Raw genomic sequence first — 56,250 nt, 5'->3', positions numbered from 1 at the left:
TGCGGGCCGCAGTGGCGGAAGATGTCCGCCACCTCAAGCGCCGGTCGCATCGCCGCCGTCAGAAATAGGCGGGCGGTGTGGGCTCAGGCGGGATGGGTGCGGGATGCGGCAGCAGATCGAAGGGACTGGTGGTGGCGCATACGGTGCTCGTCGCCAGCTTGAGGTACCGTGCTGTGGTCGCCATGCTGCGATGCCCCATCAGCAGCTGGATCCGGCGGACATCGGCACCGGTTTCCAGCAGGTGCGTGGCGAATGCGTGCCGCAGCGAATGGAGTGTGACGGGTTTGGTGATGCCGCTGCGCTCACGTGCAAGCTGGCATGCGTTGCCCACGGCATGACGGGTGATGGGCCGCCCCGGAATGCTGCCCGGAAAGAGCCATTCCCTCGGGTGGGCGTCCTGCCAGTACAGTCGCAGGATCTCGAGCAGGCGCGGCGAGAGCATTACATAGCGGTCCTTACGGCCCTTGCCCTGGCGCACGCGGATCATCATCCGCTGGCTGTCGATATCGGTGACCTTCAGATCGACGACTTCCGAGACACGCAGGCCGGCCGCATCGGCCGTCATCAGGATGGCGCGCTGCTTCAGGCCGGCGATCGATTCGAAGAAACGCGTGACTTCCTCGAAGCTCAGGATGACCGGGAGCTTCACGGGCCGCCTGGGCAGGGGAAAGTCCTCGTCGCTCCAGTCGCGCCTGAGGGTGACGCGGTAAAGGAAGCGCAGCGCGCCGACGGCCAGTTGCACACTCGCTGGCGCGAGCTTGCGTTCGTTGGTCAGGTGGATGATCCAGGCGCGGATCTCTTCGGGGCCGAGTGACTCGGGTGAACGCCGGAAGTACCGGGCAAAACTGGAAACCTGCTGGAGATAGGTCTTCTGCGTGTTGACACTAAGGTTGCGGATCTGCATGTCGTGCAACATGCGTTGGCGCAGTGGCGTCATGGCGAGCCTCCTGGAAGCAGTAGGTGGAGTGCCCGATCGGGCGTCCACATACTGCTCCGGGTGGCGCTCACCACCTCGCTGGGTTCGGCTGCAGGGAACCGTCCTCATGAAACGTCAGCCGCAGACTTGCGTTTACCTCCAATACCGCGTCAGCGGTTTAGTGCAACGACCCCTATGCGCAGATCGAAACTATGCGTAGACCGTCATAACCCGCACGAAACCCTGTCTATTTTAGACACGTGGGTGAACGGCGCTTTGCATAGTAATGACGTGAACGCGGCGCGTTCGTAGCGGACTCAGGCGCACGGAGGCGATAGTGCCATTGGCTCGTACACGGGGATTTCCCGACACGTTCGCTTGCCGGGCAAGCGGGCTGGTGTGTTGCACGTACCGGCACGATTCGCGTGACGGCGCTGGAGATGGTCCTGACGAACTCCGTTGCGTTGAGCGAGGAGCGTCGTTCCGCGTGACAGCCGAAAACTATGTCAAGTAAAGTCGAAGGTGGGCCGTCGTCTGGTAAGCCCACTCGGCGTTCGGCGACTTCGGTACGATCACCTATGCCTAGTTGTGATCTATGCATAGTGGCCGAGTTGAGGCAGTGCCTACGGCAATTGGCTCGCCGCAAACCGGCCATTGAGCGAGGGGAACGAGAGCTTGGCTGATCAAACTGGATGTCGACCTCGACCGGCGGCTCCTGGCCGATTGACGCCCCATGCATGATCGCGCGATCGCGCCGGACGCGGAAATGCCTGCGAATGGCATAGCACAACCCGAAGCAGCCACTCACGAACGTCTCAAGCGGTCGTTCAATGCAGCGAACAAACCAGTGGCATGCCTCGCGATTCTTGTTGAAACGTTGAACTGCACGACCGCCTCGCGGTCAAGCAAGAACGTAACTGACACGATAGTCAAAGCAGAAAGCACCAACCCAGCGAGTACGTCTCCGAGATAATGTCCTCCCTGCGTCGGCGTAGAAGCAATCATGAGCACATCAAGAATGACCGCCGGCCAGAACAAGAACAGGATTCGGCGGAGCGAGTAAGCGAAAATAACAGCCAACGCCGTGTGAAACGACGGCAGCGACACAAGCCCCTGTGTTCGTTGCAAGTCAAATGTTCTCATCGATCCATCTCGCAGCACCGAGAAGTCCGATACGCTCGACAAGGCATCAGTATCTGAAACTTTGAAGTGCTCAAAAGCACTCGTGGCCGGGAACGGCGTGGAAACTACAAGAAGGTAGATGCTCGAAAGGGCTAGTAAGAAGAAAAACATTGACAAGTCTTCGCGGCGTCCCAATAGACCCAAAACGGCCGGAATCCCAATCAATTGCCAAAATCCGCTGGCGTATGCAAACCCGAGGATCTGGCGGACGGCGGGGTGCGATTGAACCCAACCATATACCGCTGGCCAATCGAAACCAATCACCTGATCGAAACGAAGTAGACTGTTTTCTACGAGTGGCATATCCATAGTAATGCACAGATAGGACAAAACGCTCGTCGCTCGGATAAAAACAATCAAAAGGACGAACCATGCCACCGTGTTTGCGACTTCGTAATAGCGCAGCTTGAGGCAGACTTGCCTGTAGCGCGGGATATGCTGAATTCCGTACAACACCGCGCAACCACAAATTACTGGCAGAAGGACTTTGCCTTTTTCTTTCACCTCGTCTGGAAACACTACCGAGTAGCCTCCCAGTTGAAGCCAGAAGACATCGACGAGCAGGACGATGCCAACAATTGCCCATCCATACAAGTATCGTTTGCGGTTGGACAATTGTGGTTTTCCAGTGCTCAGAGTTGGCTTTCCATACATTACGAAGCCCCGACGACCCGGTTTTATTGAAGGATGAATCCCATAAGCGCGACGTCGATCCGGGATGTGGACGAACTTGCCGTGTCGGTATTTATAACGGCAAAAAGACGTCGAACTGTAGGGCGATTGGGCAACGGGGAGAATGGAGGAATTGTCAACGATGTCGTCTGCCGTATTGATTGGCCGCTTCTGGCCCGACCGCTGCCCGGCGCGGTCGGCTGTATCCGACCCACGGCGGCCACTCGACTGGCGGGCGGTCGGACGTTTCTTGGTCGAGGGCTATCGTCCCTCGCAGCCCACGCTCGCGCGTCGCGAGCTCATAACTAACGACGGATTCCTCGGCACGCAAATTCCGGTAGCCGCGAGAACCAATCAGATGTACATGGAACGAGTGGCCGCTCCGTGGGAGGAACGACCGGCCGGAGGTGGCCGACAGCGGGACCCGATTTGCGTCGGCGAAACCGGCTCCCTGAAAAGTTGCTTCTGCGGCCAGCGCGTCGCCGGCGAACTGAGATTACGCGAAGTCCACGGTCAGCACAGCAACGAGAGAAACGCTGGCCGACTTACGTCCTTCTCCTCGCCTTGTATCGCACGCAACGTTTGCTTGTTGTCTGTCAGCAAACCGAATGCAATGTGTTAGCTTTCGCACCCTTACCAAGTCTTGCGCTGCTTATGATCGCCCCGGCGTACCGACGCATTCGCCAGAAACTTAAAAAAACTCCGGGGATCGTAATGAAGACCTATTTGGCTTTGCTTGCCGCTGTTGCGCTTGCTGCGTGCGGCGGTGGTGGATCGAACGACGGCGGTGCGAAGACCGCTGCACAAGCGGCACCTGCATCCGAAACACCTGCGGCGTCCACGCCGGCGGCTACCACGCCTGCCGCATCCACGCCGGCGGCGACGACGGCACCGACCGACACGTCGAATTCGGCGCCTACCACTCAGCCTGATACCCCCGCTACGACCAAACCGGATACTCCAACGACAGGAAACACGAGTTCGGCGGACACCAGCACGCCCGCAAGCTCGACGGACAGCGCAAGTGCGCCGGGTGGTGCGAGCACGCCCCTAATTACGACCTGCGAGGCAGGTTACACGACCGACCCGGCACAGGTTTGCAACGGAAATGGCGTGTCGAAGTACTACGCATACGTGGTCCCGAAGACCATCATCCCGTCGAACACAATCATCGGCAAGAACACCACCTGGACCGCGGTGGATTCTCCGTATCTTGTGGGAACGAACGTCAAGGTTGCAGCGAACGCCACGCTCACGATTGAGGGAGGTGCGATCGTGGGAAGTCAGCGCTACGCGCCGTGCACGGGATGCTCGAGTGTCGGTGGATTCGGGAGTTTGTCCGTTGATGGCTACGTCGATATCCGGGGCACTGCCGACAAGCGCGCCAAGCTTTTGGGCATTTCGCTCTCGAATGGCCAGACCGGAAGCATTTCGTTGCAGTTTGCCGATCTGTTTGAAAGTGCTTTGCCGTATGGCGGTTCGAGCAAGCTGGTGCTCCTCGACTCTCGCATCGAACGCGCCAATGTCAACAGCATCGTCTCCGCTGATGGTGTAGTTACGTACAGTTCAAATAACTTCTCGTCGGTTCCGCCCAACTCGGACATTGAGCGCAACACGTTCATCAACTCGGCAGGCGTTCAGTTTGACAACTCGGTGACGATCAAGAACAACCTCTTCATCGACATGGCCAGCCCCCTGGTACTGAGCAACGTTGGCACGACGGGCACGTTCGATCAGACCACGAATACTTGGTCGTACAGCTGGAGCAAGACGCTGGTGACCCTGAATTCTTTCCTGTTCAAGGTCGGCACCAACAACCCCAATCAGCTTGCGCTGTCGATGTTGCCCAACGCGGGTAACTGTCCGTCCAGCAGCACCTGCACGCAGTTTGAGTTCGACGTGTCGAACAACTACTGGGGTACGGACAGCGGCACCGTGATTTACTCGCACTACGCGGATAGCACAAACAATCCGAGTCTCCATGGCAAGATCACTTACACACCTGTGCTGGACAAGCCGGACGCTTTGACGCCGGTCGACACCACGAAGCTGGCGAACCAGTAAGCAGTTTGCTGTGCCGATCGCACATAAAGCCCAGGCGCCGCGAGGCGCTTGGGCTTTTCGCCTTACACTGCGGATAATTGATGAACAAAAACATCGTTATGAAAAATCCCAACTCTTCCTTCCGGAGCGTCTTTCCGATTCGCGTCCAGATGGTGGGCCGCTTCGAAGTTTAGCGAACCAAAATCGCGATAGTTCAGAGTTAAGTGAACCAGCGTTTCAAACTTGAATGAGAGGTTGAAGCGAGGCGCGTAGCCAGTTGCTGCTCAGCCCACCGATTACGACAGTTAACAAAAGCCGATCATTAGTAGCGTGAGGGGGGGCGACGCAGAAACGGCTCGACCGATTGGAGCCAACGCTTGCTTGCATTGCCAGCGCCGGCGCTATGTCTCCCCGATAGACGACGGCACAATTGCGGCGTCACCTAACTCGCTTCTTGATGGACATATAAGCCACCATTACTGTTTAGAGGGCCAACGCGCCAGTACGCACGAGTGCTCAATGCGTCACATGATAGGCGATTGTGAAGTTCAGAGTTAAGTGAACCGTTCCGTCGGCAATAAAGATTAGCTGAACCGCGGGTTCAGAGTTACGCGAGCTGCCTTGTCGCAAAGACGTAAGGCGACGCGCCCCGCTGGTTCAGAGTTAGATGAACGTAGACAGTAGGTGTTGAGGTTCTCTGAACTCCACGCGGTCCCCGCATGGGCATCCGTGGCCAAGCCCGCCCCAGAGTGTACGCGAAGCAGATTGATTTTTTGGCCTGCCAATACGAAGCCCTCGTCAGGAGGTCGCTTAGCAGCAGGGAAAATTCAGTCCGTGAACAACTCCCATCACGAAGCCGACGAGCATCGCGGGCAGAGGCATCGCCATAAGATAAAACGGAACCTTCAGCAGCGGATTGAAATAGTTCTGCATTCCTGCAGGAGCCAGGTCGATCGACAGCTTCCCGTGGAGAAATGCAAACGCGTTGTAGAGATGGTAGTTGCGCACACCCAGTTCGAATCAGCCCCCTGACCGAGCGAATAGATTCCAAAGGTGAGTGGGACGATCCAACAGGCGTGCATCAGCGCACGAGGGTTGTCATATTGACGCCCCGAAGCCGGTGCATTGGGTTTGTGCAGTCGTAGTGTTCATTCAGGGGACGTTGGTGGTACAGCCTACTTTCGGAAGGCCCAAAACTTTGCTGCGAAGAAATTGACGAACATTCCTGCGACCGATCCGCAGGCGACGCCGAGCAGAGGAACCAATGAACCACGAGGACCGGTTACAACAATGAGTGAATACGCCGCGTAATTGACGCTTGCGCCACCCAACATGGACAGCAGGTAGCGCCACCATTCCGCCCAGGCGGAGCGCTGACCGCGGTCGCGGAAGGTGTATTGTCGATTGATCTGCCAGGTAACCCACACGGCGGTGAGAAACGATACTGCCCGACCGACGAATGGACCGAACCCGTACGCAAGCGCGAGGTACAGGACGCCAGCATCCGCCGCGAATCCGATTGCGCCTGCAACAGCGAATCGGATGACTTGGGACTTCATCATACCCGACGGGGGGCAGGGATCGTCAGATAGGCGAGGCGCTTCGATTCCGCTCGCCCGTGGGTAACGGTGTCGAGAACAATCCCGCATACCAGCAGGATCGCGCCAAACAGCATCAGAGCAACACACAGGAGTGCTGTCGGCAAGCGCGGTACTAGACCCGTGCGGATAAAAGTGTCGAACAGCGGTACCGCGAGCAAGATCGAGATAAAGGCGCATAAACCGGAGCCGAGCGAGAAGAACGCCAATGGCTTCTCTGTCTTGAAGAGCTTGACAATCGTCACGAGGATCCGAAAACCGTCGCGGTAAGTGTTGAGCTTGCTGGCTGAGCCTTCGGGGCGGGATCTATATACCGTAGGTGTCTCGGCTACGGGCATGCGCAGTTCGAGCGCATGTACGGTCAATTCCGTTTCGGTCTCGAATCCCGATGCGTGTGCAGGAAACGACTTCACATAGCGACGCGAGAACACCCGGAATCCCGAGAGCATGTCAGTGAAGGTTCGGCCGAAGAGACACGATACGCATCGTGTCAGGAGGACGTTGCCGAAACGGTGCCCAAATCGATAGGCAGCTTGCTCCTCGGAAATTCGAGTGCCGACGACCATATCGAGCCCATCCGCAAGGAGCATTTCGATCATCGTCGGCGTTTCCTTCGCATCGTAGGTGTCGTCGCCATCCACGAGCACATAAATATCTGCCTCGACATCGGCGAACATTCGACGGATGACGTTTCCTTTGCCGCGCAGCGGCACCGTTCTGACATGAGCGCCAGCACTCTTCGCTACCTCGATCGTTGCGTCATTCGAATTGTTGTCGAATACGTGTACTTCACATCCAGGCAGAGCGGCTTTGAAATCGCACACTACGGCGGCGATGGTTGAGGCTTCATTCAGGCAAGGAACGAGAACGGCAATGCGAAGGGCGGTCTGTGCAGACATTCGGTGATCGGAAAGTGCTCGGGTTACGGTGCGCGATCACGCGTTCGACAGAGAAATAAACGGCCACGAACGGTGCGGATGGCGCTTGACAAGCAAAGTATTTTAATCGAGTTTCGTTGAGGGCCACCAAAGCGCACACGGTCGAATACTGGGCCGCCAATAGGCTGGAACCATGGTGTCCAGCGTTCGCAAGCGTTGACCAAGTTCCGGCAGGGAAACGAAGGTCCGGTCGACGACCATATGGACCCACCTGATCGGCAGCTTCGGTCGGGAGTGTGAGTTCGCTGATGCAGGAAGCTGCCCCGGCTGCTCGATGCCGCCCCCGTCGGCAATCCTTCAAATTGCTGATGTCTCCCCTGCCCACCCGGGATCAGCGCAGGCGCCGATAGCGCTGCCACAGAGCCGGCATGCGGCCTCCTACCTACGCCGCAACTGTGAGATTCGCGCACGTTAAATTCCTCGGCACTCGATATGAGGAGTCGAAGAGTGCCGCCGACAAGTAGCTGAAGCCAACGAAAGCTTGAACTTAAGCGAACCACCAAGTTGGCTGAGCAGGCGTAGCTAGACGAACCCGAACAACCAAAGACGGCGCGCTCTTATAATAGGGCCAATTGACTTGGTTCTGATTGAAGCGGAATGCCGATCCGCGAATGCTGATTTAACCCGATCAGGGTTTTTATTTCCAAAGCGACGCCCGCCTAAACTGCCTCTCAACGACGCAGCAAGGCGCGAGGCATCCCACCGCCGGCAACGTGCGTCGAATCAGCATTCGGAGGCTCATCAAGTTCAGGTCCATTATTCCCGGATGTGGCAGCATCGTCCTTCGGCGGCGTGAGTGAAAGGCGCTTCGGCTTCGGCTTTGGGTCACGCGAGCCGGGTCGCTTTCCCGGATCGCACTGTGCGCCTGGAACTCGAGCAATCGGGTGCGTTTCGATCGTCCGTAATCCGCGCGTTTAGACAGTGCGAAAACCCAGCCTCAGGCCAGGCTTTTGCGCCGTTCGCAGTTGATCGATCGACGAGGTTCCCGCCTTTCATCCCCTTCCAAGCCACAGATTCGACGATGTTCCCGGCCTGCGCTTTTTCATCCTCCAGGCCGGCGGCACTACAATTTGTGCTGCCGTCGACACAAATTCTGGATCCGCCGCCTCATGCCCATGCCGTCGCTCCGCCTAGTTTTCGCTTCCCTTGGATTGATCGCCCTAGCCGCCTGCGGAGGCCGCACGGCGGTCGCGCCCAGCTATCAGCAGGAGATGTTCAGTACCGGCGCGAGCCCGTTCGCGCACAATTTCGACGCCACCGTCAACGAAACCTGCGAAGCTGCGCGCCGCGCGCTGCTTTCGCAAGGCTTTCTCACGACGATGAGCCAGCTCGACACCGTCGACGCGACCAAGAATTTCCAGCCGAGCGCCGAGACGCACGTCGTCGTGTCTTTCCACGTGGTCTGCACGCCCGGCGAGAACGCGACCAACCAGAGCATCGCGTATGTGAACGCCGTGCAGGACGGCTATGCGCTCAAGAAGAGCGACACATCGGCGAGCGTCGGGCTCTCCGTGCTCGGGTCGCTGTCGCTGCCGATCCGCTCGAACAGCGACGCAATGGTCAAGATCTCGAGCGAGACCGTGCCCGCCGGCAAGTTCTACGACCGCTTCTTCCATCTGATGGGCCACTATCTCAACACGGTGCCACGCAGCGCGCCGGTCGCGGCCGATGACGTGAAGAGCCAGCCGCTCGCGCCGTCGCTCATCCTGAATTCGCCCGAGCTCACGCCGACGCCCATCGTCGTGCAGACGCCCGCCGCCGCTACCGCGATCCATGCATCGGATGCGGCCGCGGCCGGCGCTTCGGAACCCGCGGCGGCTGCGGCTGCGTCGGCGCCGCGAACCAGCGAAACGCAATAACGCAGCCCGCTTCAGTTCGGCACGTTGACGACGCCGCCCGCGACCGTGATCGCATTCGCGCCAGGATCAGCGGCGATCGGCGGCAGGTTCGCCGTCGTGAGCGCGGGCGCCTTGCCCGCCGTGCCGCCGCGCGCGGTCGTGCGCACCACCTGGGACGGCGGCAGCGGCGCGTTGCTCTTCAGGTGACTCCACATCAGGTTGAGCGCCTGAATGTCGTAGTAATGGACGGGAATGAAGCGCGTGTCGAAGCCGGCCACGCTCAGGAACCCGTCGAAGTGCTGACCGTTGGTGATCTCGTAGAGCGAAAGCTGGCTCTTGCTGCCTTCCGCCACGCGGTTCGCGCCGAGATACGGACGCGACGTGTGGTTGATCGGCACGAGCGCGTCGGCGCGGCCCTGCACGATGATCGCGGGCTTGCCGCGCAGGTTCGCGTTCACGCGGATCGCATCCACGCTGGCGACCATCGTCGCGTTGCTGTTGGCCCAAAGCGAGCGCAGGCAGGCCGCGCCCGCATAACTGGCGTCGGGCGTCGCGAGCCGATGATCCGCCGCGCCCGCCGTCCCGTTGTTGTAGACCAGATTGATGCCGTTCGTCGGCGGAATGCCGTTAGCGTTGCCGAAGAGGGTCGGCATCGGCGAGACGACCGGCGTCACGCCCGCCGCGCCCGTCGCCGCGTTCGTCGTGCCAAAGCTGAAGTTGCACAGGTTGTCGAGCACGCTCGCCTTCATGTACGCGTCGCCATACGTGACGGCGATAGCCGGCACGGCCTGCGAATCCCACATCGGCGCCTGAAGCACGTCCGAATCCGTCAGCCAGCCTGCCTGATGCAGTTGGTTCAACGCGTCCGTGCCTTGAGCGGCCGTGTTGCCGCCCGATACGAGGCCGCCGGACGCGAGCGTCGCGCAACGCGCCGTGCGGACCGCGTTGGTCGCCGCGGGCAGCAACGTCGACAGATAGGGTGAACCGGCCGCGGCGGGTGCGAGCGCGGCGCACGGCTGCAACAGGTTGGCGAGCGTCGTGTAATCCGCGAGCGGCCGCCCGAACGAACTGACCGGCACGCCGCCCTGCCGCACCGAAACCTGCGGCGGCAGATTCAGGTTGATCTGCGGCTCGCCGACGACCACCGCGGTGATCCAGCCATCGACGTCCTGCTCCGCCGCCATCAGCGACGCGCCGCCGCCGTTGCTGATCGATGCCGCGATCGTCGTGATGTCTCCCTTGTTGTAGCGCAACTGATTCGTCGAGCCGCTGACCGGGCCGAACATGTCGTTGAGCGCCCAGTACGCGAACTGGATCGCCTGCAAGGTGTACTTGCCCCAGTCTTTCTCGGGGTTTTGCTGCGAATGCGCGTGCTTGTACGCGTAGCGGTTCGGGAAGGTCGAATCGAACGACGATAGCGACGATGGATCCACGTTCGCGATGAAGATCGCCTTCCTGCCGGCGATGCTGGTATTCGCGAGCGTGCCGTCGATCAACGTGACGAGGCTCGTCGAAAGCTGCTGGGCGCCGTTGCCGGTGCCCTTGTCGGTGTACGCGACCGCGCAGCCGCGCTTGAGTCCCCACTCGCCCGCGGTCGAGATCGCGCCGTAGACCCCGCGCGACGACGACGACGTCGCCGTGACGATGCACGGCTGATCAGGATTGAAGCTCGTCGGAATCTGCACGAGCATGCTCACGTTCACCGTGCCGCTGCCGTCGTCGGAGTAAGCGATGTACTCCTTGCCCGCGATCTTGCCTTCGCCGAGCGTGTCGTTGCCGTTCAGGTCGACGTTCGGCCCCCAGAAGCGGCCATAGCCGCCGTTCGACGTCATGTCGACGAGCGCGCGGTAGTTCGTGTAGATGGCGAGACGCCGAAGCTCGGCCGCCGTCGGCGCCGCGGGCTTGGCGATGCCGGGCGCGGTCGACGATGCGAGGCCCGTCTTGCCGAGGCCCGCGGTCAGCAGGTCGTCGGAGACGCCATCGTAAGTCTGGGTATTGACCGAGCCGGAAATGAAGCTCGGCAAAGCGTTGGTCGGCTGGCTGCTGCCGTTGTCGTCACCGTCGCCGTGGCACGCGCCGAGCGCCGTCGCCATGAGCACGCCCAGTGCGCCGAGCGCCGCGGTGCGCGGTGAAGTCTGCAACCTCTGGAAACGCGCGAATGTTCTCATTGTGAGCCTCCGCTTTCCGTTCAGATTGGATGGTCCGACCTGAGGCGTGCAACACGTCCGCGCCGCACGCGTGCGCGCCGCACGGCAGATGTCGCAAGTATCGCGCTTATCGGGCAACAGTCGAGGCTGAATTTCGCGCGTTCCGCCATGCGGACGCGCCAAACGACGACGGGCTTCGGCCGCAAAGCCGGAGCCCGTTCGAAGAAACGCCGGGAAGCGAAGCAAGCGGCATCGCGCGACGCCGCTCACCGCAAGCTGCTCGTGTTACTGCCCGCCGCCTTGCACGCCGAGCGTGATCTTGTTGCTGACCGACTTGACGCCCGTGACGCCCTTCGCCACTTCTTCCGCCTGGGCAATCTGGCCGCCATCCGGCACCGTGCCGGTCAGCGTCACCGCGCCGCTGCGCGCGCGCACGTAGACGTTCGACACGTCGAAGCCCTGGGCCTTCGACAGCGCGCGGCGCACGTCGTAGCCGAGCTTGCGGTCGGTCTTCTTGGTCGAGGATTTCTGGGCCTTCGTCGGCGACGCCGCTTCCGCGCTCGTGGCCGCCGCGTCGCTCGATTGGGCATAGGCGCTCGAAGCCACGGCCACGCACACCACCACGCCCAGAGCCTTCAACAGATCGACTGCTTTCATGGTTTCTCCTTTTGTTTCGCTTGTTGACTTCGCACAGTTGCTACTTCGCTCGTTTTGCACTTCAAAAGCGGGCCGCATTGCCGGCGGCTGGGCTACGACATCGAGCGGCTGCCCGTGACCACGCCGCCCGAGGCCGACGAACGGCGCGAGGGCACGGCGATGGCAAGCCGGCGATGCGGCTCACGGTGCTGCGAGAGGCTGGCGAACGAAACAAACCTTGGCCGGTTGGTCGGGCGGAAAAACCCGTCGGCTCGAATATGACCTGCCGCATGGCGCATACTTGGCGCGCCCTTTCGTGATGCGTGGCGACGTGTGGCGCGCGGCTCGCAAGCCCACATTTCGGGCTGCTGCACGCGCAGGGCCTTGTCGTGCGGCGGCGAACGTCAATTTAGCCCAGCGCGGCCATTAGCGCAAAGCATTTAACGAAGCAACCATCCGCGAAGCCGCGCCCGCGCAACAGCGTCCTGCGCGCGGCTACACACGCCTGTCACACTCGGCGCGCGGCGTGCAGCCATCCGGACGCCGATCGATCTCATGTACCATCGACGCCATGCCGGCCGCCGGACGCGCCCCCTCGCGCAGGCGTCCGCGCCTCGCGATCGGGTAAGCTCGCGCGCACAAAAGTTCTACGATCACCAACGAGATGAGCCACCCTTCAGGAAACAATCCGGGCAACGATCCGGACATCCCACCGAAACGCAAGCCCCAGCAGAGGATCGTCGCCCGCTTCGTCGCCATTTCCTGGCGCGATCTGGCGCTCACCTTCGGCCCGATCCTGCTCGTCTGCGCGGCCGCGCTCTACCTCGCCGTGCGGCTGATCCAGCCCGCGCCGCCGAGTACGCTGACCATCGCGGCCGGGCCGAAAGGCAGCTCGTTCTGGAACAGCGCGCAGAAATACAAGGCGATCCTCGCGCGCAACCGCGTGACGCTCAACGTGCTGGAAACGCAAGGCTCGCTCGACAACCTCACGCGCCTCGACGATCCGACATCGAACGTCGACGTCGGCTTCGTGCAGGGCGGCCTGACCAAGCCCGGCGCGACGCACGACAATCTCGAATCGCTCGGCAGCGTGTCGTACGTGCCGCTCGCGGTGTTCTACCGGGGCGCCGCCGCCGTGACGCGGCTGTCGGAGCTGAAAGGCAAGCGGCTCGCGATCGGCGCGGAAGGCAGCGGCACGCGCGTGCTCGCGCTGAATCTGCTGAAGGCGAACGGCATCGAGCCGGGCGGCGACACGGAACTGCTGCCGCTCGCCGGCGACGAAGCCGCGAAGGCGCTGGAGGCCGATCAGATCGACGCCGTGTTCCTGACCGGCGACTCGGCCCAGCCGCCCACCATGGCGAAGCTCTTGCGCACGACGGGCATCCGCTTCATGGACTTCGCCCAGGCCGATGCCTACGCGCGCCGCTTTCCGTACCTGACCGAAATCGAGCTGCCGATGGGCGCGTTCGATTTCGCCCGCAACCTGCCGCCGCGTCCGGTCCACATGATCGCGCCGACCGCCGAGCTGGTCGCGATCGACAGCCTGCATCCGGCGCTGTCCGATCTCCTGATCGAAGCGGCCCGCGAAGTGCACGGCCGAGCGAATCTGCTGCAGCGCGCGAACGAATTTCCGGCGCCGCTCGTGCACGAATTCCGCATCAGCGACAACGCCGAGCGCTATTACAAGTCGGGCAAGAGCTTCCTTTACCGCACGCTGCCGTTCTGGGTCGCGAGTCTCGCGGATCGCGTGCTGGTCGTGCTGCTGCCGCTCATCGTGGTGATGATTCCGGGCTTGCGCCTCGTGCCGGGACTGTACCGGTGGCGCGTGAAATCGCGCATCTACCGCTGGTATGGCGCGCTCATTGCGATAGAGCGGGAAGCGATCAGCGGCCCCGACACCGCGCAGCGCGACGCCCTGCTGGACCGCATCGACGCGATCGAAACGTCTGTGAACCGCATGAAGATGCCGCTCGCGTTCGCGGACCAGTTCTATGTGTTGCGCGAACACATCGGCTTCGTGCGGCAGCGTCTCGCGCAGACGCCGCTGACGCAGGCGGTGCAAGCCGATGAAGCCGGTGCGCGAAAGGTGACGCAAACGGAACAGCCCGCTGTCGCTTCGCGGGCAGACACGGAACAAGGCAGCACATAATATCTATTGCAGGAACGGGAAGAACGGATGCGGTGCCGGGCGCCGCATCCGCCAAGCAGGACACGATCAAGAACGAACAACAGATGAGGCCCAGGCGCTCGCCGCGCGTGAAAGCCACGGAAACTCAGGGAGAAGGGAACATGAGTGCCCCGCATTCGGTCAGTGGTGGTCAGCCGTACTTTTTCTTCGATTTCATTTCGCCGTTTTCATACTTGCTGCTGGAACAGCACGAGAAATGGCCGGCGATGCCCTTCGAGCTCGTCCCGGTCCAGCTGATGAAGCTGCTCGAGCGCTGGAACCAGCCGCACGCCGCGACGATTCCCTCCAAGCGCGTCTTCGTCTACCGGCATGCGCTCTTCCGCGCGGAGCAACTGGGCATTCCGTTCCGGATGCCGCCCGCGCATCCGTTCGATCCGAGCAAGGCGCTGCGTCTCGCCGTGCTCGCGAACGCCGAGATCGGCTGTGTGCGGGACATCTTCCGCTACATCTGGCGCGAAGGGCGCGACCCCGCGACGCCGGAAGGCTTTCGCGCGCTGTGCCAGCACGTCGGCATGCCGGAGGCGGAATCGCGCATCGAGGACGAGGACATCAAGGCGAAGCTGCGCGACAACAATGACCGCGCCGTCGCGATGGGCGCGTTCGGCGTGCCCACGTTTCTCGTCAACAATCAGATTTTCTGGGGCGAAGACACCCTGCCGATGGTGCTTTACGTCGCGCGCTCGCCGAACTGGCTCGAGGGCGCGGAAGTGAAGCGCATCAGCGCGCTGCCGATCGCCCCGCACGACGCCGATTTCGGCTGACGGCGGCCGTGCGAAGCGGCGCGTCTATGCCGTGCATAGCGCGCCCGCTATGGCGTCAAAAATCGATAAGCGTTTAACTTCGGCTAAGGGTGCGCGAGTTCGCGCCCGCGCGTCCCGATTTCAACCGCTTCGCAGGCCATGAACGATCCCGCCGACTCACTCGACATCTGGCTCATCCGCGTGCTGCGCACGCTGCTGCTGGAGCGCAGCGTGACGCAGACCGCGCAGCGGCTGAACCAGACGCAGCCGGCGATCAGCACCGCGCTGCGGCGCCTGCGCGAAATCCTGAACGACCCGATTCTCGTGCGCGGCAAGCAGGGCATGGTGCCGACCGAATACGGCGAGTCGCTGCTGGCGCCGGCGCAGCGCGCGCTGCGCGAGGTCGAATTCGTCGCGACGCCGCATGGCGATTTCGATCCGGCGAGCTCGCGCCGCACCTTCCGCGTCGCCGCGCCCGATTATCTGAACGATTTCTTCATGCCGACGCTCGTCGCCGCCTTTCGCGATGCGGCGCCCAACGCGCGTCTGGAAATCGAATCGCTGAACCCGATGCGCGATCACGAGCGCATGCTCGACGAAGGCGAGATCGACCTGATGGTCGCCAACTGGACGAAGCCCGAGCCGCGCTTCGAGCGTCAAGACCTCTTCACCGACGTATTCGTCTGCCTGATGCGGGCGAGCCATCCGCTCGCGCGCGAGCCGCTGACGGCAGAACGCTACGCGCTCGCCGCGCATCTCGCGCCGACGCCGTATAGCGGCGGCCGGCGTCATCCGATCGATATCGGCCTGTCGCGCGCGGGCATCGAGCGCCGCATCGTCACGACGATTCCGTACTTCGGCCTCGTGCCGCAAGTGCTTCTGCAATCGGACCTGATCTTTACCGCGCCGCGCCGCTTCGCGCAGCACTACGCGGCGATGCTGCCGCTCGCGGTGCTCGATTCGCCGGTGCCGTTTCCGCGCATCAAGTGCTATCAGCTTTCGCTGCCGCAGCCCGACCAGCCGACGGATGTCACGTGGCTGCGCGACCTGATGTCGGGCGTGTCCGATTCGCTCACGCGCAAGAAGGCCGTCGCCGCTTCGCCGGGCGACGCGGCCATCGAACTGCGCGAAGTCGCGAAGTAACGCACGCGCGCGGCGCGACTTCGGTACTATCCCGAACGACACCCTCAGCCGCCCGCCCACATGGATGCTCTCGACAAACTGATCCAGCTCGCGAATCTTTCCGGCGCGCTCGACCTTCGCTGTCTGCTGAGCGGTCCGCTGGAGCTCGAACACGCGAGCGCGCCCGCCGGCGAAGCGGTGTATCACGTCGTGCTGGATGGCGCGTGCACCGTAGTTCGCCATGGCCAGCCGCCGCTCGAACTGAGCGCGGGCGATATCTTCTTTCTGCCGCGCGGCGACGCGCACGTGCTGAGCATCAAGGCGCGCGATGCGAAAGCCATGACGCGCGAGATGGAATCACGCGACAACGGCGCGGTCACGGTGAGGAGCAATTGCGGCGACAGCGCGCCGGGCATCGATCTGCTATGCGGGCGTTTTCTCTATGCGCCACGCGCGCTTCTGATCGACGTGCTGCCGGATGTCGTGCATGTGTCGTTCACGAACGCGTCGGCGGCGGATCTCGCGCCGCTCGTCCAGACGATGCGTCGCGAGGCGGAGGAAGCGCGGCTCGGCGCGCCGTCGATCGTCACGGCGCTGTCCACCGCGCTCTTCACGATGGTGCTGCGCGCGTGGCTCGACGGCCAGCCGTCGCTGGCGGGCGTGCTCGGTCTGCTGGGGAACCGCCGGCTGGGGGCGTCGATCATTGCGATGCTGGAGCGGCCCGCCGAGCCGTGGACGCTGGAAATGCTGGCGAAGGAAGCGGCGATGTCGCGCGCCACGTTCATGCGCGCGTTCTCCGCGCATTCGGACAGCTCGCCGCTCGCGTTGCTGAGTCACGTGCGCATGCAGCTCGCGAGCACGATGCTCACGCATACGAAGAAGAGCATCGCCGATGTCGCGGCCGATGTCGGATATCAGTCGGAAGCGGCGTTCAGCAAGCGGTTCAAGGAGTTATACGGCGTCGCGCCGGGACGCTTCAGGCAGACCAACGGCCTCGTCTGAAGCGCCGATGCTCACGCGGCGAGGCGCGCGGCCTTCACTGTCGACGCGCCCAGCCGCGCCACCATCTCCCGCACGCGCAGCAATTGCGCCGCGACGGCCATCGCGATCGACCACGGCGCCTTGTCGACGATGCCTTCCACGCCGATCGGGCATGTGATCTCCGGCAGCCGGTCCGCCGCGACACCCCGCTCGATCAGCCGCCGCTCGAACTTCACGCGCTTCGTCTTCGAGCCGATCAACCCGAAGTACGCGAAGTCATCGCGCCGCATGATGCGTTGCGTGAGCGAGAAGTCGAGCGAATGATCGTGCGTCATCACGATGAAATACGCGCCCGCCGGCGCGTCATCGACGATTGCATCGGGCAGATCGGTCGCCTCGATCTGCACGTTCGCGGGGACTTCGTCGGGGAAAAGCTCGTCGCGCGCATCGACCCATTGCACGACGCACGGCAGCGTGCCGAGCACCTTCACGAGCGCGTGGCCGACGTGGCCCGCGCCGAACAGGACGACGTGCATCATGACCGTGTGCTCCTCACCGCGTTCACCGCCTTCAAAATCTCTTCCGCCGTGGCGGGTGCGTTCAAAGGCGGGTTCACCTTGTGATCGCCGACCGCCGACACCGCATCGCGGATCGCGAAGAACACCGAGAACGGCAGCAAGAGCGGCGGCTCGCCTACCGCCTTCGAACGATGGATGCTGTCCTCGACGTTGCGGTTGTTGAAGAGATTCACGCGGAAATCGGCGGGCATGTCATTCGTCGTCGGAATCTTGTAGGTGGACGGCGCGTGCGTCATCAGCTTGCCGTTGTCGTTCCACCAGAGCTCTTCCGTCGTGAGCCAGCCCATGCCCTGCACGAACGCGCCTTCGACCTGGCCTTTGTCGAGCGCCGGATTCAGCGACGCGCCCACATCGTGCAGCGCATCCGCGCGCAGCACGCGCATTTCGCCGGTCAGCGTGTCGATCACCACTTCCGATACCGCCGCGCCATACGAGTAGTAATAGAACGGACGGCCCTGCATCGTCGCCTGATCCCAGTGGAGCTTGGGCGTCGCGTAGAAGCCGTCGGACCACAACTGCACGCGTGCGAGATACGCCTTCTGCACGACTTCGCCGAACGGAATCGCATCGTCGCCGACGATCACGCGGTCGTTCGCGAAGCGCACTTCCGATGCCGTCACCGTGCCGCCGCCGAACTTCTCCGCCGCGAACTTCGCGAGCCGTTCGCGCAACTGACGCGCCGCGTCCTGCGCGGCCTTGCCGTTCAGATCGGTGCCGGTCGATGCCGCCGTCGCCGAGGTATTCGCGACCTTGCTCGTGTCCGTCGCCGTCACGCGCACGCGCTCGAAGTTCACGCCGAGTTCGTGCGCGACCACTTGCGCGACCTTCGTGTTCAGGCCCTGGCCCATTTCGGTGCCGCCGTGGTTCACAAGCATCGAGCCATCGGTGTAGATGTGAACCAGGGCGCCCGCCTGGTTGAAGTGCGTCACGTTGAACGCGATGCCGAACTTCACCGGCGTCAGCGCGAGGCCCTTCTTCAGGATCTCGTTGTTCGCGTTGAACTCGTCGATGGCCGCGCGGCGGCGGCGATAATCGCTCGTCGCTTCGAGCTCGCCGAGCAGCTCGTGCAGCACGTTGTCCTCGACCGTCTGGCCGTAGGGCGTCCTGTTGTTCTCCGTCTTGCCGTAGAGATTGGCGTAGCGCACGTCGAGCGAATCGCGGCCGACCGAACGCGCGACGTTGTCCATGATGTACTCGATCGCGAACGCGCCCTGCGGCCCGCCGAAGCCGCGGAACGCGGTGTTCGACTGCGTGTTGGTCTTGCCGCAATAGCCTTCGATCTTCACATCCGACAGCCAGTACGCGTTGTCGAAGTGGCACACGGCGCGCGTCATCACGGGGCCGGACAAATCGGCGGAAAAGCCGCAGCGCGAGGTCATGTCGACGGCGACGCCATCGATCCTGCCTTCGTCGTCGTAGCCGACTTCGAAGTCGTACACGAAGTCGTGGCGCTTGCCGGTGATCATCATGTCGTCGTCGCGGTCCGGACGCAGCTTGACCGGGCACAAGAGCTTCCACGCGGCGAGCGCCGCGCAGCACGCGAACAGACCCGACTGCGATTCCTTGCCGCCGAAGCCGCCGCCCATGCGCCGGCACTCGACGAGCACGTTGTGCGAATGCACGTTGAGCACGTGCGCGACGAGATGCTGCATTTCCGTCGGGTGCTGCGTCGAGCAGTAGACGTGCATGCCGTCGTCGTCCTTCGGCACGGCGTAGGCGATCTGGCCTTCGAGATAGAACTGTTCCTGGCCGCCCAGCTTCATCGCGCCGCGCTCGTGATGCGCGGCCTTCGACATGCGGCCTTCGGCGTCGCCGCGCGAGAGCTTGAGCGGATTCAGCACATACGACTCCGCCTTGCGCGCGTCCTGCGCCGTCAGCACGGGCACGAGGTCTTCGAACTCGATGGTCGCGCGGCGCGCGGCGAGTCGCGCCGTATCGTGCGATGTCGCGACGACGACGAACATCGGCTGGCCAACATACTGCACGATGCCCTGCGCGAGCACGGGATCGTCGTGGATGATCGGGCCGCAGTCGTTCACGCCGGGGATGTCGTCGGCGGTGAAGACGGCGACGACGCCCGGCGTGGCGCGCACGGCGTCGAAGTTCATCGATACGATCTTCGCGTGCGCCTTCGGGCTCGTGCCGAGCGCGGCGTGCAGCGTGCCCGCGACGAGCGGAATATCGTCGGTGTAGCTCGCGCGCCCGCTCACATGCAGATGCGCCGATTCATGCGGACGCGATACGTGGACCTGCTTGAACGCGTCGATTTCGTTCGCGAGCGACTGGGCTTCGGCGAGGAAAGCTTCTGCTTGCTGATTCATGTCTTCTTCTCCCCTTCTTACTTCGCTTCGACGAGTTCGATTGCACGCACATCCAGCTTCGATTTATCCAGCGGATTCCGCGGACGCGTCTCGAGCCAGAAGCGATACAGCAGGCTCTTCGCGGTGTCGAGGCGATAGTCGCTGCTCGCGCGCATGTCGGTGAGCGGCTGATAGTCCTTGCCGAGCGCGAGCATCGCGGCTTGCGCGGTGGCTTCGTGCCAGCGGGCGTCGGCAAGAACGGCTTCGGCGTGCGCGGCGCGCTTCGGCGTCGCGGCCATGCCGCCGTAGACGAGACGCGGCTCGCGGATCGTATCGCCATCAACGATGAAGCTGAATGCGGCGTACACGGCGGAAATATCGGAGTCGAAGCGCTTCGACAGCTTGTACGCGCGGAACTGCAGCTTCGCGCGCTTGCCGGTGCGCGTCGGCACGCGGATCGCGGCGACGAACTCGTTCTCCGCCATGTCCTTCTTCTGATACGCGATGTACAGATCTTCGAGCGGCATCTCGCGCGTGCCGCCGACACTTTGCAGCACGACGCGCGCATTCAACGCGATGAGACCGGGCATCGAATCGCCGATCGGCGAGCCGTTCGCGACGTTGCCGCCGAGCGTGCCCGCATTGCGGATCGGCAGGGACGCGAAGCGCTGACGCGTCTCTTCGAGCTCGGGGTAGACCTTCACGATTTCGTCGTACGCGCGCTCGACCGTCACGCCCGCACCGATTTCGATCCAGTCTTCGGTCGTCTCGACATGCCGGAACGCTTCGATCTGCCCGACATAAACGATGTCGCCGAGATCGCGCAGCTGCTTCGTCACCCACAGTCCGATGTCCGTGCTGCCCGCGAGGATGCGAACGTTCGGATTCTTGTCCTTCAGCGTGGCGAGCGCCTCGACGGTGCGCGGCGCGTCGAACTGGCGGCCCGCGTGTTCGTAATGGAAGGTGTGGTCGCGCTTCAGACTGTCGAGCGTGCGCGCGAGCGCCGGCACGTTGACGGGCGCGAGCGGCGCGTGATCGAACATCTGCTCGGCGGCATCGATGATCGGCCGGTAGCCCGTGCAGCGGCACAGGTTGCCCGTCAGCGCGTCGCTGATTTCCTGGCGCGAGGGCTTCGTCTTTTCGCAGGTTCCGGCGCAGCCCGTCGTCGCATGGCCATGCTTTTCGTAGAGCGCGAACATCGACATCGCGAAACCCGGCGTGCAGAAGCCGCACTGCGAGCCGTGGCAGTCGACCAATGCCTGCTGGACCGGATGCAGCGTGCCGTCCGGCTGGCGCAAGTCTTCGACGGTGAAGAGCGCGCGGCCGTCGAGCGTCGGCAGGAATTGCACGCACGCGTTGACCGCCTTGAACGCGACGCCGCCCTCGCCATCCGGCTCGCCGATGACGACCGTGCACGCGCCGCAATCGCCTTCCGCGCAGCCTTCCTTGGTGCCGGTGCAGCGCGCGTCTTCGCGCAGGTATTGCAGGACGGTGCGCGTCGTCGATGCGCCGCTCACTTCCTGGATCGCATTGCGATGATAGAAGCGGATGGGCTGGTTGTTCGACTCACTAAGCGGCTGGCTCATGGGTTCTGTCTCGCGGGGCTTTTTGCATCGTGCTGGTTGCGCGGGATGCGCAGCCGGTGGCTTCGGCTATTTCTGGGCGATGGATCGGACTACTCCTATCGCCTCGATGGTTCGAAAGCTATCACCACCAAAAGCCACAACCCATAGCCGACGCTACATGAGCGACATATTCGTCCCCCGATATGTCGCCCAACCCTTGCCGGACAAGGCTCCCAGCGATCCCGCCCAACCGGCCGGACAGGCAATTTGTCCTACCTGGTTACAAAACCGGTGCGACGTTGCGCCGCAACATATGGGAGAATCATGCCTTCGCGCCGAATTCAACCCCGCAATTTCCCTATGTCCACCGAGCCTAGCAACAAGCCGCAAGGCGATTTCGCCGTCACGCTGCGGATTCTGCCGGTCGTGCTGTACACGTTCCTCTGCTACCTGACGATCGGTATTCCGCTCGCGGTGCTGCCGGGCTTCGTGCACACGGATCTGGGATATGGCTCGGTGATGGCGGGCGCGGCGATCAGCGTCCAGTATTTCGCGACGCTGATGTCGCGGCCGCTCGCGGGCCGCACCGCCGACACGCTCGGCCCCAAGAAAACCGTGCTGTACGGTCTCGCGGCATGCGCGGCGAGCGGCGTGCTGCTGCTCGGCTCGGCGCTCGCCGCGCAATGGCATGTGGTGAGTCTCGTGCTGCTGGTGATCGCGCGGCTCGTGCTCGGCTTCGGCGAGAGCTGGGTCGGCACGGGATCGATCACGTGGGGGATCGGCCGCGTCGGCGTGACCAACAACGCGAAAGTGATTTCGTGGAACGGCATCGCGACCTACGGCGCGCTGGCGATCGGCGCGCCGTAGGTCGCGATCGATCATTCGCTGGGGTTCGCGTCGCTCGGTCTGATCGTGATCGCGCTGGGCGGCTTCGGTTACTGGCTCGCGACGCGCATGGCGAGCGTGCCCGTCGTGCATGGCGAGCGCATGTCGTATCGCAGTGTGTTCTTCCGCGTGCTGCCGCATGGATTGGGTCTCGCGCTCGGATCGGCGGGCTTCGGCTCCATCGCGACGTTCATCACGCTGTTCTACGCCGCGCACAACTGGCCGAATGCAGCGCTTTCGCTCACGGTTTTCGGCACGATGTTCATCGGCGCGCGGCTCTTGTTCGCCAACACGATCAAGTCGTATGGCGGGTTCCGCGTGGCGATCGTGTCGTTTGCTTTCGAATGCGCCGGCTTGCTGATGCTGTGGCTCGCCGCCGAGCCCACTTTCGCGCTCGCGGGCGCGGCGCTGACCGGGTTCGGGTTTGCGCTCGTGTTTCCGGCATTGGGAGTCGAGGCGGTCGGGCTCGTGCCGCCCGCCAGCCGCGGTGCCGCGCTTTCGGCTTATTCCGTGTTTCTCGATTTGTCGCTCGGGTTGACTGGACCGCTCGCGGGGTATGTCGCGGGTGAGTTCGGGTATGGGTCGGTGTTTCTGTTCGCCGCGGTGGCGGCCGCTGCCGCGGTGGCGTTGTCGGTTGCGCTCTATATGCGCGCGGGGCGCGGGGTGGGTGGGGCGGCTACGGCTTGAGGCTGTCGGTGCTTCCCTAACGCCCCCATCGCCCCCCATCCCCCTCTCCCCCCGCCCATGTCTTAAAATCCCCGCTTGGCCCATTAGCGTCCGCTTTATGAACCCGACCTCGGAAGACCGTTGGCGCGACTTGCGCCCGGACCCGGACAGCGACACTCCGCTCTATCTTCAACTCGCCCGCAAGCTCGCCAACGCCATTCACGAGAACCGCTGGAACGCAGGCGAAGCGCTGCCCTCCGAACGCGTGTTGTCCGAAGCGCTGGGCGTCTCGCGGATCACATCGAGAAAGGCCATCGCGCTGCTCGTCGAGCAAGGGCTGATTCGCCGCGAGCAAGGCGCCGGCAGCTTCATCACGCCGCGCTATGAAGATCCACTCTCGCGTCTGTCGAGCTTCTCCGAAATGTTGCGGCGGCGCGGCTTCAGGCCCAGTTCGCGGTGGCTCTCGCGCACCATCGAGCCCGCCAATCGCGATGAAGTCATCCAGCTCGGCCTCTCGCCCGCCGCCACCGTCACGCGCCTGAAACGCCTGCGCCTCGCCGACGACATCGTGATGGCCGTCGAAAACTCGACCTTTCCGGCCGCCTGCATTCCCGATCCGGAAACCATCGGCGATTCGCTCTACAGTTATCTCGATGCGCGCGGGCTTTCCATCATCCGCGCGCTCCAGCACTTTCGCGCGGTGAACGCGAGCCCGGAGATTGCCGGGCAGATGGGCATCGCGCCACACGATGCGCTCCTGCTCATCACGCGCGTGGGCTACACCGCCGATCAGCGCGCGATCGAACTCACCGATACCTACTGCCGCAACGACTACTACGACTTCGTCGCGGAACTCCGAAAGTAAGACACCGGCATGACCGAAACCGCCACAGCCCAGCCGTCCGACCGATCGCTTTCCATCATGCTGTGGCTCGTCGCCACGGGCTTCTTCATGCAGACGCTCGATTCGACGATCGTCAACACCGCGCTCCCCGCCATGGCGCGAAGCCTCGGTGAAGCGCCGCTGCGCATGCAGGGCGTCGTGATCGCCTACTCGCTGACGATGGCGATGATGATCCCCGTCTCCGGCTGGCTCGCCGACAAGCTCGGCACGAAACGCGTGTTCTTCAGCGCGATTCTCGTGTTCACCATCGGTTCGCTGCTCTGCGCGAACGCGCAATCGCTGACGGCGCTCGTCGCGTATCGCGTCGTGCAGGGCGTCGGCGGCGCGATGCTGCTGCCGGTCGGACGACTCGCCGTGCTGCGCGTGTTTCCCGCCGAACGCTATCTCTCGGCGCTGGCGTTCGTCGCGATTCCGGGTCTGATCGGACCGCTCATCGGCCCGACGCTCGGCGGCTGGCTCGTGCAGATCGCATCGTGGCACTGGATCTTTCTCATCAACGTGCCGGTGGGCGTGATCGGCTGCATCGCAACGAACCTGTACATGCCCGACAGCCGCAATCCCGCGACCGCGCGCTTCGATCTCGCGGGTTATCTGCTGCTCGCCGTCGGCATGGTCGCGCTGACGATTTCCCTCGATGGCCTCGCCGATCTCGGCCTGCAGCACGCAATCGTGATCGTGCTGCTCGTGCTCTCGTTCGGCTGCTTCGTCGCCTACGGCCTGCACGCGACGCGCGCCGCCCAGCCGATCTTCTCGCTTGATCTCTTCAAGATCCACACGTTCAGCGTCGGCCTGCTCGGCAATCTGTTCGCACGCATCGGCAGCGGCGCGATGCCGTATCTGATTCCGCTGCTCTTGCAGGTGAGCCTCGGCTACACCGCGTTCCAGGCGGGCATGATGATGTTGCCCGTCGCCGCGGCGGGCATGGCGTCCAAGCGGCTCGTCACGCGTCTCATCGAAAAGTTCGGCTATCGGCGCGTGCTCGTCGTGAACACCGTGCTGGTCGGGCTGATGATGGCGAGCTTCTCGCTCGCGAGCGCGCATCAGCCGCTATGGCTGCGGCTCGTGCAACTGGCCGCCTTCGGTGCCGTCAATTCGATGCAGTTCACCGCGATGAACACGCTCACGCTCAAGGATCTCGGCACGGGCGGCGCGAGCAGCGGCAACAGCCTCTTCTCGCTCGTGCAAATGCTGTCGATGAGTCTCGGCGTGACCGTCGCCGGCGCGATTCTCTCGACCTTCACCGGGTTGTTGCCGCAGGTCACGGCGACGAACTCGCTGCCCGCGTTCCATGCGACGTTCCTGTGCGTCGGCGTCATCACCGCGGCGACGGCATGGATCTTCGGCCAACTCGCGCCGGAAGTGCGCTCGGCGGGCAGAAAGCCCGATCCGTCGGAATCGAACTGACCCGGCGTGACGGGCCGCGACGTGCGCGCCGCGCACCGCACCGGTGCCATCGCGCACGATCGCGCGGCGCGCGCTCCCGCATGTGCGGCACGCTTGCCCAATCCGCACACGAATCGCCGCGCGAATCGCTCGCAATAGGCCCGCAATACTTTGCCGAGCCGCTTGAATATTGAATTTGCACGCTTTTTGCTCGAACGCTCGTGTACCGATCCGGTAAACTATCTCGATAAAGTCAATTGCCTCGCGCTTCGACACCATGAGCATGGTTGATCTCGACCCTCCCCGCTTCCAGCAGCCCCGGCCCATCGCCGGCGACGATGGATCGCGTCGCACCGTGCTGTACGGCGAGTACACCGTTTTCAGCGTGTTTCAGCCCGTCTTCTCCGTGTCACACCGGCGCGCGATCGGCTATCACGCGTCCTTGCGCGCTCGCGACGACGTGCATCGGCACGTTCCGTCGCACGAAGTCTTCACGCAAGCCGCGCGGCGCGGCGATCTGCTCGAACTCGGCCGGCTCGCGGAATCGCTGCATCTAGGCAATTTCAATGCATTCGACAGCCACGACGAATGGCTCTTCCTGAGCCTGCATCCGGCCGCGCTGATGGATACGAGCTACGGCGATGCGCTGCTCGCGGCGCTGAAGGACATCGGCCTGCCACCGCAGCGCGTGGTGCTCGAAGTGCCCGAGCAGGCGGGCGGCGAGACGACGCGCTTCGCGGAGATCATCGATTCGATGCGCAAGTCGGGCTTTCTCATTGCGCTGGACGGCTTCGGCGTGAAGCATTCGAACATCGATCGCGTGTGGCATCTGCGGCCCGATATCGTGACGCTCGACCGCTGCATCCTGCAGCAGGCGACGGAGCATTCGCATATCGAGCGCGTGCTGCCGCGTCTCGTGTCGCTGCTGCACGAATCGGGTCAGCTCGTTCTGATGGGCGGTCTCGCGACGGAGCGCGACGCGCTGATCGCGCTCGAATGCAACGTCGATTTCGTGCAGGGCGCGTATTTCGCGCAGCCGAGCGTCGATGCGGTGCATAGCGAAGTCGCGGCGGGCGTGATGGATGCACTGACGGCGGCATCGCGCGAACGCGTCGCGGCGCGCGAGCGGGCGCAGTCCACGCGGCTCGAGCCGTACGTGAGCGGGCTCGAGCGTGCTGCGGTCCTGCTGATGGAAGGCGAGTCGCTCGTCGCCGCGACGAGCGAGCTGCTGCAACTCGCCGACACCGCCCGCTGCTTCCTGCTCGATCAGGCCGGGCGGCAGATCGGCGACAACGTCGTGCCGATCGTGCGCACGTCGCAGCGCGCGAAGCGCTTCAGTCCGCTGCTGCATTCGGAGGGCGCGAGCTGGGAACGCCGGCCGTATTTCATCGAGGCGCTGCGCGCGCCGGGGCGTGTGCATCTGACGGCGCCTTATCTGTCGATCAACGAGGCGCACTTGTGCGTGACGGCGTCGATCGCGGCGCAGACGCCTTACGGGTTGCAGGTGTTGTGCGTCGATATCAACTGGGAAGGCGCCAAACGGCGATAGCCTAGGAGCCGGTATTCGAATCCGGTCGCAGAAGATCGAAGCCCGCGAGCGCGAGCACGCCCGACAGCGCGATGAGCGCGGCGGAATGGCGCCCGAAGTAAAGGAGCGCGGCGGCTGACCATGCCGAAAGGCAAAGGAAGGCGAAGCGTTTCATGATGGCGATGCGGTTCGAACATATGGCAAGCCAACATTTTAGGCTCGCGTGTCGAACCGGGCAGCGACGGCACTGCTCGATGTTCCCCTGTACGCTTACTTCCCCTTGTCGAACAGATACTTCGATGCCATTGATCGGACGCCGAGCGTTGCCCTGTCGCGTTGCTTTCGCCGGGTCAGATACCGGCCCAGTCGAATCGACGGCTTTTCGACCGCGTAATACCCCGCGATGCTGACCGGAAGAATCAGCACGGCGGCGACTACCAGCGACATGCGTTGATACGCCTCGCCGAAATAATGCAGAACGCCGAGCAGCACGATGCAGTGAAGCAGATACAGACTGAACGATATCTTCCCGAGGAACACGAGCGGTCGCGCAGCCAGAACGGCTGCAAACGGCTTGAGTGAAATCGCCAGAACCAGAATACAAGTCACGGCCGGAAGGATGACCCAGTCGTCGGCAAAACTGCGCAGCACATCATTGGACACGAGGTGCGGGTTCACCGCGCCGACCAAACCATAGACGGCGATGCAGATCATCAACGCTCCGAAGAGCGATCGCGAAGAGTATGTGCCGAGCTTCGACGAGATCGCATCGCGATATCGCGCAATCAGCGTGCCCAGGACGAACATCGAGATGTAGTGGATGGTGGGAATCCATTCGCCCTGCAGGCTCGCGTCCATGAGCGTCCGGCTCGCATGGTGGTAATAGCCCGACACGGCGAGAGACAGAGCGGCACTTAGCGCGACAGACAACCAGAGCGGCATTGCGAACACGGCGACGACGATGATCGGAAAGATCAGCGAGATACGCATCTCGTAGATCAACGACCAAAGCACCGGGTCCAGCGTACTGTTGTCGAATGGAAGCAGAAAGTAGATGTGACTCAGCAGGTCATGGCGATCGATGTCCGCGTGCCATGCCTGATTGACCCACGGACCCGTCCACGACAACCCCGACCGATAGAGCGCGCCATACGCCGCGTAGGCAGCCAGGACCGCGATCAGATACGGGATATAGATACGGCAGACCCGCTTGACGACGAACTCGGCGAAACCGGGCTTGCTCTCGCCGGTGATCTGAAGAGTGAGTGCGAAACCGCTCAGCGTAAAGAACAGAATCACGGCGGAATGCCCTTCCGTGAAAAGGCGCCAGGGAGCGTGCCGCATCCATTCCATCGGTGCGATCTGCGAGTAGTGGTTGAAAACCACGGTCAAAGCGGCAATGCCCCGCAACGAATCGAGTTGGTGATAGCGTGTCGTCATTGTTCGGCGTGGGAATCGAAAGCGACCAGGACTCGGTTAGACCCGACGAGCCTTCGATGTTCCCCAAGAGGCCGGCGTACGCAATGACCCCGTTTTGAGCTCGGATTCGAACCGCCTTTGACCGCTCGCGCCGGGCGCACCAACGAAAAAAGCCCTCTCACGAGGGCTTTTTTCCGGTTGCGTCGCTCGGCGTTCAATCCACCATGCCGCAACCGACTTTCATGCGTTATCAGGCGCCAAAATTCTTCGACGCGAAATCCCAGTTCACGATGTTCCAGTAAGCCTCGATGAACTTCGGACGCGCATTGCGATAGTCGATGTAATACGCATGCTCCCACACATCGATGGTCACGAGCGCCTTCGCGTCCGTCGTGAGCGGCGTGGCGGCGTTGCTCGTCGACACGATATCCACCGTGCCGTCCGTCTTCTTCACGAGCCAGGTCCAGCCCGAGCCGAACGTGCCGGTCGCGACCTTGGCGAATTCTTCCTTGAACTTGTCGTAGGAACCGTACTTGGCGTTGATCGCGTCAGCCAGCGCGCCGGCCGGTGCGCCGCCGCCCTTCGGCGACAGGCTGTTCCAGAAAAACGTGTGATTCCAGACTTGCGCTGCGTTGTTGAACACGCCGCCCGACGACTTCTTCACGATTTCTTCGAGAGACATGTTCTCGAATTCGGTGCCGGGGATCAGCTTGTTCAGGTTCGTCACATAGGTCTGGTGATGCTTGCCATAGTGATACTCGAGCGTTTCTTCCGACATGTGCGGAGCGAGCGCGTTCTTGTCGAACGGCAGCGGCGGGAGCGTATGTTCCATGATGCGAGCTTCCTTTCTATGTGGATTGTGGGACTGTGAGGAGTGAGGCAGTGGAGCAATGGATTGTAGGCGAGTTGGGATAACCCAGCAAACCGTGTGCTCTTTATGAGGAGGATCGCTTTCTATTCGCGCGAGCCGGCGTAAAAAGTGCTCCGGCGCGCCGGCCTGGACACGTCAAATGTACGCCCGCTCGCGCGTGTCCTCACGAATCAGAATTCGTCCGACAGACGCGGCTGGACATCGGCGAGCAGCACGTCCGCCGATCCTTGCGCCAGATGAACTGTGAGCGGACGCTTCGGCTTCAACGCGCTCGGCGCACGCACGGCGCGGCCCGTCTGCGCGTCGATCAATGCGGCATAGCCGCGTTCGAGTGTGCGCTGCGGGCTCAGCACCTGCAAGCGCGCCGCCAGTTCCGAAACGCACGCTTTCTCCCGTTCCGCGCGACGTTCGTGCACGCTCCGGATGCGCTGCGCGAGCCGCAGCACGTGCTCGCGTTCGGCGGCCAGATCGGGGCGCTTGCGCTGCCATCGATACTGCACCAGCGCGAAATGCGCGCGGGCATCGCGCACGGGCCGCGCACCCGCCGCGACAAGACGGCTCGCCAGCTGACGCAGATGCGCACGCTGCCGCGCGAGCCGCTCGGCGGGACTCACGAGCCTGCGCGCGAGCCAGTCGAGTTGCTGCGCGCGGCGCTCCATCATCCGGCCGAAGCCGCGCGCGAGCGCAGCATGCCGATGATCGAGATCGCGCAGCAGCAGCACGCGCTGCGGACTCACAAGTTCGGCGGCGCCAGTCGGCGTCGGGGCGCGCACGTCGGCGGCGAAATCGGCGATGGTGAAGTCCGTTTCGTGTCCGACGCCGCTCACCACCGGCAACGCGCTCCCCGCGATCGCGCGGGCGAGCACTTCCTCGTTGAACGCCCACAGGTCCTCGATGGACCCGCCGCCGCGGCACACGATCAGCACGTCGACTTCACGACGCGCGTTCGCGGCCTCGACCATCGCCGCGAGCTTCGCGCCGACGCCCGCGCCCTGCACCGGCGCCGGATACACGACGACGGGCACATGCGGCGCGCGGCGCGCGAGCGTCGTCAGCACATCGCGCAGCGCGGCCGCCTGCAGCGACGTCACGATGCCGATGCCGCGCGGATGAACCGGCAGCGCGCGCTTTCTCTCCGCCGCGAAGAGTCCTTCGCTTTCGAGTTGCGCCTTCAGACGCAGGAACGCTTCGAAAAGCCTTCCCTGCCCCGTGCGCCGCACCGCTTCCACGTTCAGTTGCAACTCGCCGCGCGGCTCGTACATCGTGACGAGCGCGCGCACCTCGATCTTGTCGCCTTCGCGCGGCATGAACTCCGCATACTGCGCGCGGCCGCGGAACATCACGCAGCGCATCTGCGCGTTGGCATCCTTGATCGAAAAGTACCAGTGGCCGCTCGCCGCACGCGTGAAATTCGATACTTCGCCCGACACCCAGACGAGCGGAAACGAGCGCTCGAGCATCGAGCTGATCGCGCGGTTGAGCGCGGAGACGGGGATGACGGCGTCGCCGCTTTGCGTCGGCAGGGAATCGGAGTTCATGGCTGGACGAGAATATACCGGGGCGCCGCGGCGCTTTCGCATCGTGCAAAACGCCGCTGGACGAGGTGTGCCAGTGTAACAAGTGTCCACATGGAAAGACTTACCGCCGCGCGCGCCGACGCATGGCCGGAGGTCGGTGACTTCGTTCTAACCCATTGATTTTTCTAGTTTATCCAGTTATGAACTCCGTGATGCCCGGAGCAACTCTTTCCTGACGCGGCTTCGCGGCTGCCCGGCGGCAAGTTCTTCACAGAGTTATCCACAGGCGTCCGGATTGGATGGCCAGATTGCCCGTAGGCGCTTCGCGACTGGCGCCCGAGGCCCGCGCGCGCTAGAGTGCCGGGTTCCAGCACTGGCTGGCGCGGCGCGGGCGCTATCGCATCGGGCGCCATCGCCGGGCAAATCCGTCCAACGTCGACCGAAACACGAGGAGCTGCCGTTGCACGTCACGCCGTATACGACTTCCCTCCCGCCAGCGCGCCGCGCGAAGGCGGTCCATGTCTGACTTCAAGCCGCCGATCGAGAATTTTCTCGCCCGCGAATGGCGCCGTCGCGGCCCGATCGCCTGGGCGCTGACGCCCTTCGCCTGCATCTTCGGTGCGATCGCCGCGACTCGCCGCGCCTTCTACGAACTCGGCTGGATCAAGCGCGTCGATGCGGGCGTGCCGGTGGTCGTCGTGGGCAACGTGACCGTCGGCGGAACGGGCAAGACGCCGACCGTCATCGCGCTCGTCGAGGCATTGCGCGCCGCCGGATTTCAGCCGGGCGTGATCTCCCGCGGCTACGGCGCGAAAGTCGCGAAGCCGACGAGCGTCACGCCGACGAGCGCCGCCGCGCAGGTCGGCGACGAGCCGCTGCTGATCGCGCGCCGCACGCACGCGCCGGTGTTCGTCTGCCCGGATCGCGTGGCGGCGGCGCAGGCGCTTCTCCAGGCGCATCCGAATGTCGATGTCCTCGTCTCCGACGACGGCCTGCAGCACTATCGCCTCGCGCGCGCGTTCGAGCTCGTCGTGTTCGATGACCGTCTCGGCGGCAACGGCTTCCTGCTGCCCGCGGGCCCGTTGCGCGAGCCGATGTCGCGCCGCCGCGACGCGACGCTCATCAACAGTCCGTACGATCGGACGCTGCCGCCGTGGCCGAACACGTTCGCGCTCGAACTCGAATCCGGCGACGCGTGGCTGCTCGACGATCCCTCCGTGCGCCGCCCGCTCGATCAGTTCGCGGGAGAGAAAGTCGTCGCAGCGGCGGGCATCGGCTCGCCCGAGCGCTTTTTCGCGACGCTGCGCGCGGCGGGCATCGCGCCGTCGACGCGCGCCTTCCCCGATCACTATTCGTATCGCGAGAATCCGTTCGCGGGCGTCGAAGCCGATGCCATCCTGATCACCGAAAAGGATGCAGTAAAATTTGGGGCCTGGCGCGACGCACGCATCTGGGTCGTTCCGGTGCAAGCCGTGCTGAGACCGCGCCTCATCGCTCTTGTTGTGGAGAAACTCCGTGGACGCACGTCTGCTTGAAATCCTCGTTTGCCCGATCTGCAAAGGCCCGCTCACCTACGATCGCGCGGCGCAGGAACTCGTCTGCAGCGCGGACAAGCTCGCCTACCCGATCCGCGACGGCATTCCCGTGATGCTCGTCGACGAAGCGCGCCAGACCGTCGAAGGCACGCCCGTCGAGCCGCTCAAACCGGCCGGCGACGCCTGAGCCCGCTGTCATGTCCGTTCCGTTCATCGCGGTCATTCCGGCGCGCCTCGCTTCCACGCGTCTGCCGAACAAGCCGCTCGCCGATATCGGCGGCAAACCGATGGTCGTGCGCGTCGCCGAGCGTGCGCGCGAATCGGGCGCGAGCCAGGTGCTCGTCGCGACCGATTCCGACCGCGTGGTCGAAGCCGCGCGCGATCACGGCGTCGAAGTGATGCTGACGCGCTCCGATCATCCCACCGGCACCGACCGCCTCGCCGAAGTGGCGACGCGTCTCAACTGGAGCGACGACACCATCGTCGTGAATGTGCAGGGCGACGAGCCGCTCATCGATCCGCAACTCGTGCGCGATGTCGCGGATCACCTCGCAGCGCATCCCGAATGCGCGATCGCCACGGCCGCCCATCCGATCCACGATCCGGCGGACGTCTTCAATCCGAACGTCGTGAAGGTCGTGCTCGATGCGAAGAGCGTCGCGCTGTACTTCTCGCGCGCGCCGATTCCCTGGACGCGCGATCTCTGGCAACCGCACTGGCCCGATGTCGCCGCGCTCGGGAAACTCCCCGCCGTGCCCGAGAACGTGCTGCGTCACATCGGGCTCTACGCTTATCGCGCGAAATTTCTGCGCGACTTCCCGAACCTCGCGCAGGCGCCGATCGAAGCCGCCGAAGCGCTGGAGCAACTGCGCGCGCTGTGGCATGGCGAGCGCATCGCGGTGCGCGTGACGCAGGATGCGCCGCCGCCGGGTGTCGACACACCCGCCGATCTCGCGCGCGTCCAGGCGCTCTTCCGCAACGCCGACTGAAAGCTGCGGCGCAACCCGTGTAAACCCCGCCGACGCCCATGCGGCGGGGTTTGTGGCCTTTTCTATCCGCGTTATTACGGTCGCGATCGTAAAGAGCCGTGGCATAATCAAGCGATTGCGCGAGCCTTCCGGTCAGCGCCACGCTCAACGTTGCGCCGCTGTCCGCGGGTGCCCGCCGTCTCCTTTCGGCTGCGCGCCCTGTCGTCGACGCCGCACGAGCCACGCCACCGGATGTCAAATCAGCCTCGCGGCTTGAAGCGGTTTCTAGACGATTCGGAGAGATCACCATGCGTTTGATCCTGTTGGGCGCACCCGGTGCGGGCAAGGGCACCCAGGCAAACTTCATCAAGGAGAAATTTGGCATTCCGCAGATTTCGACCGGCGACATGCTGCGCGCGGCCGTCAAGGCTGGCTCGCCGCTCGGCGTCGAGGCGAAGGGCTACATGGACGCGGGCGAGCTGGTGCCGGATTCGCTCATCATCAATCTCGTGAAGGAACGCCTTCTGGCCGACGACTGCAAGAACGGCTATCTCTTCGACGGCTTCCCGCGCACCCTGCCGCAGGCCGAAGCCATGAAGGACGCGGGCGTCGCGATCGACTACGTGCTCGAGATCGATGTTCCCTTCGACGAAATCATCTCCCGCATGAGCGGCCGCCGCGTGCATGCGGCATCGGGTCGCACGTATCACGTCAAGTTCAATCCGCCGAAGGTCGAGATGACCGACGACGTCACCGGCGAGCCGCTGATCCAGCGCGACGACGACAAGGAAGAGACCGTGAAGAAGCGTCTCGACGTGTATGTCGCGCAGACCAAGCCGCTCATCGCGTACTACAACGACTGGGCGCAGAACGGTGTGTCGAATGGTCTGAAGGCGCCAGAGTATCGCAGGATCTCGGGCCTCGGCACCGTCGATGAAATCCGCGCGCGCGTGTTCGACGCGCTGAAGTAAAGCGCAGTCCGGCTTCGCTCGAGACGAAAACCCGCTCAAGACGAGCGGGTTTTTTTATGCCGTGAATTCGCATGACCATCGTGCGAATTTGCAGCGAGCGGCTTCGCTACAATCGACGCGTTCCCACGAGGACAGTCATCGGCGCGAGCGGCCTTACCCCGCCCTCGCGCGCACGAATCACACAAAAGGAGAAGAGACATGGAGATGCAAGGTAACGTCGTTCTGATCACCGGCGGCGCATCGGGACTGGGCGCGGCAACCGCGCGGCTCGTCGCGGCGCAAGGCGGAAAGGTCGTGCTCGCCGACATGAACGAGGCCGCAGGCGTTGCGCTCGCGAAGGAACTGTCCGGCGTGTTCGTGAAATGTGACGTGAGCCAGGAAAGCGACGGCCAGCGCGCCGTCGATGCCGCGCTGAGCCTCGGCACACTACGCGGCCTCGTGAATTGCGCGGGCATCGCGCCGGCGGCGAAGACGGTCGGACGCGACGGCCCGCACGCACTCGATCTCTTCTCGAAGGTGATTTCGGTGAATCTCATCGGCACCTTCAACATGATCCGGCTCGCGGCGAACGTGATGTCGAAGAACGAAGCGAACGATGCGGGCGAGCGCGGCGTGATCGTGAACACGGCATCGGTGGCGGCGTACGACGGGCAGATCGGCCAGGCGGCGTATGCCGCGTCGAAGAGCGGCGTCGCGGGCATGACGCTGCCGATCGCGCGCGATCTGAGCAAGAGCGGCATCCGCGTGATGACGATCGCGCCGGGCCTCTTCGAAACGCCGATGCTGCTCGGCATGCCCAAGGACGTGCAGGACGCGCTCGGCGCGATGGTGCCGTTCCCGTCGCGCCTCGGCAAGCCGGACGAATACGCGATGCTCGTCAAGCAGATCTTCGATAACCCGATGCTCAACGGCGAAGTGATCCGCCTCGACGGCGCGATCCGCATGCAGCCGAAGTAAAGGCCTCACATGTGAAAACGGCGGGCTTCTTCTTGAAGTCCGCCGTTTTGCTTTAATCGCCGTTGTGCTGGGTGCGCTGTCGCAACTCGTGCAGCTCGGTTTCGACGACCGTCGCGTCCTCGGCATCGGGGCGAATCTCGATGTAACGCTGCAGATCTTCGAGCGCCGGGCGCAGATAATCGAGCCGCGCATACGCGAAGCCGCGATCGCGCACTTCCTCGATGCTGTTCGGCAGCGCGATCACGAGCCGCTGCTGAACCGCGAGCAGACGCTGCCAGCGCTCCGTCTGCAAATAGATGCCCTTTAGATTGCGCAGCATGCGCGCGACGATCTCGCGGCGCGTCGCGGGCTGTAGCAGCACGCGCAACGCACTGCCGATCGATTCGCCCACGCGCTGCACATACGGTTCCAGCATCTCGACCATCTGGGCTTCGGAGAGCGTTTGTCCGGTCGTCGGATCGAGCATGAGATCCTGGCCGGGCGTCGCGACGCGCAGCAGGAAATGCCCCGGAAACGACACGCCGCGCACCGGCAAGCCGAGTTGCTCCGCCATTTCCAGATAGATCACGGCGAGGGAGATCGGAATGCCGCGCCGGCGCCGCAGCACGACGTTCAGATGGCTGTTGTCCGGATCGTAGTAGTCGTTGAGGTTGCTGGAGAAACCCAGCTCGCGGAAGAAATAACGATTGAGCGCATCGACTTTCTGCTTCACGTCCGCTTCGTCGCGCACGCGGCGGCGGGCACGCACGACGAGTTCGTCGATTTCCGCGAGAGCCGCCTGCATGTCGAGATCGGGGTACGCGTCCTGCGCGAGCGACAAGGCCGCTTCCGTGAGCGGAAGCGTGTCGTCCTCCGCCATCAGCGAAGAGAAGTAATCGAGGATACGCGTTGTCGTCATCAAAGCGTGCGTCTCTTGAAATAGGCGTATTTGAAGCCCATCGCGGACAGAATACCGAAATATAGCGCCGCGAACACGACCAGGCTCGCGCCCAGCAGCGCGATGCGCAGCATCGGCGTCGCGCGCATGCCGATCCAGTCGAAGTTGATCGCGACCCAATGCATCGTGCCGGCAAGAACCAGGCATGCCCCGATCAGCTGCACGAAAAAGCGCAGCCAGCCCGGCGACGGCCGATAGATCTTGCGGCGGCGCAGGCCGGCGAACAACAGCAATGCGTTGGTGAGCGCGCCGAGGCCGATGGAAAGCGTCAGGCCCGCGTGAGAGAAGATCGGCACGAAGACGTAGTTGCTCACCTGCGTCATGATCAGCACGAAGACCGCGATCTTCACCGGCGTCTTGATGTCCTGCTTCGCGTAAAAGCCGGGCGCGAGAATCTTGATGAGGATGAGGCCGACCAGCCCGATGCCGTATGCCGACAGCGCGCGGCCGACCATCACGACGGAATGGTTGTCGAACTTGCCGTAGTGAAAGAGCGTCGCCGTTAGCGGCTCGGCGAAGAAAAACAGCGCGATCGCGCTCGGCGCGGCCAGCAGGAACGTGATGCGCAGGCCCCAGTCGAGCAGCGCGGAGTATTCGACGTTGTCCGCATCGACGTGCGCTTTCGAGAGGCTCGGCAGCAGGATCGTGCCGAGCGCCGCGCCCAGCAGCGCGGTGGGAAATTCCATCAGGCGGTCGGCGTAATTGATCCACGACACCGCGCCCTGCCCGATGTTCGACGCGATATTCGTATTGATGATGAGGCTCAGCTGTCCGACCGACACCGCGAACATCGCCGGCACCATCTTCAGCAGCACGCGCTTGACGCCCGGATGCGCGAGCGCGCGCCGGAAGTTCAGCCCGATGCGCGGCGTCATGTCGATCTTCTTCAGGCCGGGCAGTTGCACGAGCAACTGCAGAACGCCGCCGGCGATCACCGCATACGCGAGCGCATAGACCGGCACCTTCAGATGCGGCGCCACGAACACCGCCGCGAAAATGAACGACACGTTCAGCAGGACCGGCGCGAACGCGGGCAGCGAGAACTGCTTGTACGTGTTGAGCACGCCCGAGGCGAGCGTCGTCATCGAAATGAGGACGATGTACGGGAACATGATGCGCGTCATCTCGACCGCGAGCGCGTAGCCGATGCCCTCGTGCCGCAGCCCCGATGCGACCGCATAGACCACCCAGCTCGCGCCCAGCATGCCGAGCACCGAAAGCACGATGAGGAACCACGTGAGCACGGTCGACATCGCATCGACCAGCGCCTTGGTCGGATCGTGGCCCTTGCTGTTCTTGAACTCGGCGAGGATCGGCACGAACGCCTGCGCGAACGCGCCCTCGGCTGACAGACGCCGCAGCAGGTTGGGTATGCGGAACGCGACGTAGAACGCGTCGGTGTAAAGACTGGCGCCGAAAGCTCGGGCGATCAGCGTTTCGCGGATCAGGCCGGTCACGCGCGACAGCAGCGTGAAGCCGCTGACCGTCAGGAGGGCTCGGAATAGATTCATGGGGCGCTTATTATACGGGGCGCGTGCTGCGCGCCCACCAGACACGGCTCATTGCTGGCGGGCAACGGCGCAAGATTGACTGATTGCATCAAATCGTTGCCCACCGGCGCGCCCGACGCGGCGCTTGTCACGTCTCATATTCCCTTGCTATAATCGCGGGTTTCGAAGCTCCGCTTTGCGCTGCTTCTCGTCTTTTCCGGTTCCGGCCGGCGATGTATCAAGGTTCTCGGGCAATCGTTCCCGAGATTTCAGATTAAAGGCAGCGCGCATCAGTCACCGCTTCCGGGCTCGTTCCGGTCGAGACGGTGAAGCCCGCTCCTGACAAGTAACAGCAGAAACAGGACAAGGAAACCGTCATGGCAAATTCCGCACAAGCTCGCAAGCGCGCCCGTCAGGCCGCCAAAGCCAACTCGCATAACTCGGCGCTGCGCTCGAAGTTCCGCACGGCCATCAAGGCTGTTCGCAAGGCTATCGAAGCCGGCGATCAGGCCAAGGCCGCCGAAGTGTTCAAGTCGTCGGTCAAGACGATGGACATCATCGCGGACAAGAAGATCATCCACAAGAACAAGGCCGCTCGTCACAAGAGCCGCCTGGCTGCAGCCATCAAGGGCCTGCAAGCCCCCGCTGCCCAGTAATTCCGGCTCGCTTCAGGCGAGCGCTTTTGATCGCACGGTCGGGCGCTTGCCGAAGCAGCTTCCTGTTTCCGCTGCGCAGTAACGAAAAAGCCCGCTTCGGCGGGCTTTTTTGCGTCTGTGCTCTACTGCTTTACAGCGTCAGGACTGCTGCTGCGTCTGCGTGCCGTGATGCGGCGGCAGTTCGCACGCTTCGGTCACGACGAGATCATTGTCCTTCGCGAAGTTGAGCACGAAGTCGAATGCCATCGGTTCGACGTCGCGCAGGCGCGAATCGACGATCACGACCTTGATATCGCCGATCATCGTCGGACGCACGTAGATGGAATATTGGAGGCGCGCATTCGGCCCCTTCGCTTTGGGCCCGAAGCCCGACATCACGCCGCACAGACGCTCGGACCAATCGCTCGGCCGAAATTTCCTCCCGCTCTTGGTGATGCCTTGTATGAAGTATTCGGTAGGGGATGATTCAGCCATGTAGCAATACCTTTTGACGGCCGGTGACGCGCACCGGAACGCACATGCCTGACACGGGGAACCGCAAGGGCCGGCGCAGCGATGGCGCCGGGGCGGTCTTGCGCGGGCCGATTCTGCGAGAACCGTCCGCGCCCGCGACAGACATGGCGGACTCGACAGCACTGGGCAATCCACCGCGGAATCGAAACGCGCGAAGTCGCGCCGACCGGATTCTTGCGAACCGTTCGCCGCAGATGCGCATGAAACGGTGCTGAATGTTGCAGAACTGTTGAAACGAGCGACCGCAATTATACAGCAGCGGTCTTCATTCCGCAGCGCACACAGACATCGGGCGACTCCACCGGGGACGCTCCGAAGCCGCCGGCCGGGCTTGCGCGCGCCCGATCGTGCTTTTGGCCAGCCTCGTCAAACATCGCAAAATCCTTTATGCTCAAATGCGATACCACTCACGACGGCGGCGCCGTCCGGCCCTGACGCTTTCAGCGCGGCGCGCCGGTTCGAAGCCGCCGCTTGCGTTTCATGACCTCCAAGAAAATTCGACACTATCTTCAGTTCAAGGATTTTTCGCTCGACGACTACGAGTACGTGCTCGAACGCGCGCGCATTCTGAAGCGCAAGTTCAAGAACTACGAGACCTATCATCCGCTGCACGACCGCACGCTCGCGATGATCTTCGAGAAGAGTTCGACGCGCACGCGTCTCTCCTTCGAAGCGGGCATCTTCCAGCTCGGTGGCCACGCGGTGTTCATGAACACGCGCGACACGCAGCTCGGGCGCGGTGAGCCGATCGAGGATTCGGCGCAGGTCATCTCGCGCATGGTCGACATCATCATGATCCGCACGTTCGGCCAGGACATCATCCGGCGCTTCGCGGATAGCTCGCGCGTGCCGGTCATCAACGGGCTGACGAACGAATATCACCCGTGCCAGGTGCTCGCGGACATCTTCACGTTCTACGAGCATCGCGGGCCGATTCACGGCAAGACCGTCGCGTGGGTCGGCGACGCGAACAACATGCTCTACACGTGGATCGAGGCCGCGCACATTCTCGGCTTCAAGCTGCGCCTGTCGACGCCGCTGGGGTACAAGCTCGATCCGGCGCTCGTCTCGGAGGAAAGCAAGCCGTTCTACGAAGAATTCGACGATCCGAACGAGGCCTGCGCGGGCGCGGATCTCGTCACGACGGACGTCTGGACCAGCATGGGGTTCGAGGCCGAGAACGAAGCGCGCATGAAGGCGTTCGCGGACTATTGCGTCGATGCTGAGATGATGGCGCGCGCCAATCCCGATGCGCATTTCATGCACTGCCTGCCCGCGCATCGCGGCGAGGAAGTGAGCGCCGAGGTCATCGACGGTCCGCAGAGCGTGGTCTGGGACGAGGCGGAGAACCGTCTGCACGTCCAGAAGGCGCTGATGGAGTATCTCCTGCTCGGCAAGCTCAATCACTGAGCGCATACGAGCGAATCGGCGTCGTGCACGAGCCGCGCATCCCAAATTTTCGGAAGCGCGGCTTTTTAATGTCAAAATAGTGCTTTTTTTTTCCGCGCACTTAATGCCTGTCGCGCGCCCGGCGGACGCGAAGCGGCGCACAACCGCCGCACCGGCTTTTCAGCACACGAGTTCATCATGAGCGACATCAAGAAAGTCGTGCTCGCCTATTCGGGCGGCCTCGACACCTCCGTCATCCTGAAGTGGTTGCAGGACAACTACGACGCCGAAGTCGTCACCTTCACGGCCGACATCGGCCAGGGCGAGGAACTGGAGCCCGCGCGCAAGAAGGCGCTCCAGCTCGGCATCAAGCAGGAAAACATCTTCATCGAAGACCTGCGTGAAGAGTTCGTCCGCGATTTCGTGTTCCCGATGTTCCGCGCGAACACCATCTACGAAGGCGAGTATCTGCTGGGCACGTCGATCGCGCGTCCGCTGATCGCGAAGCGCCAGATCGAGATCGCGCGCGCGTCCGGCGCGCAGGCCGTCTCGCACGGCGCGACCGGCAAGGGCAACGACCAGGTGCGCTTCGAGCTCGGCTATTACGCGCTCGAACCGGGCATCAAGGTGATCGCGCCGTGGCGCGAATGGGACCTGCTCTCGCGCGAAAAACTGCTCGCGTACGCCGAGAAGGCCGGCATTCCGATCGAGATGAAGCACAAGCAAGGCGGCGCGCCCTACTCGATGGACGCGAACCTGCTGCACATCTCGTTCGAAGGCCGCCATCTGGAAGATCCGAAGGCCGAGGCCGAAGCCGACATGTGGCGCTGGACCGTGTCGCCGGAAGCGGCGCCGGATCAGCCGGAATACGTCGATATCGAATATGAGCACGGCGACCCGGTCGCGCTGAACGGCAAGCGCCTGTCGCCGGCTGAAATGCTGACCGAGCTGAACCGCCTCGGCGGCAAGCACGGCATCGGCCGCCTGGATCTGGTCGAGAACCGCTATGTCGGTATGAAGTCGCGCGGCTGCTATGAAACGCCGGGCGGCACGATCATGCTGAAGGCACATCGCGGCATCGAGTCGATCACGCTCGATCGCGAAGTGGCGCACCTGAAGGACGATCTGATGGCGCGTTACGCGTCGCTGATCTACAACGGCTACTGGTGGAGTCCGGAGCGCCGCGCGCTGCAAGTGCTGATCGACCACACGCAGGAAAAGGTCAACGGCTGGGTGCGCCTGAAGCTGTACAAGGGCAGCGTGTCGGTCGTCGCGCGCGATTCGAAGGAAACGCTGTTCGACAAGACCATCGCGACCTTCGACGACGACGGCGGCGCCTACAACCAGGCCGACGCCGGCGGCTTCATCAAGCTCAACGCGCTGCGCATGCGTATCGCGGAGAACGCACGCCGCACGCGCGGATCGTAATCCCCGCTTTTGATTCCCGCTGCGGGCGCAAAAAAACCCGCCGGACTTCGGTTTGGCGGGTTTTGTTTTTTGCGGCCTGCGTTCGCGATCAACTCAGAGGCAAACCGGCTCCATCTCCAGTTCGACGTCAAAGCGCGCGAGCACGTCGCGCTTGATGGCCTCGGCCAGTTCGATCACCTGCGCGCCCGTTGCGCCGCCGCGATTGACGAGCACGAGCGCCTGCCGGTCGTGCACCGCCGCGCCGCCGATGCCGCGCCCTTTCCAGCCGCATCGGTCGATGAGCCAGCCCGCCGCGAGCTTCACTTGCCCGTCCGCCTGCGGATATGACACGACGCCGGGTTCGCGCGCTTTCAACGTTTCGAACGCCTGCGCGCCCACGACCGGATTCTTGAAGAAGCTGCCCGCGTTGCCGAGCGCGGTCCAGTCGGGGAGCTTGGCGCGCCGCACGGCGACGACGGCGTCGAAAATCGCCTGCGCGTCGGGTTTGGCGGCGCCATCGAGCGCGCGCGCGACATCGGCGTATTCGGCGCGCGGCGTCCACGCCTTCGGCAGCCGGAACACCACCGACGTGATCATGAAGCGCCCGCGCCCTGCCCGCTTGAAAAAGCTGTCGCGATAACCGAACGCGCATGCGGCGCGATCGAATTCCACGCGTTCGCCGGTCGCGAGCTCGACCGCGCTCAGGCGCTCGAAGCGCTCGCCCATTTCGAGCCCGTATGCGCCGATGTTCTGGATCGGCGCCGCGCCGACCGTGCCCGGAATCAGCGCGAGATTCTCGAGCCCCGGCATGCCGTGTGCGAGCGTCCAGGCGACGAAATCGTGCCAGTTCTCGCCCGCGCCGGCCTCGACGAGCCACGCGTCGCCAGTCTCGCCGATCACGCGCCTGCCCGTAATGCCGACGATCAGCGCGACGCCGTCGAAATCGCGCGTCAGCACGATATTGCTGCCGCCGCCGAGCACGAGCTGCGGCATGTTCGCGATGCGCGAATCGGATGCGAGCGCGACGGCCGCATCGATGGAATCGATGTGCATGGCGTGACGCGCACGCACGTCGAAACCGAACGTGTTGTGGGAAAGCAGCGAGAAATCAGTGAGAAGCTGAAGCGACATGAAGGAACCGCGTCGGTAGAATGACGTCAGGTCCGTGATTATAGCGATTGCGCGAGCCGCGTCCGAGGCGCGCTCGCCTCAATGAAGGAGAAAGACAGATGCCATCGTTTGACGTCGTCAGCGAAGCAAACATGATCGAAGTGAAGAACGCGATCGAACAATCGAACAAGGAAATTTCCACGCGCTTCGACTTCAAGGGTTCGGATTCACGCGTCGAGCAGAAGGAGCGCGAACTCACGCTCTACGCCGACGACGATTTCAAGCTCGGCCAGGTAAAGGACGTTCTGCTGAACAAGATGGCCAAGCGCGGCGTCGACGTGCGCTTTCTCGACTACGGCAAGCAGGAGAAAATCGGCGGCGACAAGCTGAAGCAGGCCGTTACGGTGAAGAAAGGCGTCTCGGGCGATCTGGCGAAGAAGATCGTCAAGATCGTGAAGGACAGCAAGATCAAGGTGCAGGCGAGCATTCAGGGCGACGCGGTGCGCGTGCAGGGCGCGAAGCGTGACGATCTGCAGAGCGCCATCGCGCTACTGAAGAAGGAAGTCACCGATACGCCGCTCGACTTCAACAACTTCCGCGACTGATTCATCGTCGCCTCAAATGCTGAAAAGCCGTTCCGGTTGGCGCCGGAACGGCTTTTTGCATTATTCGACCGCCTTCTTCTTCTCGCCGATGCGGCTTTCCTTGCCTGCCAGCAGCTTCGAGATATTCGCGCGATGCCGCCAGATGAGCAGCAGGCTCATCGCCAGCACGGCGAGCGAGATGCGGCTCGGCCCGAACAGGAACACTTGGAAGAACGGCGCGAACACGGCCGCGACGAGCGCCGCCAGCGACGAATAGCGGAAAAAGAACGCGATGATGATCCAGGTGAGCAGCGTCGCGAGACCGAGCGCCGGATGGATCGCGAGCAGCACGCCCGCCGCCGTCGCGACGCCCTTGCCGCCCTGGAACTTGAAGAACACCGGATACAGATGCCCGAGGAACACGGCAATCGCCGCGAGCGCCGTGGCCGTGTTGACGCCGGCCTGATCCCAGCCGAAGCTCGCACCGTATTGCACGACGATCCACACGGGCAGCCAGCCCTTGAACGCGTCGCCGATGAGCGTGAGGATCGCGGCCTTCTTGTTGCCGGTGCGCAGCACGTTGGTTGCGCCGGGATTGCCCGAGCCGTACGAACGCGGGTCGGCGAGGCCCATCGCGTGACTCACGACGACGGCGAATGAAATCGAGCCGATCAGATAGGACACGACGGCGACGATCAGAAAGATCATGGTGTTTTTTCAGTTGTAGCGAGAGCGGAACGCATTCTAATCGACGCTCGCGCACTGCACGGGTTTTGCGTTCAGCAGCTCGGTCAGCACCATGGGCTTCAAGCTCACGAGATATCCGCGCCGCCCGCCGTTCAGATAGATCAGGTCGAGATCGAGAATGCTCGATTCGACATACACCGGCATGGCCTTCTTCGTGCCGAACGGCGACGTTCCACCCACGAGAAAACCCGAATGACGGTTCGCGACTTCCGGCTTGCACGGCTCGATGCGCTTCGCGCCCGTCTGCCGCGCGAGGTTTTTCGTCGACACGGTGCGGTCGCCGTGCATGAGAACGATGAGCGGCTTCGCGTACTCGTCTTCCATCACCAGCGTTTTGACGACGCTGTGCTCGTCCACGCCGAGCTGCCGCGCGGACTCCTCCGTGCCGCCGTGCTCGACGTAATCGTAGGGATGCTCGCCGAACTCGACCTTGTGGCGGCGCAGGAACTGCGTCGCGGGCGTTTCGGACACGTGTTTGATTTTCGACATGGACGCATTGTAGCGGCGCGCCCTGCGCCTCACCATCGGCCATTCGGCCGAGTGTTCAAGGGCGCGCCGCGGTGGCACGATCGTTCGCAACATCGCGTGCTGATTGGTGCGCGGCGCGAAAAAGCCGAAGCGCTAGCCGCGCGGATGATGCTCGCGATGCAGCTTGTGAAGGCGCTCGCGCGCGACGTGCGTGTAGATCTGCGTCGTCGAGATGTCCGAGTGTCCGAGCAGCAGTTGCACGACGCGCAGGTCGGCGCCGTGATTGAGCAGATGTGTCGCGAACGCGTGGCGCAGCGTATGCGGCGAAAGCGGTGCGTGCACGCCGCCGTTCATCGCGTGGCGCTTGATGATGTTCCAGAACTGCTGGCGCGTCATGCCTTCGCCGCGCGCGGTGACGAAGAGCGCATCGGCGGAGCGCGGGCCGAGCAGCGCCGGGCGCGAGTTGCGCAGATAGCGTTCGAGCCAGTCGTGCGCCGTCTCGCCGAACGGAATCAGGCGTTCTTTCGAGCCCTTGCCCATCACGCGCACGACGCCTTCGTTCAGGCCGAGCTCGACTGTCTTCAGCGTGACGAGCTCGGTCACGCGCAGGCCGCTCGCGTACATCAGCTCGAGCATCGTGCGGTCGCGCAGGCCGAGCGGCGTTTCGATATCGGGCGCGCCGAGCAGCGCTTCGACTTGCGCCTCGTTGAGCGTCGACGGAAAGCGCGGCGGCTGCTTCGCGGAGCGCAGCTTGAGCGTCGGGTCGGCGGTCGTGCGGTGCTCGCGCAGGGCCCACGCGTAGTAGCGTCGAAACACCGACAGGCGCCGGTTCGCGGAGGTCGCCTTGTCGCCGCGGCGCGCGGCCATGTAGCCGTTCATGTCGGCTTCGCCGGCGGCGTCGAGCGGCGCGCCGCGCGTCTTGCCCAGCCATTCCGCGAAGAGCTTCAGGTCGCGCCGGTACGCTTCGAGGGAATTCTTCGCGAGCCCGTGCTCAAGCCAGAGCGCGTCGCAAAAGAGATCGATGGAGTCCTGGCTCGCGGCGAGCCCCGGCGTTTCTATTTGTTCGGTCGTTGCGCTCGTCATGCGATCGATACACCTTCGTGCGCCAGCAGCCAGCGCTTCACGTTGCGATAAAAACCCTCGCCGGGATGATGCGCGAAGCCGCCGATCCCGCCCGATGCCACTACCCGGTGGCACGGTATCACGATCGGCAGCGGATTGGAGCCGCACGCCTGTCCCACCGCGCGCGGCACGCTGCCGATCTCGCGTGCGAGCTGGCCGTAGGTCCACACACTTCCCGGCGCGATGCCGCTGATACCCTGCCACACGCGCTGCTGAAACGCCGTGCCGCGGATCGCGAGCGGCAGATCGAAGCGCATCGACGGCGTTTCGAAGTATTCGCGGATCTGCGCGGCGGCCTCTATCGCCAGCGCATTCTCCGGCTCGATGTCCGGCGTATCGCCGGGCAAGTACACGATCTCGCGCACGGACTGCGCGTCGGTGCGAATGCCGACCTTGCCGAACGGCGCGTCGATGACGGCATCGAATGCGTTCATGTCTGACTCCGTTGCGCGAGCGCCCATTGCACGTGCTCGCGAACCAGCGCGGACGCGTCGCCTGCGCGCGCTTCCAAGGCTTCGACGATCACCTCGCGTTCGCTCGCATCCAGCTCAGCAGAACGCAACGCATTGCCCATCGCGACCGCGATATTGCGCAGCCATCGCTCGTGGCCGATGCGGCGGATCGCGCTGCCCTGCATGCGCGTGTCGAAATCCTCTGCGCTCCACGCGAACAGCTCGACGAGCGTCGCGCGATCGAGCCCGTGCCGCACGTCGAAATCCGCGACGGGCGCGGCCTGCGCGAACTTGTTCCACGGACAGACGAGCTGGCAATCGTCGCAGCCGTACACACGATTGCCGATCAGCGGACGCATGTCCTCGGGAATGCTGCCGTGCAGTTCGATCGTCAGATACGAGATGCAGCGCCGCGCATCGACCCGATACGGCGCGACGATCGCTCCCGTCGGACACGCGCCGATGCAGCGCGTGCACTGCCCGCAATGCGCGCCTTCGTGCTCGGGATACGGATCGACGGGCAGGGGCACATCGACGAATATTTCGCCGAGGAAGAAGAGCGAACCGGCGTCGCGGTCGAGCAGCAAGGTGTGCTTGCCGCGCCAGCCGTTGCCCGCCTTCTGCGCGAGCGCGACTTCGAGAACGGGCGCGGAATCCGTGAATGCGCGATGCCCGAACGGCCCGATTGCCTTTTCGATGCGCTCGGCCAATTGCTGCAGACGATTGCGCATGACCTTGTGATAATCGCGGCCGCGCGCGTAGATGGATACCGTCGCCTGCTCCGGCTTCGCGAGCCGCTTCCATTCGATCGCGCGCCAGTCGTTCTTCTGACCATCGGCTGTCGCGACACTTTCATCGCCCTTTTTCGCGAGCGTCGCTGCGGGCAGATAGGCCATGCGCGCGGTGATGACGCGTCGCGTTCCGGCCACAAGCTCGGCCGGTCTTGCGCGTTTCATCCCATGTTTCGCCATATAATCCATTTCGCCGTGATAGCCTGCTTCGAGCCAGTCATTCAGGCCTTTCTCGGCATCCGTCAGGTCGATATCGCTGATGCCGACCGCACCGAACCCCAGCTCGCGCCCCCACACCTTGATGCGTTGCGCGAGCTCCGCCAGCGCGTTTTCATCGAGTTCGATGACGCGAGACTCTGAGACGGACTCAGCGGCGGCGTCGCTGGACGCGGTCGTGATTTCAACGGAATGTTCCGGCAATCGGTTCATCACGACATTTTACGAGCAATGCCCGAAAGCCCCGCACGAACGACGCAAGACTCCCCCCCCGCGCTTCTCGAACGCCGCTTCGACCTGCGCGACGAAGCCGCGACGCTCGCCTTCGGAAATCGCTTCGCGCTTGCCATCGACGCAACCCGGAAACACACTTCATCTGAACGATTTCACGGTCTGCAAGTCCAGTTGATCGGAGATCTCGGCGCGGGCAAGACCACGCTCGTGCGCGCCACGCTGCGCGCGCTCGGCCACGAAGGCCGCGTGAAGAGCCCGACTTACACACTCGTCGAGCCGTACTCGCTCGTCATCGAAAGCGGTCCGCTCGACGTTTACCACTTCGATCTCTATCGCTTCGCCGATCCGGCCGAATGGGCCGATGCCGGCTTCCGCGAATACTTCGATGCGGGCGCGGTGTGCCTCGTCGAGTGGCCGCAACAGGCGGGCGGCCTGCTCGGCGTGCCCGACCTCGTGTTCCAGCTATCGCTGCCGAACGAGCACGGCTCGCCGGGCGATTCGAACGAAGAAGAAGGCCGCGTCCTGACCGCGCGGGCGTTCAGCGAAACAGGAAAGTCATGTCTCGAAAGATGTTGATCAAGCCATTTGCGTCGATTGAAGCGAGCGCCACCGCGCCGCACAACTGGCGCCGCCGCCAGGTGCTTCGCGCCGGCGCTTCGACGCTCGTGCTCGCGCTCGCCGGGCCGAAGCTCGCGCATGCGGCCAGCGTGCTCGGGGTGCGCGTATGGCCCGCACGCGATTACACGCGCGTGACGATCGAATCGGATCAGCCGCTTCAGAACAGCAACCAGACGCTGCAGGGACCGGACCGGCTCGTCGTCGATCTCTCCGGCATCGACCTCGATCAGGCGCTGCGCGATCTCGTCTCGAAGATCGCGCCGAACGATCCGCAGATTCAGTCGGTACGCATCGGGCAATATCAGCCGCACGTCGTGCGCATGGTGTTCGACCTGAAAGGCTCGGTGAAGCCGCAGGTGTTCACGCTCGGGCCCATCGGCAGCTACAAGTACCGGCTCGTGTTCGATCTGTATCCGGCCGTCGCGCCCGATCCGCTGATGGAGCTGCTCGCGCAGACCGAGCGCAAGCAGGAAGCGCTCGATCGCGCGAATCCGAATCCGTCCGCGCCGCCACCCGCGACGCTCTCCGGACCGACGACCGCGCAAAAGCCGACGACGTCCGATTCCACCGACGAGTTCTTCCAGAAGTACGCGCAGAACGATGCGCCGGTCCAAGTGGCACCGTCAGCGCCGTCCGCACCCGTTGCGAAGCCCGCCGCGAAGCCGCACGTCCCGCCCGCGCCGCCGGTCATCGTGAAGAAGGACGACGACGACCAGTACACCTTCTCCACGCCCAAGCAGGCCGGCACGACGCGCCTGCTCACCGTCGCGATCGATCCGGGTCACGGCGGCGAGGATCCCGGCGCGATCGGCGGCCAGGGCACGTACGAGAAGCACGTCGCGCTCGACATCGCGAAGAAGCTGCGCGCGAAGATCGACGCCCAGCCCAACATGCGCGCGATGATGACGCGCGACGCCGACTTCTTCGTGCCGCTCAACGTGCGCGTGCAGAAGGCGCAGCGCGTCTCGGCAGACCTGTTCGTGTCGATTCACGCGGATGCGTTCACCTCGCCCGACGCGCGCGGCTCGTCGGTGTTCGCGCTGTCGGAGCATGGCGCGTCGAGCGCGGCCGCGCGCTGGATGGCGGCCAAGGAGAACTCGTCGGATCAGGTCGGCGGCATCAACGTGAAGTCGCAGGACGCGAGCGTGAATCGCGCGCTCTTCGACATGTCGACGACCGCTCAGATCCGCGATTCGATGCGCTACGGCAGCTTCGTGCTGAACGAGATCGGCGGCATCAACAAGCTGCACAAGGGTTCGGTCGAGCAGGCGGGCTTCGCCGTGCTGAAGGCGCCGGACATTCCGTCGATCCTGGTCGAGACCGCGTTCATCAGCAACCCGGAAGAGGAAGCGCGCCTGAACGACGACGCCTATCGCGACAAGATGGCCAACGCGATCATGAAGGGCATCAAGCGCTACTTCGCGGCGAACCCGCCGCTCGCGAAGAGCCGCATGACGTAAGAAAGCGGACGGGAACGTTTCAGCGCGTCGTCGGCAGAATATGCCGCACGAGCCGTCCGCCGAACACGTTGACCACGAGTCCCGCCATCACGAGCGCCGCGCCCGCCACCTGCGCGGCGCTCAGTCCCTCGCGGAGAAACGCCGCCGCCGACGCGAGCCCGATCACCGGGACGAGCAGCGAAAACGGCGCGACGCTCCCCGCCGGATAGCGCGCGAGCAACTTCCCCCACAAGCTGTAGCCGACGATCGTCGCGACGAACGAGAGATAGAGAATCGCGAACACCGACACGAGCGGAATATTGGCGAGACTCGCTTGGATGCGCGCCGGGCCTTCGAAGATCAGCGACAGCGCGAGGAACGGCAGCGGCGGAATCAGGCTGCCCCAGACGACGAGCGAAAGCAGATCCACCTTGCCCATGCGCTTCGTGACGACATTGCCGAGCGCCCACATCGCGGAGGCCGCGAGCGTGAAGAGAAAACCGGTGATGGTCATTGCCTGGCCGCCGCGCACGCCGATCAGCGCGAGTCCCGCCGCCGCGATCACGAGCCCGGCGACATTCGCCGCGCGAATGCGCTCGCCGAGGATCATCGACGCGAAGACGAGCGTGAAGAACGCCTGCGCCTGCAGCACGAGCGACGCAAGACCGGCCGGCATGCCGACATACATGCCGTAGAAGAGCAGCGCGAACTGCCCGAGCGAAATGGTGAGGCCGTAGGCGAAGAGCCAGCGCATCGGGATTTGCGGGCGCTTCACGAAAATGGCCGGCAGCGCGGCGAGCGCGAAGCGCAGCGCGCCGAGCAGCATCGGCGGGACGCCATGCAGCCCCAGCTTGATGACGACGAAATTCACGCCCCACGCGAAGATGACCACGGTTGCGATCAGCAAGTCCTTTGGCGACATCGCCCTTCCCCTTCTCATGCACGTTGTTGGCGAGTCGGAAAGTGTAGCGGAGGGCGGTGCGGCAGGCTTGTCAAATGCTGTGCCGCACGAATGCGCCGCATGAAGCCCGACGCAAAAAAACGCCCGCGCCGTTCCAACGACGCGAGCGCGTCTTGCCGGAAAACCGCCGCGCTTACTTGCTCTGTCCCGATTCGGCCGCCGGGTTGTTGCCCGTTTCCACGTCCGGCGTCTTCTTGCCCGCGGAAGGATGCGCCGTATGCTTGTGCGTCTTGTGCTTCTTGGTCGTCGTGGTGCCGGCTGAATTGTCCGAGGTCGCCGCGGCAGTATCGTTGCCCATCGCCGCCGACGAGTTGCCCGACGAAGTTTGCGCGAACGCGCCCGTCGCGGCGGTGGCGGTGAAAAGGCCGGCGGTGATGGCGATCAACAGCTTGTTCTTGCTCATTTTCAAACTCCTATCAAGGTTGCGAAGGTTGTGCGGAGCGCCGCGCATCCCAATTCGCGCGGCGACGTAAAAAACGAGGGCCGGGGCGGCGGGAGGTCTGCGGCGCACGGCATCGGCCGGTAGAATCGACGGATCCACGCGCGCCATTCCGGCGCCGATCTTCCCTACGGAACCCGCCATGCCCTCGACGATCCGCGACCTCCTCAAGCCTCACCAACATGACGTCGGCGGACTCATGGTGCGGCGGGTGTTACCCGCACTCGCGGCGCGCACCGTCGGACCCTTCATTTTTTTCGACCACATCGGTCCCGCAACGCTCGTGCCCGGCAAGGGACTCGACGTGCGCCCGCATCCGCATATCGGGCTCGCGACGGTCACGTATCTGTTCGAAGGCGCGATCATGCATCGCGACAGCGTCGGCTCGGTGCAGAAGATCGTTCCCGGCGACGTCAACTGGATGACCGCCGGCCGCGGCATCGTCCATTCGGAGCGCACGCCCGATGAAGAGCGCGCCTCCGGCCAGGCGATGCACGGCATCCAGACGTGGGTCGCGCTGCCGGTGGCGAGCGAGGACATCGAGCCGGCGTTCGAGCATCACGCGGCAGCCGCCTTGCCGCAGATCGAGCGCGACGGCGTGACCTTGCGCGTGATCGCGGGCACGGCATTCGGCGCCAAGGCACCGACGCGCACGTTCTCGCCGACCCTCTACGTCGCCGCGCAGTTCGCGGCCGGCAGCGGGATCACGCTCGACACGGAGCACGAGCAACGCGGCGTCTATCTCGTGAGCGGCGATCTGACCATCGACGGCGAGCCCTTGCCCGAGCAGCAGATGGCCGTCCTCACGCCGGGCGCCGACGTGAAGCTGCAAAGCGCGAACGGGGCCGTCGCGATGCTGCTCGGCGGCGCGCCGCTCGACGGCCCGCGCTTCATCGAATGGAACTTCGTGTCGAGCTCGCGCGAGAAGATCGATGCCGCGAAGACCGCATGGAGCGAGCAACGCATGGGACACGTGCCCGGCGAGACGGAATTCATTCCGCTGCCGCCGCCGCGCCGCGAGAATCGCACGCCCGAGGCATGAAGCGTGCGTCCGCGCTTGAGAGTTGCGCGGATCGTCCCTATCTGGTCGAGATAGACCACAAGCATTAGGAGAAAACGCATGGATACGACCCTCGCCACCTTCGAGAACGACGTCATCAACGCGTCGATGCTCGCGCCCGTTCTGGTCGATTTCTGGGCGCCCTGGTGCGGCCCCTGCAAGACGCTCGGCCCGATGCTCGAAAAGCTCGAAGACGAAGCGGCTGGCAAGTGGAGGCTCGTGAAAGTGAACGTCGACGAGAATCAGGAGCTCGCCGCGCATTTCCAGGTACGCAGCATTCCGCACGTCATCGCATTCGCGGATGGCCGGCCCGTCGATCAGTTCGTCGGCGTGCTGCCGGAAGGCCAGTTGCGCGAATTTCTGGATCGCCTCGTGCCCGCTGGCGCCGATGCCGAGCGGCAAGCCGCGCAGAACGCGTGGGCCGCGGGCCACCGCAAACAGGCGATCGACACGATCAAGGCCGCGCTCGCGCTCGATCCCGGCTATGACGACGCGCGCCTCGATCTGATCGAGTGGTTGATCGCGGAGCGCCGCATGGACGAGGCGAAGGAAGAAGACAAGCTGCTTTCGCCGAAGACGACGCAGGGCATCGACGCGCGCTACAACGCGTTGAAGACGGAGCTGGACGCCGCCGATGCCGCAGCGGACCTGCCGCCCGCCGATGATCTGATCGGCGCGGTGAACGCGAACCCCGACGATCTCGACGCGCGCTTCGCGCTCGCCAATCGATTGATCGCGGGGCGCGATTATGCGGGCGCGCTGGAGCATCTGCTTGCGATCGTCGTGCGCGACCGTGCGTTCATGGACGATGTCGGCCGCAAGACGATGCTTTCCGTCTTCGACCTCGCCGCGAATCAGCCGGATCTCGTATCGCAATGGCGGCGCAAGCTGAGCGCGGCACTCAACTGACCGGTAAGTGCGATGAAGAAACGGCCAGCTATCGAAGCTGGCCGTTTTCGTTTCACGCCGCGCGTTTCGCCAGTTCGCGCAAGACATGCGCGGCCGCCGCGAAGCCGAAGCTCGCCGTCACGCACACGCTCGACCCGAAGCCCGCGCAATTGAGCCCGACCGGACCGGAATAGCCCGCGCCGGTTTCGAGGTGTTCCGCGCCTTCGCTGATATCGCATGCGGGCGCTTCGGGATAGATCAGAGGCTCGTCCGAATACACCGCGCTCACCTTGAAGCGCGCCTTCGGCCCGCGCGGAAAACCATGCAGCTTGCGCAACTGGCCGCGCACCTTCGACAACAGCGGGTCCTGAATCGTGAGCGCGAGATCGTCGATGCGGATGCGCGTCGGATCCAGTTGCCCGCCCGCTCCGCCCACGGTGATGAGCGCCTGCTTGCGCGCCACGCACCACGCGATGAGCGCGGTTTTCGTACGCACGCTGTCGATTGCGTCGACCACGTAATCGAAACCGACGCCAAGCGTCGCGTCGAAATTGCCGGGCTCGACGAAGTCCTCGATCTGCCGTACGTCGCACGCGGGATCGATCAGCCTGATGCGCTCGGCCATGGCCGCGACCTTGGCCTTGCCGTAGTTGCCGTCGAGCGCGTGGATCTGCCGGTTCGTGTTGCTTTCGGCGACGTTATCGAGATCGATCAGCGTCAGCTTGCCGACAGCGCTTCTCGCGAGCGCTTCAGCGACCCACGAGCCCACACCGCCGATGCCGATCACCGCGACATGCGCCCTTTCGAACGCAGCGAGCGCGGGTGCGCCATACAGGCGCGCGATGCCGCCGAAGCGACGCTCGCGGTCGGCGTCATCGACGGAAGGCGTTGCAGCGGTTTCGGATGAAGCGTTCATGTCGTACGTAAATGAAGTCGTGATCGTTCAAGCCCATCCGTTGAAAGCGCGTCCGCTGAAAGCTAATCAAAAGCCACGAAAAACGCAGTCTCGTTGTGCGGCGTCAATCAACGCTTACGGACGGCTGTCGGCATTGCAAACTTGGGTGTCAGATCATGCAAAATGCGGTCGAATTGCGTATTCTGCCTTATCGAAACCCCGAACGTGATAGTCGCGCGCGTCGTGTCCAGTCAGCGCACAGACGTCCGCGCGCAATCAGGGCAAGATCGTTTCACCTTGGCTATACTGACGCGACTGTAGCGCACGCATAAAAATGACGACCTTAGCAGACCTTCGCAGAAACTATTCGCGCGGTGCGCTCGATACCGCCGATGTCGATCCGAACCCGGTGCGCCAATTCGAAGCGTGGTTCGCCCAGGCGCTCGATGCGAAGCTGCCCGAACCGAATACCATGACCCTTGCGACCGTCGACGCGCAAGGCCGCCCGTCCGCGCGCATCGTGCTCATCAAGGGCGTAGACGAGCGCGGGTTTGTCTTCTTCACCAATTACGAAAGCCGCAAGGGCCGCGAACTCGCCGCCAATCCCGCGGCGAGCCTGCTGTTCTACTGGATCGAGCTCGAGCGCCAGGTGCGCATCGAGGGCCGCGTCGAAAAGACGAGCGATGAGGAGAGCGACGCATATTACGCATCGCGACCGCTCGGCTCGCGCATCGGCGCGTGGGCGTCGGATCAGAGTCAGCCGCTCGAAAGCCGCGAGGCGCTGGAAGCGCGCGAACGCGAGATGATCGCGAAGTTCGGCGACGCGCCGCCGCGTCCGCCGCACTGGGGCGGATACCGCCTCGTGCCCGATACCGTCGAGTTCTGGCAGGGGCGCCCCTCGCGGCTGCACGACCGCATCGTCTATACGCGTGACAGCGCCGGCGATCCGTGGCGCATCGCGAGGCTCGCGCCGTAAGCGGACCGAGCGCATCACGCCCGGGCGTCGTCGAGGCGAAAGCGGCTGGCAGCACGAACATGGAGGCGCAAGCCACCCTTGATTTCATCTAGCGCGGAGAAACAAGCATGTTCTGGGAGAAGAAGCTGACGCAATGGGTTGAGGAAGTGCGGGACCGTGCCAACCTGCCCGCACGTCTCGTGCTGTGGGACGGTCAGCAGCACGATTTCGGCCAGTTCGCCGCGCCTCAGGTGACGCTGCACGTGAAGAGCGCGACCGCGCTGCCCTATCTGCTCGAACCGAGTCTCGACAACCTCGGCGAAGCCTACGTGAAGGGCAAGATCGACATCGAAGGCAAGCTCTCCGACATCATCAACATCAGCTATTCGCTCGCGAAGAACACGGTGACGAGCGCGAGCAAGCTCGCCCGCGTGCGACGCTACTTCAATCACTCGAAGACGTCGGACAAGAAGGCCATTCAGTACCACTACGACGTGTCGAACGAGTTCTACAAGCTCTGGCTCGACAAGAACATGGTGTACTCGTGCGCGTACTTCGAGAACGGCGACGAGGACATCGACACCGCGCAGCTCAAGAAGATCGACCACATTCTCACGAAGATCCAGGTTCAGCCGGGGCACACGCTGCTCGATATCGGCTGCGGCTGGGGCGCGCTCGTCATTCGCGCGGCGCAGAAGTTCGGCGCGAAGTGCGTGGGCGTCACGCTCTCCGAGAACCAGTTCAAGCTCGCGACCGAGCGCGTGAAGGCCGCGGGACTTGAAGACCGGGTCGAGATCCGGCTGCAGGACTATCGCGACATTCCGGGGCAGTTCGACCGCATCACGAGCGTCGGCATGTTCGAGCACGTCGGGCGCAAGAATCTGCCGGGGTACTTCGCGAAGATCCGCGATCTGCTCGTCGATGACGGCATCGCGATGAATCACGGCATCACGTCGTCGGATGCCGACAGCGGCGAAACCGCGTTCGGCGGCGGCGAATTCATCGACAAATACGTGTTCCCCGACGGCGAGCTGCCGCACATCGGCCTTGCACTCGAATGCATGCAGCGCGGCGGGCTGGAAGCGGTCGACGTCGAGAGTCTGCGGCGGCACTACGCGCATACGCTCGATGCCTGGGCCGAACGTTTCGAGGCGCACGCCGAGGAAGCGAAGGCGCTCGTCGACGATGAGCACTTCCGCATCTGGCGCGTGTATCTCGCGGGCTGCGCGTATGCGTTCGAGAACGACGATGTGTCGATCTATCAGGTCGTCTGCCGCAAGGCGGGGCGCAGTGCCGGGACGCTGCCGTGGTCGCGGCGGTACATCTACGAGAAGGCGCTCTGAACCACGATTCGACTCCTCTCGAAGCGGCCGACGCTGAAGACCAGTTCGATCTCTTCGGCGAGTCCGCGCCTGCCCCGCCGCCCGAGCCCGCGAAGCCGAAAAAGCCGGCCGCGCAGCCGAAAGCGCGCGGGGTGCTGCCCGCGCCTTTGCAACCCGAGTTCGAAGCGCTGGCGCAACGCCTGCCCGAAGCGATCCATCTCGGCACGTCGACATGGTCGTTTCCCGGCTGGCGCGGCATCGTCTACGGCGACGAGTATTCGAACACCAGGCTTTCCCGCGACGGCCTCAGCGCTTACGGCGCGCATCCGCTCCTGAAGAGCGTGTCGATCGACCGCTCGTTCTACGCGCCGCTGTCGCTCGCCGAATACGCGCGCTACGCGTCGCAAGTGCCGGAGCATTTCCGCTTCATCGTGAAAGCGCCCGCCTCCGTCACCGATGCCTTCGTGCGCGGCGAGCGCGGCACGCCGGACGCGCAAAACCCTGCGTTC

Annotated in this window: 51 protein-coding genes and 2 pseudogenes (2 of these 53 running past the window's edge); 26 read left to right on the top strand and 27 right to left on the bottom strand. The window is 63.7% G+C overall.

Annotation, left to right across the window (positions count from 1 at the left end; all coding sequences use genetic code 11):
* From AWB78_RS43480 to AWB78_RS14940, 3 genes are all read right to left on the bottom strand, one after another.
* Positions 1–50 carry part of the coding region annotated (locus AWB78_RS43480) for a transposase zinc-binding domain-containing protein (RefSeq protein WP_198399273.1) on the bottom strand (this coding region is incomplete at its 3' end). Its footprint begins 259 nt before the window's first position, so 50 of the 309 annotated nt are shown.
* A gap of 8 nt (positions 51–58) precedes the next feature.
* Positions 59–937, bottom strand: a complete 879-nt coding sequence (locus AWB78_RS14945; RefSeq protein ID WP_062605459.1) for a tyrosine-type recombinase/integrase — start codon at positions 935–937, stop codon at positions 59–61.
* 783 nt (positions 938–1,720) lie between these two features.
* Positions 1,721–2,713, bottom strand: a complete 993-nt coding sequence (locus AWB78_RS14940; protein WP_062605457.1) for a phosphatase PAP2 family protein — start codon at positions 2,711–2,713, stop codon at positions 1,721–1,723.
* A gap of 771 nt (positions 2,714–3,484) precedes the next feature.
* On the opposite strand from AWB78_RS14940, the gene AWB78_RS14935 reads away from it, so the two are divergent.
* Positions 3,485–4,834, top strand: a complete 1,350-nt coding sequence (locus tag AWB78_RS14935) for a hypothetical protein (protein ID WP_157697512.1) — start codon at positions 3,485–3,487, stop codon at positions 4,832–4,834.
* Between the two features lie 789 nt (positions 4,835–5,623).
* Here the strand turns inward: AWB78_RS14935 and AWB78_RS14930 are convergent.
* The 3 genes from AWB78_RS14930 to AWB78_RS14920 all read right to left on the bottom strand — a co-directional run bounded on the left by AWB78_RS14930 (position 5,624) and on the right by AWB78_RS14920 (position 7,310).
* Positions 5,624–5,821, bottom strand: coding sequence for a hypothetical protein (locus AWB78_RS14930; RefSeq protein ID WP_062605453.1), 198 nt, complete (start codon positions 5,819–5,821; stop codon positions 5,624–5,626).
* Between the two features lie 167 nt (positions 5,822–5,988).
* Entirely contained in the window at positions 5,989–6,375 is a 387-nt protein-coding gene (locus AWB78_RS14925) for a GtrA family protein (protein ID WP_332460103.1), read from the bottom strand.
* Positions 6,372–7,310 carry a glycosyltransferase family 2 protein gene (locus tag AWB78_RS14920; RefSeq protein ID WP_062605451.1) on the bottom strand — a complete coding sequence of 313 codons (939 nt, stop codon included), beginning with the start codon at positions 7,308–7,310 and terminating at the stop codon, positions 6,372–6,374. The genes AWB78_RS14925 and AWB78_RS14920 overlap by 4 nt, the downstream gene beginning before the upstream one ends.
* A gap of 1,148 nt (positions 7,311–8,458) precedes the next feature.
* On the opposite strand from AWB78_RS14920, the gene AWB78_RS14915 reads away from it, so the two are divergent.
* Positions 8,459–9,208 carry a DUF2242 domain-containing protein gene (locus tag AWB78_RS14915; RefSeq protein ID WP_062605449.1) on the top strand — a complete coding sequence of 250 codons (750 nt, stop codon included), beginning with the start codon at positions 8,459–8,461 and terminating at the stop codon, positions 9,206–9,208.
* Between the two features lie 11 nt (positions 9,209–9,219).
* Here AWB78_RS14915 and AWB78_RS14910 read toward each other — a convergent pair whose 3' ends face one another.
* Positions 9,220–11,280: a D-(-)-3-hydroxybutyrate oligomer hydrolase gene (locus AWB78_RS14910; protein WP_374729468.1), complete on the bottom strand. Its 2,061-nt coding sequence runs from the start codon at positions 11,278–11,280 to the stop codon at positions 9,220–9,222.
* A gap of 339 nt (positions 11,281–11,619) precedes the next feature.
* Positions 11,620–11,991, bottom strand: coding sequence for a BON domain-containing protein (locus AWB78_RS14905; protein ID WP_062605442.1), 372 nt, complete (start codon positions 11,989–11,991; stop codon positions 11,620–11,622).
* 643 nt (positions 11,992–12,634) lie between these two features.
* Here AWB78_RS14905 and AWB78_RS14900 point away from each other — a divergent pair.
* From AWB78_RS14900 to AWB78_RS14885, 4 genes are all read left to right on the top strand, one after another.
* Entirely contained in the window at positions 12,635–14,119 is a 1,485-nt protein-coding gene (locus AWB78_RS14900; protein WP_062605441.1) for a TAXI family TRAP transporter solute-binding subunit, read from the top strand.
* 140 nt (positions 14,120–14,259) lie between these two features.
* Positions 14,260–14,919, top strand: coding sequence for a 2-hydroxychromene-2-carboxylate isomerase (locus tag AWB78_RS14895; protein ID WP_062605478.1), 660 nt, complete (start codon positions 14,260–14,262; stop codon positions 14,917–14,919).
* A 138-nt stretch (positions 14,920–15,057) separates the two neighbouring features.
* Positions 15,058–16,041, top strand: a complete 984-nt coding sequence (locus AWB78_RS14890; RefSeq protein ID WP_062605439.1) for a LysR family transcriptional regulator — start codon at positions 15,058–15,060, stop codon at positions 16,039–16,041.
* A 60-nt stretch (positions 16,042–16,101) separates the two neighbouring features.
* Positions 16,102–17,022: an AraC family transcriptional regulator gene (locus AWB78_RS14885; protein WP_062605437.1), complete on the top strand. Its 921-nt coding sequence runs from the start codon at positions 16,102–16,104 to the stop codon at positions 17,020–17,022.
* Positions 17,023–17,033: 11 nt separating this feature from the next.
* On the opposite strand, the pseudogene xdhC reads toward AWB78_RS14885, so the two are convergent.
* The 3 genes and pseudogenes from xdhC to xdhA all read right to left on the bottom strand — a co-directional run.
* Positions 17,034–17,543 (bottom strand): annotated as a pseudogene (gene xdhC / locus AWB78_RS14880) (xanthine dehydrogenase accessory protein XdhC); the annotation flags it as partial.
* Entirely contained in the window at positions 17,537–19,900 is a 2,364-nt protein-coding gene (gene xdhB, locus AWB78_RS14875) for a xanthine dehydrogenase molybdopterin binding subunit (RefSeq protein WP_062605434.1), read from the bottom strand. The pseudogene xdhC and the gene xdhB, both read right to left, overlap by 7 nt.
* A gap of 17 nt (positions 19,901–19,917) precedes the next feature.
* Entirely contained in the window at positions 19,918–21,465 is a 1,548-nt protein-coding gene (gene xdhA, locus AWB78_RS14870; protein ID WP_062605432.1) for a xanthine dehydrogenase small subunit, read from the bottom strand.
* Positions 21,466–21,804: 339 nt separating this feature from the next.
* Here xdhA and AWB78_RS14865 point away from each other — a divergent pair.
* The 4 genes and pseudogenes from AWB78_RS14865 to AWB78_RS14850 all read left to right on the top strand — a co-directional run bounded on the left by AWB78_RS14865 (position 21,805) and on the right by AWB78_RS14850 (position 26,831).
* Positions 21,805–23,016 (top strand): annotated as a pseudogene (locus AWB78_RS14865) (MFS transporter).
* A gap of 97 nt (positions 23,017–23,113) precedes the next feature.
* Positions 23,114–23,860, top strand: a complete 747-nt coding sequence (locus AWB78_RS14860; protein ID WP_062605430.1) for a GntR family transcriptional regulator — start codon at positions 23,114–23,116, stop codon at positions 23,858–23,860.
* 57 nt (positions 23,861–23,917) lie between these two features.
* Complete coding sequence (gene mdtD, locus AWB78_RS14855; RefSeq protein WP_232477708.1) at positions 23,918–25,303, top strand: multidrug transporter subunit MdtD; 1,386 nt, start codon at positions 23,918–23,920, stop codon at positions 25,301–25,303.
* A gap of 256 nt (positions 25,304–25,559) precedes the next feature.
* The gene (locus AWB78_RS14850; protein WP_062605426.1) at positions 25,560–26,831 is read left to right on the top strand and encodes an EAL domain-containing protein; all 1,272 of its coding nucleotides are present in this window, start codon (positions 25,560–25,562) and stop codon (positions 26,829–26,831) included.
* Between the two features lies 1 nt (position 26,832).
* Here AWB78_RS14850 and AWB78_RS47620 read toward each other — a convergent pair whose 3' ends face one another.
* The 4 genes from AWB78_RS47620 to xseA all read right to left on the bottom strand — a co-directional run bounded on the left by AWB78_RS47620 (position 26,833) and on the right by xseA (position 30,638).
* Positions 26,833–26,985 carry a hypothetical protein gene (locus tag AWB78_RS47620; protein ID WP_198399271.1) on the bottom strand — a complete coding sequence of 51 codons (153 nt, stop codon included), beginning with the start codon at positions 26,983–26,985 and terminating at the stop codon, positions 26,833–26,835.
* A gap of 95 nt (positions 26,986–27,080) precedes the next feature.
* Entirely contained in the window at positions 27,081–28,250 is a 1,170-nt protein-coding gene (locus tag AWB78_RS14845) for an acyltransferase family protein (RefSeq protein ID WP_062605423.1), read from the bottom strand.
* Positions 28,251–28,479: 229 nt separating this feature from the next.
* A complete protein-coding gene (locus AWB78_RS14840) occupies positions 28,480–29,061 on the bottom strand; it encodes a superoxide dismutase (RefSeq protein WP_062605421.1) in 582 nt (193 codons plus the stop codon).
* A gap of 209 nt (positions 29,062–29,270) precedes the next feature.
* The gene (gene xseA / locus AWB78_RS14835) at positions 29,271–30,638 is read right to left on the bottom strand and encodes an exodeoxyribonuclease VII large subunit (RefSeq protein WP_062605419.1); all 1,368 of its coding nucleotides are present in this window, start codon (positions 30,636–30,638) and stop codon (positions 29,271–29,273) included.
* A 497-nt stretch (positions 30,639–31,135) separates the two neighbouring features.
* Here xseA and lpxK point away from each other — a divergent pair, with 497 nt between their 5' ends.
* The 5 genes from lpxK to AWB78_RS14810 all read left to right on the top strand — a co-directional run bounded on the left by lpxK (position 31,136) and on the right by AWB78_RS14810 (position 35,048).
* Positions 31,136–32,152: a tetraacyldisaccharide 4'-kinase gene (gene lpxK, locus AWB78_RS14830; protein WP_062605416.1), complete on the top strand. Its 1,017-nt coding sequence runs from the start codon at positions 31,136–31,138 to the stop codon at positions 32,150–32,152.
* A complete protein-coding gene (locus AWB78_RS14825) occupies positions 32,133–32,339 on the top strand; it encodes a Trm112 family protein (RefSeq protein ID WP_014192175.1) in 207 nt (68 codons plus the stop codon). Before lpxK ends, AWB78_RS14825 begins: the two co-directional genes overlap by 20 nt.
* Before the next feature lie 10 nt (positions 32,340–32,349).
* Entirely contained in the window at positions 32,350–33,141 is a 792-nt protein-coding gene (gene kdsB, locus AWB78_RS14820; protein ID WP_062605414.1) for a 3-deoxy-manno-octulosonate cytidylyltransferase, read from the top strand.
* Between the two features lie 287 nt (positions 33,142–33,428).
* Complete coding sequence (adk, locus tag AWB78_RS14815) at positions 33,429–34,091, top strand: adenylate kinase (RefSeq protein ID WP_062605411.1); 663 nt, start codon at positions 33,429–33,431, stop codon at positions 34,089–34,091.
* 198 nt (positions 34,092–34,289) lie between these two features.
* Complete coding sequence (locus AWB78_RS14810; protein WP_062605409.1) at positions 34,290–35,048, top strand: 3-hydroxyacyl-CoA dehydrogenase; 759 nt, start codon at positions 34,290–34,292, stop codon at positions 35,046–35,048.
* Between the two features lie 52 nt (positions 35,049–35,100).
* On the opposite strand, the gene AWB78_RS14805 is transcribed toward AWB78_RS14810, so the two are convergent.
* A complete protein-coding gene (locus AWB78_RS14805; protein ID WP_062605402.1) occupies positions 35,101–35,946 on the bottom strand; it encodes a SirB1 family protein in 846 nt (281 codons plus the stop codon).
* A complete protein-coding gene (murJ, locus tag AWB78_RS14800) occupies positions 35,946–37,496 on the bottom strand; it encodes a murein biosynthesis integral membrane protein MurJ (RefSeq protein WP_062605399.1) in 1,551 nt (516 codons plus the stop codon). The genes AWB78_RS14805 and murJ overlap by 1 nt, the downstream gene beginning before the upstream one ends.
* A gap of 356 nt (positions 37,497–37,852) precedes the next feature.
* On the opposite strand from murJ, the gene rpsT reads away from it, so the two are divergent.
* Complete coding sequence (rpsT, locus tag AWB78_RS14795; RefSeq protein WP_062605397.1) at positions 37,853–38,131, top strand: 30S ribosomal protein S20; 279 nt, start codon at positions 37,853–37,855, stop codon at positions 38,129–38,131.
* Positions 38,132–38,269: 138 nt separating this feature from the next.
* On the opposite strand, the gene AWB78_RS14790 is transcribed toward rpsT, so the two are convergent.
* Entirely contained in the window at positions 38,270–38,605 is a 336-nt protein-coding gene (locus AWB78_RS14790; protein ID WP_062605395.1) for a DUF3579 domain-containing protein, read from the bottom strand.
* Positions 38,606–39,124: 519 nt separating this feature from the next.
* On the opposite strand from AWB78_RS14790, the gene argF reads away from it, so the two are divergent.
* Entirely contained in the window at positions 39,125–40,054 is a 930-nt protein-coding gene (gene argF / locus AWB78_RS14785; RefSeq protein ID WP_062605392.1) for an ornithine carbamoyltransferase, read from the top strand.
* A 177-nt stretch (positions 40,055–40,231) separates the two neighbouring features.
* Complete coding sequence (locus AWB78_RS14780) at positions 40,232–41,461, top strand: argininosuccinate synthase (RefSeq protein ID WP_062605391.1); 1,230 nt, start codon at positions 40,232–40,234, stop codon at positions 41,459–41,461.
* A 93-nt stretch (positions 41,462–41,554) separates the two neighbouring features.
* Here AWB78_RS14780 and murB read toward each other — a convergent pair whose 3' ends face one another.
* Entirely contained in the window at positions 41,555–42,571 is a 1,017-nt protein-coding gene (gene murB / locus AWB78_RS14775; protein WP_062605389.1) for a UDP-N-acetylmuramate dehydrogenase, read from the bottom strand.
* A 98-nt stretch (positions 42,572–42,669) separates the two neighbouring features.
* Here murB and AWB78_RS14770 point away from each other — a divergent pair, with 98 nt between their 5' ends.
* Entirely contained in the window at positions 42,670–43,155 is a 486-nt protein-coding gene (locus tag AWB78_RS14770; protein WP_062605387.1) for a YajQ family cyclic di-GMP-binding protein, read from the top strand.
* 60 nt (positions 43,156–43,215) lie between these two features.
* Here AWB78_RS14770 and plsY read toward each other — a convergent pair whose 3' ends face one another.
* From plsY to queG, 5 genes are all read right to left on the bottom strand, one after another.
* Positions 43,216–43,842, bottom strand: coding sequence for a glycerol-3-phosphate 1-O-acyltransferase PlsY (gene plsY / locus AWB78_RS14765; protein ID WP_062605385.1), 627 nt, complete (start codon positions 43,840–43,842; stop codon positions 43,216–43,218).
* 36 nt (positions 43,843–43,878) lie between these two features.
* Complete coding sequence (gene ybaK, locus AWB78_RS14760) at positions 43,879–44,370, bottom strand: Cys-tRNA(Pro) deacylase (RefSeq protein ID WP_062605475.1); 492 nt, start codon at positions 44,368–44,370, stop codon at positions 43,879–43,881.
* Positions 44,371–44,502: 132 nt separating this feature from the next.
* Positions 44,503–45,432 (bottom strand): site-specific tyrosine recombinase XerD, encoded by a 930-nt coding sequence (xerD, locus tag AWB78_RS14755; protein ID WP_062605383.1) that lies wholly within the window; start codon positions 45,430–45,432, stop codon positions 44,503–44,505.
* Positions 45,429–45,905: a methylated-DNA--[protein]-cysteine S-methyltransferase gene (locus AWB78_RS14750; protein ID WP_062605381.1), complete on the bottom strand. Its 477-nt coding sequence runs from the start codon at positions 45,903–45,905 to the stop codon at positions 45,429–45,431. The genes xerD and AWB78_RS14750 overlap by 4 nt, the downstream gene beginning before the upstream one ends.
* Positions 45,902–47,143 carry a tRNA epoxyqueuosine(34) reductase QueG gene (gene queG, locus AWB78_RS14745; RefSeq protein WP_062605379.1) on the bottom strand — a complete coding sequence of 414 codons (1,242 nt, stop codon included), beginning with the start codon at positions 47,141–47,143 and terminating at the stop codon, positions 45,902–45,904. Before queG ends, AWB78_RS14750 begins: the two co-directional genes overlap by 4 nt.
* An 18-nt stretch (positions 47,144–47,161) precedes the next feature.
* On the opposite strand from queG, the gene tsaE reads away from it, so the two are divergent.
* Positions 47,162–47,740, top strand: coding sequence for a tRNA (adenosine(37)-N6)-threonylcarbamoyltransferase complex ATPase subunit type 1 TsaE (gene tsaE, locus AWB78_RS14740; protein ID WP_062605377.1), 579 nt, complete (start codon positions 47,162–47,164; stop codon positions 47,738–47,740).
* The gene (locus AWB78_RS14735) at positions 47,722–49,242 is read left to right on the top strand and encodes an N-acetylmuramoyl-L-alanine amidase (RefSeq protein ID WP_062605376.1); all 1,521 of its coding nucleotides are present in this window, start codon (positions 47,722–47,724) and stop codon (positions 49,240–49,242) included. The genes tsaE and AWB78_RS14735 overlap by 19 nt, the downstream gene beginning before the upstream one ends.
* Before the next feature lie 19 nt (positions 49,243–49,261).
* Here AWB78_RS14735 and AWB78_RS14730 read toward each other — a convergent pair whose 3' ends face one another.
* On the bottom strand, positions 49,262–50,143 hold the full coding sequence (locus AWB78_RS14730) for an EamA family transporter (protein ID WP_062605374.1): 882 nt from the start codon (positions 50,141–50,143) through the stop codon (positions 49,262–49,264).
* 172 nt (positions 50,144–50,315) lie between these two features.
* On the bottom strand, positions 50,316–50,765 hold the full coding sequence (locus AWB78_RS48300) for a hypothetical protein (RefSeq protein WP_232477705.1): 450 nt from the start codon (positions 50,763–50,765) through the stop codon (positions 50,316–50,318).
* Here AWB78_RS48300 and AWB78_RS14720 point away from each other — a divergent pair.
* Both AWB78_RS14720 and trxA read left to right on the top strand, forming a co-directional pair.
* Positions 50,764–51,663 carry a pirin family protein gene (locus tag AWB78_RS14720; RefSeq protein WP_062605370.1) on the top strand — a complete coding sequence of 300 codons (900 nt, stop codon included), beginning with the start codon at positions 50,764–50,766 and terminating at the stop codon, positions 51,661–51,663. The genes AWB78_RS48300 and AWB78_RS14720 overlap by 2 nt on opposite strands.
* Positions 51,664–51,741: 78 nt before the next feature.
* A complete protein-coding gene (gene trxA, locus AWB78_RS14715) occupies positions 51,742–52,590 on the top strand; it encodes a thioredoxin (RefSeq protein WP_062605368.1) in 849 nt (282 codons plus the stop codon).
* Positions 52,591–52,642: 52 nt separating this feature from the next.
* On the opposite strand, the gene AWB78_RS14710 is transcribed toward trxA, so the two are convergent.
* Positions 52,643–53,485 carry a tRNA threonylcarbamoyladenosine dehydratase gene (locus AWB78_RS14710; protein WP_062605366.1) on the bottom strand — a complete coding sequence of 281 codons (843 nt, stop codon included), beginning with the start codon at positions 53,483–53,485 and terminating at the stop codon, positions 52,643–52,645.
* A 313-nt stretch (positions 53,486–53,798) separates the two neighbouring features.
* Here AWB78_RS14710 and pdxH point away from each other — a divergent pair, with 313 nt between their 5' ends.
* The 3 genes from pdxH to AWB78_RS14695 all read left to right on the top strand — a co-directional run.
* Complete coding sequence (gene pdxH / locus AWB78_RS14705) at positions 53,799–54,440, top strand: pyridoxamine 5'-phosphate oxidase (RefSeq protein ID WP_062605364.1); 642 nt, start codon at positions 53,799–53,801, stop codon at positions 54,438–54,440.
* A 107-nt stretch (positions 54,441–54,547) separates the two neighbouring features.
* Positions 54,548–55,762 (top strand): class I SAM-dependent methyltransferase, encoded by a 1,215-nt coding sequence (locus AWB78_RS14700; RefSeq protein ID WP_062605361.1) that lies wholly within the window; start codon positions 54,548–54,550, stop codon positions 55,760–55,762.
* Positions 55,726–56,250 carry the beginning of a DUF72 domain-containing protein gene (locus AWB78_RS14695; RefSeq protein WP_374729467.1) on the top strand. It continues 603 nt past the right edge of the window, so 525 of the gene's 1,128 nt are visible here — the first part of the coding sequence; its start codon is at positions 55,726–55,728; its stop codon lies off the right edge, out of view. The genes AWB78_RS14700 and AWB78_RS14695 overlap by 37 nt, the downstream gene beginning before the upstream one ends.

Source organism: Caballeronia calidae (assembly GCF_900044055.2).
Taxonomy (GTDB): Bacteria; Pseudomonadota; Gammaproteobacteria; order Burkholderiales; family Burkholderiaceae; genus Caballeronia; species Caballeronia calidae.
Note: the sequence above shows the minus strand (reverse complement) of the source record. Positions and strands in the feature narration are given on the sequence as shown.

What these genes read in the sequence shown, in the direction of transcription:
- AWB78_RS14945 (WP_062605459.1), bottom strand. Translation starts at nt 937, where the DNA reads ATGACGCCACTGCGCCAACGCATGTTGCACGACATGCAGATCCGCAAC.
- AWB78_RS14935 (WP_157697512.1), top strand. Translation starts at nt 3,485, where the DNA reads ATGAAGACCTATTTGGCTTTGCTTGCCGCTGTTGCGCTTGCTGCGTGC.
- AWB78_RS14925 (WP_332460103.1), bottom strand. Translation starts at nt 6,375, where the DNA reads ATGATGAAGTCCCAAGTCATCCGATTCGCTGTTGCAGGCGCAATCGGA.
- AWB78_RS14920 (WP_062605451.1), bottom strand. Translation starts at nt 7,310, where the DNA reads ATGTCTGCACAGACCGCCCTTCGCATTGCCGTTCTCGTTCCTTGCCTG.
- AWB78_RS14915 (WP_062605449.1), top strand. Translation starts at nt 8,459, where the DNA reads ATGCCCATGCCGTCGCTCCGCCTAGTTTTCGCTTCCCTTGGATTGATC.
- AWB78_RS14910 (WP_374729468.1), bottom strand. Translation starts at nt 11,280, where the DNA reads ATGGCGACGGCGCTCGGCGCGTGCCACGGCGACGGTGACGACAACGGC.
- AWB78_RS14905 (WP_062605442.1), bottom strand. Translation starts at nt 11,991, where the DNA reads ATGAAAGCAGTCGATCTGTTGAAGGCTCTGGGCGTGGTGGTGTGCGTG.
- AWB78_RS14900 (WP_062605441.1), top strand. Translation starts at nt 12,635, where the DNA reads ATGAGCCACCCTTCAGGAAACAATCCGGGCAACGATCCGGACATCCCA.
- AWB78_RS14895 (WP_062605478.1), top strand. Translation starts at nt 14,260, where the DNA reads ATGAGTGCCCCGCATTCGGTCAGTGGTGGTCAGCCGTACTTTTTCTTC.
- AWB78_RS14890 (WP_062605439.1), top strand. Translation starts at nt 15,058, where the DNA reads ATGAACGATCCCGCCGACTCACTCGACATCTGGCTCATCCGCGTGCTG.
- AWB78_RS14885 (WP_062605437.1), top strand. Translation starts at nt 16,102, where the DNA reads ATGGATGCTCTCGACAAACTGATCCAGCTCGCGAATCTTTCCGGCGCG.
- xdhB (WP_062605434.1), bottom strand. Translation starts at nt 19,900, where the DNA reads ATGAATCAGCAAGCAGAAGCTTTCCTCGCCGAAGCCCAGTCGCTCGCG.
- xdhA (WP_062605432.1), bottom strand. Translation starts at nt 21,465, where the DNA reads ATGAGCCAGCCGCTTAGTGAGTCGAACAACCAGCCCATCCGCTTCTAT.
- AWB78_RS14860 (WP_062605430.1), top strand. Translation starts at nt 23,114, where the DNA reads ATGAACCCGACCTCGGAAGACCGTTGGCGCGACTTGCGCCCGGACCCG.
- mdtD (WP_232477708.1), top strand. Translation starts at nt 23,918, where the DNA reads ATGCTGTGGCTCGTCGCCACGGGCTTCTTCATGCAGACGCTCGATTCG.
- AWB78_RS14850 (WP_062605426.1), top strand. Translation starts at nt 25,560, where the DNA reads ATGAGCATGGTTGATCTCGACCCTCCCCGCTTCCAGCAGCCCCGGCCC.
- AWB78_RS47620 (WP_198399271.1), bottom strand. Translation starts at nt 26,985, where the DNA reads ATGAAACGCTTCGCCTTCCTTTGCCTTTCGGCATGGTCAGCCGCCGCG.
- AWB78_RS14845 (WP_062605423.1), bottom strand. Translation starts at nt 28,250, where the DNA reads ATGACGACACGCTATCACCAACTCGATTCGTTGCGGGGCATTGCCGCT.
- AWB78_RS14840 (WP_062605421.1), bottom strand. Translation starts at nt 29,061, where the DNA reads ATGGAACATACGCTCCCGCCGCTGCCGTTCGACAAGAACGCGCTCGCT.
- xseA (WP_062605419.1), bottom strand. Translation starts at nt 30,638, where the DNA reads ATGAACTCCGATTCCCTGCCGACGCAAAGCGGCGACGCCGTCATCCCC.
- lpxK (WP_062605416.1), top strand. Translation starts at nt 31,136, where the DNA reads ATGTCTGACTTCAAGCCGCCGATCGAGAATTTTCTCGCCCGCGAATGG.
- kdsB (WP_062605414.1), top strand. Translation starts at nt 32,350, where the DNA reads ATGTCCGTTCCGTTCATCGCGGTCATTCCGGCGCGCCTCGCTTCCACG.
- adk (WP_062605411.1), top strand. Translation starts at nt 33,429, where the DNA reads ATGCGTTTGATCCTGTTGGGCGCACCCGGTGCGGGCAAGGGCACCCAG.
- AWB78_RS14810 (WP_062605409.1), top strand. Translation starts at nt 34,290, where the DNA reads ATGGAGATGCAAGGTAACGTCGTTCTGATCACCGGCGGCGCATCGGGA.
- AWB78_RS14805 (WP_062605402.1), bottom strand. Translation starts at nt 35,946, where the DNA reads ATGACGACAACGCGTATCCTCGATTACTTCTCTTCGCTGATGGCGGAG.
- murJ (WP_062605399.1), bottom strand. Translation starts at nt 37,496, where the DNA reads ATGAATCTATTCCGAGCCCTCCTGACGGTCAGCGGCTTCACGCTGCTG.
- rpsT (WP_062605397.1), top strand. Translation starts at nt 37,853, where the DNA reads ATGGCAAATTCCGCACAAGCTCGCAAGCGCGCCCGTCAGGCCGCCAAA.
- AWB78_RS14790 (WP_062605395.1), bottom strand. Translation starts at nt 38,605, where the DNA reads ATGGCTGAATCATCCCCTACCGAATACTTCATACAAGGCATCACCAAG.
- argF (WP_062605392.1), top strand. Translation starts at nt 39,125, where the DNA reads ATGACCTCCAAGAAAATTCGACACTATCTTCAGTTCAAGGATTTTTCG.
- AWB78_RS14780 (WP_062605391.1), top strand. Translation starts at nt 40,232, where the DNA reads ATGAGCGACATCAAGAAAGTCGTGCTCGCCTATTCGGGCGGCCTCGAC.
- murB (WP_062605389.1), bottom strand. Translation starts at nt 42,571, where the DNA reads ATGTCGCTTCAGCTTCTCACTGATTTCTCGCTGCTTTCCCACAACACG.
- AWB78_RS14770 (WP_062605387.1), top strand. Translation starts at nt 42,670, where the DNA reads ATGCCATCGTTTGACGTCGTCAGCGAAGCAAACATGATCGAAGTGAAG.
- plsY (WP_062605385.1), bottom strand. Translation starts at nt 43,842, where the DNA reads ATGATCTTTCTGATCGTCGCCGTCGTGTCCTATCTGATCGGCTCGATT.
- ybaK (WP_062605475.1), bottom strand. Translation starts at nt 44,370, where the DNA reads ATGTCGAAAATCAAACACGTGTCCGAAACGCCCGCGACGCAGTTCCTG.
- xerD (WP_062605383.1), bottom strand. Translation starts at nt 45,432, where the DNA reads ATGACGAGCGCAACGACCGAACAAATAGAAACGCCGGGGCTCGCCGCG.
- AWB78_RS14750 (WP_062605381.1), bottom strand. Translation starts at nt 45,905, where the DNA reads ATGAACGCATTCGATGCCGTCATCGACGCGCCGTTCGGCAAGGTCGGC.
- queG (WP_062605379.1), bottom strand. Translation starts at nt 47,143, where the DNA reads ATGAACCGATTGCCGGAACATTCCGTTGAAATCACGACCGCGTCCAGC.
- tsaE (WP_062605377.1), top strand. Translation starts at nt 47,162, where the DNA reads ATGCCCGAAAGCCCCGCACGAACGACGCAAGACTCCCCCCCCGCGCTT.
- AWB78_RS14735 (WP_062605376.1), top strand. Translation starts at nt 47,722, where the DNA reads ATGTCTCGAAAGATGTTGATCAAGCCATTTGCGTCGATTGAAGCGAGC.
- AWB78_RS14730 (WP_062605374.1), bottom strand. Translation starts at nt 50,143, where the DNA reads ATGTCGCCAAAGGACTTGCTGATCGCAACCGTGGTCATCTTCGCGTGG.
- AWB78_RS14720 (WP_062605370.1), top strand. Translation starts at nt 50,764, where the DNA reads ATGCCCTCGACGATCCGCGACCTCCTCAAGCCTCACCAACATGACGTC.
- AWB78_RS48300 (WP_232477705.1), bottom strand. Translation starts at nt 50,765, where the DNA reads ATGGCGGGTTCCGTAGGGAAGATCGGCGCCGGAATGGCGCGCGTGGAT.
- trxA (WP_062605368.1), top strand. Translation starts at nt 51,742, where the DNA reads ATGGATACGACCCTCGCCACCTTCGAGAACGACGTCATCAACGCGTCG.
- AWB78_RS14710 (WP_062605366.1), bottom strand. Translation starts at nt 53,485, where the DNA reads ATGAACGCTTCATCCGAAACCGCTGCAACGCCTTCCGTCGATGACGCC.
- pdxH (WP_062605364.1), top strand. Translation starts at nt 53,799, where the DNA reads ATGACGACCTTAGCAGACCTTCGCAGAAACTATTCGCGCGGTGCGCTC.
- AWB78_RS14700 (WP_062605361.1), top strand. Translation starts at nt 54,548, where the DNA reads ATGTTCTGGGAGAAGAAGCTGACGCAATGGGTTGAGGAAGTGCGGGAC.